The organism is Veillonella sp. CAG:933 (assembly GCF_000431435.1).
In the GTDB taxonomy this organism is placed as follows: Bacteria; Bacillota; Negativicutes; order Veillonellales; family Veillonellaceae; genus Veillonella_A.
In genome coordinates, this window is record NZ_HF986128.1 from 1 (window position 1) to 43184 (window position 43184).

General features: G+C 39.7%; 41 protein-coding genes and 1 tRNA gene. 4 read left to right on the forward strand and 38 right to left on the reverse strand.

Annotated features, from left to right (window positions below; genetic code table 11):
- Positions 1 to 154: 154 nt before the first annotated feature.
- The 4 genes from QZL64_RS01185 to QZL64_RS01200 form a co-directional block, all read right to left on the reverse strand.
- Positions 155 to 634, reverse strand: coding sequence for a metallophosphoesterase (locus QZL64_RS01185; protein WP_021840233.1), 480 nt, complete (start codon positions 632 to 634; stop codon positions 155 to 157).
- 73 nt (positions 635 to 707) lie between these two features.
- Positions 708 to 1331, reverse strand: coding sequence for an RdgB/HAM1 family non-canonical purine NTP pyrophosphatase (rdgB, locus tag QZL64_RS01190; RefSeq protein ID WP_005331974.1), 624 nt, complete (start codon positions 1329 to 1331; stop codon positions 708 to 710).
- A 23-nt stretch (positions 1332 to 1354) separates the two neighbouring features.
- Positions 1355 to 2509, reverse strand: a complete 1155-nt coding sequence (locus tag QZL64_RS01195) for a THUMP domain-containing class I SAM-dependent RNA methyltransferase (protein ID WP_021840234.1) — start codon at positions 2507 to 2509, stop codon at positions 1355 to 1357.
- Between the two features lie 260 nt (positions 2510 to 2769).
- A complete protein-coding gene (locus QZL64_RS01200) occupies positions 2770 to 2973 on the reverse strand; it encodes a hypothetical protein (RefSeq protein ID WP_005331971.1) in 204 nt (67 codons plus the stop codon).
- 200 nt (positions 2974 to 3173) lie between these two features.
- On the opposite strand from QZL64_RS01200, the gene QZL64_RS14530 reads away from it, so the two are divergent.
- Positions 3174 to 3257 carry a putative holin-like toxin gene (locus tag QZL64_RS14530; RefSeq protein WP_227275641.1) on the forward strand — a complete coding sequence of 28 codons (84 nt, stop codon included), beginning with the start codon at positions 3174 to 3176 and terminating at the stop codon, positions 3255 to 3257.
- Positions 3258 to 3735: 478 nt separating this feature from the next.
- Here QZL64_RS14530 and QZL64_RS01205 read toward each other — a convergent pair whose 3' ends face one another.
- The 10 genes from QZL64_RS01205 to murB all read right to left on the reverse strand — a co-directional run bounded on the left by QZL64_RS01205 (position 3736) and on the right by murB (position 13901).
- A complete protein-coding gene (locus QZL64_RS01205) occupies positions 3736 to 4257 on the reverse strand; it encodes a DUF1700 domain-containing protein (RefSeq protein ID WP_005338588.1) in 522 nt (173 codons plus the stop codon).
- Positions 4258 to 4540: 283 nt separating this feature from the next.
- On the reverse strand, positions 4541 to 6652 hold the full coding sequence (locus tag QZL64_RS01210; protein WP_021840235.1) for a glutamine synthetase III family protein: 2112 nt from the start codon (positions 6650 to 6652) through the stop codon (positions 4541 to 4543).
- A gap of 204 nt (positions 6653 to 6856) precedes the next feature.
- On the reverse strand, positions 6857 to 7723 hold the full coding sequence (fba, locus tag QZL64_RS01215) for a class II fructose-1,6-bisphosphate aldolase (RefSeq protein WP_021840236.1): 867 nt from the start codon (positions 7721 to 7723) through the stop codon (positions 6857 to 6859).
- 292 nt (positions 7724 to 8015) lie between these two features.
- Positions 8016 to 8087 (reverse strand) — tRNA-Glu (locus QZL64_RS01220).
- 428 nt (positions 8088 to 8515) lie between these two features.
- A complete protein-coding gene (locus tag QZL64_RS01225; RefSeq protein ID WP_022278468.1) occupies positions 8516 to 9889 on the reverse strand; it encodes a sodium-dependent transporter in 1374 nt (457 codons plus the stop codon).
- Positions 9890 to 9893: 4 nt separating this feature from the next.
- Positions 9894 to 10844: a diacylglycerol/lipid kinase family protein gene (locus QZL64_RS01230; protein ID WP_005331965.1), complete on the reverse strand. Its 951-nt coding sequence runs from the start codon at positions 10842 to 10844 to the stop codon at positions 9894 to 9896.
- 94 nt (positions 10845 to 10938) lie between these two features.
- Positions 10939 to 11202 (reverse strand): HPr family phosphocarrier protein, encoded by a 264-nt coding sequence (locus QZL64_RS01235; RefSeq protein ID WP_005338598.1) that lies wholly within the window; start codon positions 11200 to 11202, stop codon positions 10939 to 10941.
- A gap of 16 nt (positions 11203 to 11218) precedes the next feature.
- The gene (gene whiA / locus QZL64_RS01240; RefSeq protein ID WP_005331963.1) at positions 11219 to 12097 is read right to left on the reverse strand and encodes a DNA-binding protein WhiA; all 879 of its coding nucleotides are present in this window, start codon (positions 12095 to 12097) and stop codon (positions 11219 to 11221) included.
- Positions 12098 to 12106: 9 nt separating this feature from the next.
- The gene (rapZ, locus tag QZL64_RS01245; RefSeq protein WP_021840238.1) at positions 12107 to 12988 is read right to left on the reverse strand and encodes an RNase adapter RapZ; all 882 of its coding nucleotides are present in this window, start codon (positions 12986 to 12988) and stop codon (positions 12107 to 12109) included.
- 1 nt (position 12989) lies between these two features.
- Positions 12990 to 13901: a UDP-N-acetylmuramate dehydrogenase gene (gene murB / locus QZL64_RS01250; protein ID WP_021840239.1), complete on the reverse strand. Its 912-nt coding sequence runs from the start codon at positions 13899 to 13901 to the stop codon at positions 12990 to 12992.
- A gap of 212 nt (positions 13902 to 14113) precedes the next feature.
- On the opposite strand from murB, the gene QZL64_RS01255 reads away from it, so the two are divergent.
- Positions 14114 to 15400, forward strand: coding sequence for an HlyC/CorC family transporter (locus tag QZL64_RS01255; protein WP_005342854.1), 1287 nt, complete (start codon positions 14114 to 14116; stop codon positions 15398 to 15400).
- Positions 15401 to 15565: 165 nt separating this feature from the next.
- Here the strand turns inward: QZL64_RS01255 and QZL64_RS01260 are convergent, their stop codons facing one another.
- The 3 genes from QZL64_RS01260 to rpiB all read right to left on the reverse strand — a co-directional run bounded on the left by QZL64_RS01260 (position 15566) and on the right by rpiB (position 17762).
- A complete protein-coding gene (locus QZL64_RS01260) occupies positions 15566 to 15823 on the reverse strand; it encodes a hypothetical protein (RefSeq protein WP_021840240.1) in 258 nt (85 codons plus the stop codon).
- Positions 15824 to 16278: 455 nt separating this feature from the next.
- Complete coding sequence (locus QZL64_RS01265) at positions 16279 to 17061, reverse strand: N-acetylmuramoyl-L-alanine amidase (RefSeq protein WP_021840241.1); 783 nt, start codon at positions 17059 to 17061, stop codon at positions 16279 to 16281.
- A 260-nt stretch (positions 17062 to 17321) separates the two neighbouring features.
- A complete protein-coding gene (gene rpiB / locus QZL64_RS01270) occupies positions 17322 to 17762 on the reverse strand; it encodes a ribose 5-phosphate isomerase B (protein WP_005337976.1) in 441 nt (146 codons plus the stop codon).
- A 124-nt stretch (positions 17763 to 17886) separates the two neighbouring features.
- On the opposite strand from rpiB, the gene QZL64_RS01275 reads away from it, so the two are divergent.
- Positions 17887 to 18669, forward strand: coding sequence for a Cof-type HAD-IIB family hydrolase (locus QZL64_RS01275; RefSeq protein WP_021840242.1), 783 nt, complete (start codon positions 17887 to 17889; stop codon positions 18667 to 18669).
- A gap of 43 nt (positions 18670 to 18712) precedes the next feature.
- Here QZL64_RS01275 and QZL64_RS01280 read toward each other — a convergent pair whose 3' ends face one another.
- From QZL64_RS01280 to QZL64_RS01380, 21 genes are all read right to left on the reverse strand, one after another.
- Positions 18713 to 19495 (reverse strand): triose-phosphate isomerase, encoded by a 783-nt coding sequence (locus tag QZL64_RS01280; RefSeq protein WP_021840243.1) that lies wholly within the window; start codon positions 19493 to 19495, stop codon positions 18713 to 18715.
- A 145-nt stretch (positions 19496 to 19640) separates the two neighbouring features.
- Complete coding sequence (locus QZL64_RS01285) at positions 19641 to 20513, reverse strand: class II fructose-bisphosphate aldolase (protein ID WP_021840244.1); 873 nt, start codon at positions 20511 to 20513, stop codon at positions 19641 to 19643.
- 94 nt (positions 20514 to 20607) lie between these two features.
- Entirely contained in the window at positions 20608 to 22356 is a 1749-nt protein-coding gene (gene dhaL / locus QZL64_RS01290; protein ID WP_021840245.1) for a dihydroxyacetone kinase subunit DhaL, read from the reverse strand.
- 30 nt (positions 22357 to 22386) lie between these two features.
- Complete coding sequence (locus QZL64_RS01295) at positions 22387 to 22950, reverse strand: SIS domain-containing protein (protein ID WP_021840246.1); 564 nt, start codon at positions 22948 to 22950, stop codon at positions 22387 to 22389.
- Positions 22951 to 22962: 12 nt separating this feature from the next.
- The gene (locus tag QZL64_RS01300) at positions 22963 to 23853 is read right to left on the reverse strand and encodes a sugar phosphate isomerase/epimerase family protein (RefSeq protein WP_021840247.1); all 891 of its coding nucleotides are present in this window, start codon (positions 23851 to 23853) and stop codon (positions 22963 to 22965) included.
- 74 nt (positions 23854 to 23927) lie between these two features.
- Positions 23928 to 24935, reverse strand: coding sequence for an ABC transporter permease (locus QZL64_RS01305; RefSeq protein ID WP_021840248.1), 1008 nt, complete (start codon positions 24933 to 24935; stop codon positions 23928 to 23930).
- An 87-nt stretch (positions 24936 to 25022) separates the two neighbouring features.
- Positions 25023 to 26504, reverse strand: a complete 1482-nt coding sequence (locus QZL64_RS01310; protein ID WP_021840249.1) for a sugar ABC transporter ATP-binding protein — start codon at positions 26502 to 26504, stop codon at positions 25023 to 25025.
- A gap of 98 nt (positions 26505 to 26602) precedes the next feature.
- Positions 26603 to 27598, reverse strand: coding sequence for a substrate-binding domain-containing protein (locus tag QZL64_RS01315; protein ID WP_021840250.1), 996 nt, complete (start codon positions 27596 to 27598; stop codon positions 26603 to 26605).
- 115 nt (positions 27599 to 27713) lie between these two features.
- A complete protein-coding gene (locus QZL64_RS01320) occupies positions 27714 to 29126 on the reverse strand; it encodes an ATP-binding cassette domain-containing protein (protein WP_021840251.1) in 1413 nt (470 codons plus the stop codon).
- Complete coding sequence (locus QZL64_RS01325) at positions 29101 to 30138, reverse strand: sensor histidine kinase (RefSeq protein ID WP_021840252.1); 1038 nt, start codon at positions 30136 to 30138, stop codon at positions 29101 to 29103. The genes QZL64_RS01320 and QZL64_RS01325 overlap by 26 nt, the downstream gene beginning before the upstream one ends.
- A 12-nt stretch (positions 30139 to 30150) precedes the next feature.
- Positions 30151 to 31755 carry a response regulator gene (locus QZL64_RS01330; protein WP_021840253.1) on the reverse strand — a complete coding sequence of 535 codons (1605 nt, stop codon included), beginning with the start codon at positions 31753 to 31755 and terminating at the stop codon, positions 30151 to 30153.
- 273 nt (positions 31756 to 32028) lie between these two features.
- Entirely contained in the window at positions 32029 to 32472 is a 444-nt protein-coding gene (locus QZL64_RS01335; protein ID WP_021840254.1) for an RpiB/LacA/LacB family sugar-phosphate isomerase, read from the reverse strand.
- Between the two features lie 31 nt (positions 32473 to 32503).
- Positions 32504 to 33961, reverse strand: a complete 1458-nt coding sequence (gene xylB, locus QZL64_RS01340) for a xylulokinase (RefSeq protein WP_021840255.1) — start codon at positions 33959 to 33961, stop codon at positions 32504 to 32506.
- Positions 33962 to 34060: 99 nt separating this feature from the next.
- The gene (locus QZL64_RS01345) at positions 34061 to 36799 is read right to left on the reverse strand and encodes an SbcC/MukB-like Walker B domain-containing protein (RefSeq protein ID WP_021840256.1); all 2739 of its coding nucleotides are present in this window, start codon (positions 36797 to 36799) and stop codon (positions 34061 to 34063) included.
- Positions 36796 to 37932, reverse strand: a complete 1137-nt coding sequence (locus tag QZL64_RS01350) for an exonuclease SbcCD subunit D (protein WP_021840257.1) — start codon at positions 37930 to 37932, stop codon at positions 36796 to 36798. The genes QZL64_RS01345 and QZL64_RS01350 overlap by 4 nt, the downstream gene beginning before the upstream one ends.
- 113 nt (positions 37933 to 38045) lie before the next feature.
- Positions 38046 to 39677 (reverse strand): IS66 family transposase, encoded by a 1632-nt coding sequence (gene tnpC, locus QZL64_RS01355; RefSeq protein ID WP_021840258.1) that lies wholly within the window; start codon positions 39675 to 39677, stop codon positions 38046 to 38048.
- Between the two features lie 278 nt (positions 39678 to 39955).
- Positions 39956 to 40318, reverse strand: coding sequence for an IS66 family insertion sequence element accessory protein TnpB (gene tnpB, locus QZL64_RS01360; protein WP_021840259.1), 363 nt, complete (start codon positions 40316 to 40318; stop codon positions 39956 to 39958).
- On the reverse strand, positions 40308 to 40679 hold the full coding sequence (gene tnpA / locus QZL64_RS01365) for an IS66 family insertion sequence element accessory protein TnpA (protein WP_242978863.1): 372 nt from the start codon (positions 40677 to 40679) through the stop codon (positions 40308 to 40310). The genes tnpB and tnpA overlap by 11 nt, the downstream gene beginning before the upstream one ends.
- A 365-nt stretch (positions 40680 to 41044) precedes the next feature.
- Positions 41045 to 41626, reverse strand: a complete 582-nt coding sequence (locus tag QZL64_RS01370; protein ID WP_021840260.1) for a hypothetical protein — start codon at positions 41624 to 41626, stop codon at positions 41045 to 41047.
- Positions 41620 to 41955 carry a hypothetical protein gene (locus QZL64_RS01375; RefSeq protein ID WP_021840261.1) on the reverse strand — a complete coding sequence of 112 codons (336 nt, stop codon included), beginning with the start codon at positions 41953 to 41955 and terminating at the stop codon, positions 41620 to 41622. Before QZL64_RS01375 ends, QZL64_RS01370 begins: the two co-directional genes overlap by 7 nt.
- Position 41956: 1 nt before the next feature.
- Entirely contained in the window at positions 41957 to 42688 is a 732-nt protein-coding gene (locus tag QZL64_RS01380; RefSeq protein WP_021840262.1) for a hypothetical protein, read from the reverse strand.
- A gap of 377 nt (positions 42689 to 43065) precedes the next feature.
- Here QZL64_RS01380 and QZL64_RS14535 point away from each other — a divergent pair.
- The coding region (locus QZL64_RS14535) for a transposase zinc-binding domain-containing protein (protein WP_369665148.1) at positions 43066 to 43184 on the forward strand (119 nt) is incomplete at its 3' end.

The following is a 43184-nucleotide window of genomic DNA, read 5'->3' on the forward strand; positions in this document are numbered from 1 at the left end:
GTCGTTATCTCCGTGACACAAATAGTATTATACATAAGCCCCCTCTATATGTCAACAATTTTTTTAAACTTTTTTCAAAAAATTCTTCAAAGCGTCTTCCATACTTCGGAAAGCCCGTAAAATCGGGCTTTCCAGACTTATTGAGTTCATATCTTTACACAGTTTTAAGCTCTACTTCAGGCTTTTTTCCTTTTTCTAATTTCATCACCATGTAGGTAGCTTGTCGTCCCTGCTGCCTCGGATAAGTCAGGCTGCCCGGATTCAGCGTCACAAGATCAGCGTCTATTGTAAGTGCCGGCACATGTGTGTGCCCATACATCACAATATCCGCACCTCTGCGGCGCGCTTCTTCCTGCAAATGCGCCTCTCCCATGCTGACATAATATGCATGTCCATGCGTAATAAAGATATGATGTCCTTCCAGTTCAAATTCTTCCTCCCTCGGAAGTCTTGAAAAGAAATCATTGTTTCCACCCACAATATGCGTTGGACACTCAAAAATAGCTTCTATGTAATCTTCATCATCTTCCACATCACCAAGATGGATCAGCATATCTGCATCCGGATTACACTCACAAACATTTTCAATATTCTTTCTGGAACCATGTGTATCACTTACTATCACAATTTTCATATTTCTTTTGTCTTCCTGTCTTTTCTTTTACTGCATTCTTCTAGCTGCCTTTTCTTTCGTCTGGTTATATCTTCTATTTGCTTTCCAGCTTTTCTTCCAATACTTTGCGCATTTTGCGAAGTCCTTCTCCGCGATGGCTCAGTTCATTTTTCTTCTCCGGTTCAAGTTCTGCACTGCTGCAGCCAAACTGCGGCAGATAAAAGATCGGATCATATCCGAATCCATTTTCCCCTGTGATCTCATAACCAATACGACCTTCCATCGTTCCTCGTACAACTTCCGTACTTCCGTCTGGAAGCGCCGCCGCTATCGCACATACAAATCTTGCCGTACGCTTCTCATCCGGCACTCCCTCAAGCCGGTCTATCAGCGCCTGGTTCTTAATATCATAAGACGTATCCTCACCCATATAGCGTGCCGAATAGATTCCCGGTTCTTTATTCAGCGCATCGATTTCCAATCCGGAATCGTCTGCCAGAACAACTGCATTTTTATACTCCGGCATCTTCCGTGCAATATCCGCGATCGTCGTCGCCTTAATTAACGCATTTTCCTCAAATGTCTGTCCATCCTCTACTACATCCGCCTGGATTCCGGCTTCTTTCTGGGACAAGATCTTGCAGCCAAGATCTGCTAGAATCATACGGATCTCTATCATTTTATTTTTGTTACCTGTCGCAAATATAATTGTGTCCATCTTCAATTCTCCTCTGGTTTTTCCTACTTCTCCCTCAGCTTTTTTGGCGGTTTCGGTCCAAGGAACTGATAGAAATAAGTCTTCAACATTCCATTATAAATCTTACGATTCTTATCCGCCTTGCGTCCAAAATATCGTTCAGCTTCTTCATAAGAAGTTATCATATAGGCAGACCAGCTGTCCAAATGCTTAAAGCTCTCACCAAATGCTCTGTAAAGGGCCGGAAGATCCTTTTTATCCTCCAATCGCTCACCATACGGTGGATTGGTAATCACAAAACCATATTTTTTCGGGTGATGCAGATCTTTAACGTCTCTTTCCTGAAAATGTATCAGATGATCCACTCCCGCCTCTCTGGCATTGCGCCTTGCGATCTTAATTACAGAACTGTCCAGATCGTATCCCTGAATGTCCACCTCGACATCATCCTGAATCAAATCATTTGCCTCATCAATCGTGTCATACCAGACCTTTTTCGGTATAATATTCATCCAAGATTCAGCTGTAAAAGAACGATTCATTCCCGGAGCAATATTGACTGCCATCATAGCCGCTTCAATCGGAAATGTTCCACTTCCACAAAATGGATCTACCAGGATCCGGTCTTTATTCCAAGGTGTCAGCATAATAAGTGATGCCGCCAACGTTTCTGTAATCGGCGCTTTTCCAGACACTTCTCGATATCCGCGTTTATGTAAAGATACCCCTGAAGTATCAATTCCAATTGTCACAATGTCTTTCATTAAAAATACACGTACCGGGTAAGATGCTCCATCCTCCGGGAACCATTCGATGCCATAATACTCCTGAAGTCTGCGTACCATCGCTTTTTTCATAATAGACTGAATATCTGACGGGCTGAACAGCTTACTTTTTATCGAAGCAGCTTTCGCAACCCAAAATTTTCCGTTTCTCGGAATATATTCTTCCCAGTGAAGGCTCTTCGTTGCCTCAAACAGCTCTTCAAAGCTTGTTGCTTTAAAGCTCCCCACCTTAATGAGAATACGCTCTGCCGTACGCAGGAACACATTTGCACGGCATATAGCCTCCTCATCTCCGATAAATGTGACTCTTCCGTCTTCCACTTCCGAAATCTCATATCCAAGGTCTATAATTTCACGTTTTAGCACTGCTTCCAGTCCAAAATGGCACGGAGCAATCAATTCCATTCTTCTCATATATCTCTCCAAATCATCATTTGCATTAAAAAAGTTTTTCTTTCATATTACTTTTATTACCGGGCACTGTCAATCATTTCCGTAAGTCGGACTCAACAAAAAATATTGAAAAATAATATTTTCAAATATCTCAGGCAGTTTCTCAATCATTATCACTTCATATGCCCGGCAACGCAAACAGGGACATGCCTTGTGGCATGCCCCCGGTCGCCAGCAAAATTCACAGTATACCTGCAAACCACGCTGATCATCAGCTCTGATTAGTATCTGTCACTCTCATCATGACAGTTGCGGTCAGATGCGTTAGATGCATTCTTGTTTGAAGAATTCTTTGCATTCTTGTTTGAAGTCTTGTTAGATGCGTTTTTATCCCCCATACTTGAATTTGTTTTGTTCTTGTTTGTTGAGTTGTAACCATCCTCGCCGTAACTGTTTTTGTTTGATGAACTGTAATTCTTAGCCATATTAATTCCTCCTAATCTTTTTTGCTGCAAAATTAGTATGTCCCGGCATCCGAATTTTATGTGATGTAAAATAGTTTTATTTTTATATTTTTGCTATATTTTTGCTATTAAATATATTATAATATCCTCATATAATATATTTAACCGGGAAACTGGAGGACGTGCTGCACCTGTTCCGAGCCTGTCGGAGGTGGTGCTACATGAGTACATATGAAGAATTACAGCTTATTGTATCCATAGCGATGCTTATTGTTGCAATACTTAGTTTTACCCATAAAAAATAGCCGTCCTGACTTTGGCGAGTTGACGACTATTCTTTATAACTAATAAATTTATTCGCCGGAACGGGTGAGCTGCATTCACCTTCCAGCTTTCCTGTTAAGTATATTATATGTTAACATTTCTATTTTGTCAAACCAGCTACCTCAACAAAAGCATTACTTCCCAATGCATGAAGTTATTATCTTGCATCTTAATCTCACCTTAAGGTTTTTTTAAGATTTTTCATTTTTATCTTGCTTTTTAGAAATTCCTATATTATACTTGAATTCGTAGGAAGCACAACTTTCTACAACCCCTTATTAATTATTTATACTCCCCTCAAAAGACTGATAGCTCCCCTATCAGTCTTTTATTTTGCCCTATTTTCCCAAACAAAAACAGATATTCTGGCAGGCTTAATTTTAACCCCGTCGGAATGTCTGTTTCTTATTTCATATATTTTCTATATATAAATCATATTTATATGGCTGCCTGTCTCGCTTACCATCGCCGGCCGCTTCCGCCAATCAGTCTGATAATCAGCATAATGATCACAAGCGGAATCAAAATCGGTGCCAGAAGGCTTATAATTCCTCCAACAATCGATACTACAAGCACGATAATCCCAATAATTCCAAGTATCAGCAACAGCTTTTTCCACCAGGTATCAAAGCCAAATGTGTGCACATGTGTCTGATATCCCTGATTCTGATCATAATAATCCTCGCGTGTATAATCCCCGCCATCTCCATATACTGGATCACTGAATCCACTATTGGCGGTAGTATAGGAACTTCCAGCATTTCTGCCCGTGCCCCGCTTTGCTTCCTCCGCATCAATAATTGTCTGCGCAATTACCCACGGATCACCAAGATCCGCGGTCACCTCTTCTTCTGTTCTTCCAAGATTCACTTGAACACTGATATACCCATCATAATATGCAACATTTTCCTGCACAGTCTCACGATCCAGATCATTACCAAGAGCCTTTCTAAGCCCCTCCAGGAATTCATTTTTTGTCATATCTTCCATCTCCTTCCTTAATCTCTTATATCTAATATTAACACTTAATCGTTTCTATTATGTATCACGAGCGAGCCAGACACCTTCACACTTTATTATTTAAAGATCCACAATGCATCTCTACTCCATACAACATTACTCAAATGCCATAGAAAAAGACCTTGAGCCTAGAATAGCACAAAGATGTGTCCATTCCAAGTCCAAGGTCCTTATAAAATCCTTAATTCTTTCTAAAGTTTCCGCAGTCTACAATCTCCTGTACTCTGCTATCGGAACATTTATCTTATACTTCAAACATCAGATCTCCGTAAGAAGGCATTGGCCATGCTTCTTTATCTACGATCATCTCAAGTTTGTCAACTGGTGAACGAAGCGCAGCCATAGCCTGCACAACTGTGAAGTGATAGTATCTGGCCTGCTCTTCTCCTTCTTCCATCTCTACAGCTTTCTCTGTAACTTCTGTTAAAGCTTTCAGAGCGTTCTTGCTCTCTACAAGAAGAGCCGAAATCTCTGTCAGAAGCTCAGACTGTACAGAAACGTCTGCACCTGCTGCCTTTACAGCATTGATTGTATCTGCAAGTTCTTTTGTATATTTGATAACTGCAGGAATGATCTGTTTTGTAGCCATATCGATCATTGTGCGAGCTTCAATATTGATTGCCTTTGAGTAGTTCTCGTATTTGATCTCGGCACGGGACTCAAGCTCTGCCTTTGTAAATACTTTATATTTCTCAAAGAGGTTAATTGCTTTATCTGTTGTCAGTGCCGGAATAGCTTCTACCATAGACTTGATGTTCGGAAGTCCACGTCTCTCAGCCTCTGCAACCCACTCGTCAGAGTATCCATTTCCACCGAATACGATTCTCTGATGCTCTGTCGCATATTTCTTGATCAGATCATGTACTGCAAGATCAAAGTCATCTGCTTTCTCCAGTACATCACATGCCTCTGCAAATGCATCTGCTACGATTGTGTTAAGTACAACGTTCGGTCCGGCAATAGAATCACGAGATCCTACCATACGGAACTCAAATTTATTACCCGTAAATGCAAATGGTGATGTTCTGTTACGGTCTGTAGCATCTTTTGTAAAATCCGGAAGTGTATCTACACCTGTCTTAAGGATTCCCTCTGCAAGACTATGTGTAGCTTCTCCTGTGCTGATCAACTGATTCAGGACATCCTCAAGCTGCTCTCCAAGGAATACAGATACAATTGCCGGTGGAGCCTCATTTGCTCCAAGTCTGTGATCATTTCCCGGATCAGCTGCAGACTCACGAAGAAGATCTGCGTGCTCATCAACAGCTTTCAAAATACATGTAAGTACAAGTAAGAACTGGATATTCTCATGAGGTGTATCACCTGGATCCAGAAGATTCTTTCCATCATCCGTTGTCAGTGACCAGTTGTCATGTTTACCAGATCCATTAACTCCTGCAAATGGTTTCTCGTGAAGCAGACACTTCATACCATGCTGACATGCAACTCTCTTTAATGTCTGCATTACAAGGTGGTTGTGATCCAAAGCCACATTTGCCTCAGCATAGATCGGTGCAAGCTCATGCTGTGCCGGTGCAACCTCATTATGCTGTGTCTTTGATGAAACTCCAACTTTCCAGAGCTGTTCATTTACATCTTTCATAAATCCTGCAATTCTCTGGCGGATTGTTCCAAAATAATGATCATCCAGCTCCTGACCTTTTGGAGGCATTGCTCCGAAAAGTGTACGTCCTGTATAGATCAAATCTTTTCTCTGCATGAACTTTTTAGCATCTACTAAGAAATATTCCTGCTCAGGTCCAACAGAAGGTGTTACCTTCTTAGCTGTTGTATTTCCAAAGAGACGAAGTAATCTCAATGACTGTTCATTGATTACCTGCATAGAACGAAGAAGTGGTGTCTTCTGATCCAGTGCCTCTCCTGTATAAGAACAGAAAGCAGTTGGGATACAAAGTGTAGCACCTGCTGCATCATGTCTTACAAATGCCGGTGATGTACAATCCCATGCTGTATATCCACGTGCTTCAAATGTTGCACGAAGTCCTCCGGACGGGAATGAAGATGCATCCGGCTCTCCTTTGATCAGTTCTTTTCCAGAAAAGCTCATAAGAACCTTTCCACTCGGAAGCGGTGCGGAAATGAATGAATCATGCTTCTCAGCAGTTACACCTGTCAATGGCTGAAACCAGTGCGTATAATGTGTAGCTCCTTTCTCAATTGCCCACTCTTTCATCTCATGTGCGATGACATCAGCTGTGGCAAGGTCTAATTCTTTTCCTTCCTCGATCGTCTTCTTCAAATCCTTGTATACTTTTTTCGGAAGGCGCTCTTGCATAACAGTGTCATTAAATACATCTTCTCCGAAAATGTCTGCTACATTAAAACGCTCACTCATATCCTGCTTTCCTCTCTTTCACTTATTTTAAATTGTAATCATTCAATACCATATTCTTATACTCGCCGTTTGTCAAATACTAAACAATTACTATTTTTATATATACAGAAAAGGCACTCCAATTCAACATTGGAACGCCTTTGTTCTGTCTATGTCTGTTAGTATAACCCTATCGTCTGAAAAAGGCAAGTATAAATTAAATCTTTATTCAGCCTTACCAACTGAGCCAAATAATTCCATCTTTTCTTTGACAGTTTCAATAATTGCATCTGCACCTGGTTTGAGAAGTTTACGTGGATCGTATCCTTTTCCTGCCAGATCCTTTCCTGCCTCAATGTATTTACGTGTAGCTTCTGCAAATGAAAGCTGGCACTCTGTATTTACATTGATCTTAGCAACACCGAGACTGATTGCCTTTTTAATCATATCATCCGGAATACCTGTACCACCGTGAAGAACGAGCGGGAGTTTTCCAGTTAACTGCTGAATTGCATCAAGAGTCTCAAAGCTGAGTCCCTGCCAGTTTGCAGGATATTTTCCATGAATATTACCGATTCCTGCTGCCAGCATTGTAACACCGAGATCAGCGATCATCTTGCATTCCTTAGGATCTGCGCACTCGCCCATTCCGACTACGCCATCCTCTTCTCCACCGATAGAGCCAACCTCTGCTTCAAGAGAAATTCCTTTCTCATTGCAGACTTTCACAAGTTCACGCGTCTTCTCAATGTTCTCCTCGATCGGATAGTGTGATCCGTCGAACATAATAGAGGAGAATCCTGCCTCTATACACTTATAACATCCTTCGTATGTACCATGGTCAAGATGTAATGCTACCGGAACTGTGATATTCAGTTCTTCAATCATGGCCTGTACCATAGCGGAAACTGTCTTGAATCCTGTCATCCATTTTCCTGCGCCCTCAGATACACCAAGGATAATTGGAGATTTTACCTCTTCTGCTGCAAGAAGCGCACTTCTTGTCCACTCCAGATTGTTGATGTTAAACTGCCCTACTGCATAGTGGCCTTCTACTGCTTTTTCAAGCATTTCTTTTGCTGATACTAACATATTAAATTCCTCCATTTAAATTGTTACCTTTGCTTTCCTCATTATAGACCATAACATTCTAAATGACAAGTATCTGGAGACATGTGATTTTGTCAAAAAATTCAGCCAATCCAGAAGTATTTTTGTCATATTTTTAACAATTAAATTCTACGCCTTTTTATACTTCAAATAAGTTATTTCCGTTTTCTGGACTAATACTTTTGTAAAATATCTTTCCCAGGTGAATACTCCTCAGACTTCGTTTCATCACGGATACAACAAAAAAATCCACAGAACAATCTGTGGATCTTAGTGACTCCGAGGGGAATCGAACCCCTGATTCCAGCGTGAGAGGCTAGCGTCTTGACCGCTTGACCACGGAGCCATATCAGTTTTTATGTTTTTTCCGTACCCTCGCATTCGGTACTTGCTTAGTATAGCAAAGGTTTCCCAAGAATGCAAGCACTTTTTTCAATTTTTTTAAACTTTTTTATTTTTTCATCAAATTCCGACATTTTGCAGGGACGCATCTGACATTCCGATGCTCCTTTATACTGGAAATCATATTCGGCTTTCGGTGTATTGGCTTTCTTACGCTGGGCTCAAATATCTATTCTCTTTCACCCGCAATAAAAATTTCATATTTTAGTTTATAACATCGCAATTAAACAATACATTCTTGCTGCGAGGTGCGCGTCATGCAATTGCATGACATACTTCTACTGCGCACCTCTGCAAGTCTACACTCCGTTTCGGTCGGTGCAAAACCATTGTTTGTACGACATCGTAATCTAAAACTACGTTTTTTATGTCCTATCCTGCGATCAAGCCCCAATAACCTTGCACAAATATAAACAGCACGATCAGCGGCAGGATAAATGTCAGGTAAAACCGGATGGCTTTATGTGTCGGGAATTTCACTCCGGATCCGGTATTTGCTTCTTTTATGAAATTATCCCATCCCCAGCCATATCTTGTCATACAGAACAAAAGATATACCAGTGATCCAATCGGCAGAAGGTTATTACTTACAAGGAAATCCTCGATATCCATAATATTCTTTCCACCTATAGAGAATCCTGCCCAGTCTGTCATTCCAAGCACACAAGGCACTGCAAGAAGAATCAGCAGAACTCCATTAATAAGAACAGATTTCTTCAAAGAAATCCCCCACATATCTCTTGCGAATTGGATAATATTCTGGAACACTGCGATGATCGTGGAAAATGCTGCAAACGACATGAACAGGAAGAACAGAGCTCCCCAGATTCTTCCGCCTGCCATCTCACGGAATACATTTGGCAGTGTCACAAATACAAGTCCTGGTCCCTGACCCGGGTTTACATCAAATGCAAAACAGGATGGAAATATGATCAGACCTGCAACAAGCGCTACAACCGTATCCAGAACAGTGATGCTGATTGCCTCTCCAGTCAATCTTCTCTCTTTTCCAATATAACTTCCAAAGATTGCCAGGGCACCAATTCCGACACTTAAAGTAAAGAATGATTGCCCCATTGCCGCAAACACCGCTTCTTTAAATCCATTTTCGGCCATCTTACCAAAATCCGGAAGCAGATAGAACTTCAATCCGTCTATCGCACCGTCCAGTGTCGTTGCACGAACGACCAATATTAACATAATTACAAACAAACTGGACATCATGAATTTTGTCATTTTCTCGACACCATTTTGAAGTCCCATAGAACACACTATAAGCCCCAGCACGGAAATCAAAATCATCCAGAACAGCATTTCATTTCTGTTAGAAGTCAGTTCTCCAAAAATCGCCTCCACCTGCTTTGTGTCAGCTCCTACGAAATCTCCTTTTACCATCTTTACGAAATATGCAAGCATCCAGCCGCCGATTGTCGTATAGAACATCATCAGCAGATAATTACCTGCAATTCCGAAATAGCGGTAAATGTGCCATTTACTTCCTTTTGGTTCCAGTTCATTGAAAGACTTTGCAATACTCTTCTGGCTTCCACGGCCAACCGCGAACTCCATAACAATGATCGGAAGTCCTAAAATCAAAAGAAAGAACAGATACAGAAGCACAAATGCTCCTCCTCCGTACACTCCTGTGATATACGGGAATCTCCATACATTTCCCAGACCAATTGCACAGCCTGCGGACATTAATATAAATCCCAGTCTTGATGAAAATTTTTCTCTAGTCTCCACTTATTTAATCTCTTTCTATTTTATTTTTCTGCTCGCTCAGCTCCAGTACATGATTCTCCGGAACCATAATCTCCATTGCCTTCTGAACATTCTCGATTTCCACATAATCCTGTTCTCCGCCGAACTCTCCATCCAGTGTCCACGGAATCTCTTCCACAGAATCAAAGGTAATTTTTTTTGTCTTAAATGTGTACATATGCTTTGTATCCACCTGCTCGATCAGGAGTGCTGCAATAATCTCCTGCAAAGCAATCGGATTCTTCGGTGTCTTGATCAGTGTCACTTCAAACAGTCCGTCGTCAAATACTATATTTTTCCCGACCATATTAGAAAAGCCGCCAACGGAACGAGAATTCGTCACCATACCGAAGATAAATTCGTCCTCGATAACTTCCCCGTCATGCTCCACCTTAATTTTATAGGAAGGAATGTTAAAGATTCTCTTTGCGCCTTCCAATATATACGCCATATGACCAAGTACATTTTTCACTGCCTGATCTGTCTCGTAAGACACATCTGTAAAAATTCCAAATGCTGCAATATAAACAAATACGCTGTCATTGAACTTTCCAATGTCGCACGGAAATGGAACTCCCTTCACCGCATTGTCTGCTGCCGCAAGGGGTTTTCTCGGAATGTGCAGACTCTTGGCAAAATCATTCGTCGTTCCTGCCGGAATATATCCTACCGGAACAACATCTTTTCCCATCTCACGGCGCTTCATCATTCCAGTCGCAACCTCGTCAATCGTTCCATCTCCACCGCTACACGCAATCAGATCATATTTGCCAACTTCGTATTCCTTGATTTGATAATAAGCGTCCCTGTATGCCTGTGTCGGATGCACTGTCACTTCATATCCCGCTTTCACAAAGATATCAAGAACATCTGACAATCTTGGCTTTAGCATCTCTTTTCCTGCACGTGGATTATATACAAATAGAAGCTTTTTCATCTGACATTTCCTCCATGGTTTTACAATATATTCCAAAAAGAGGGCATGTGAGATGCCCTCTTTCGATTCCTCAATTATCTATGTATGTTATTGATTACTGTGCAAGCAGAAATGATTCCACTCCACTTACAGCCTGCTCCTCGTCGTCTCCCTCAGCAATGAGAGTAAGGTTGGTTCCTTTTCCCGGCTGGTGTGACTGTAATGCCATCATCCCCATAATACTTTTGGCATTAATCTTCATGTTGTCCATCTCAATGTACACCGTACTGTCATACTGACTTGCCTCCTGCACAAGATGTGCGATTGGTCTGGACTCCATGTCCAGGTCTGACTGAAGTGTAACAGGTTTCTTAATCATATAAATCCTCCTTAAACTAACCCCTTAACTTATCTGCTATCTCGCTAATCTTTCTCAGCCGGTGATTCACCCCTGATTTTCCAACCGGGTCTGCCATAAGACTCCCCAGCTCTTTCAGAGTTGCATCCGGATTCTCAAGCCGTGTAAGGGCAACGTCTCTTAATCCTTCCGGCAAATAATCCAAGCCAACTGTATCTCTGACATACACAATATCTTCCATCTGCCTTACGGCCGCCGATACGGTCTTGTTGATATTCGCTGTCTCACAATTAACTTTTCGATTCACTGAGTTACGCATCTCCTTCAGAATGCGGACATTCTCAAGTTCCATGAGGGCGATGTGCGCTTCCATAATGTTCAGGACATCCACAATCTGGGATCCTTCTTTCAAGTATACGACAAATGTCTTCTTACGCGTTACGATCTTAGCATCCAGGTCAAAGCTGTTGATCATATCTCTCACATACTCTGCCTGTGCAAGTTCCCCACACACAATCTCAAAATGATAAGACTTGCTCGGATCACTCATCGATCCTGCTGCAATGAATGCCCCCCTGATATAAGCACGCTTACAGCATACAGCCTGCACAAGTGCATTCTTTACCGCCAGCAGTTCCTCCCCTGCCCAACGCATAAAATAACTTGTGCTTCCATTCGTCATATTCTTTCGGACTACGATGTCAGCTTCTATATTAAATGTTTTTGACATTAATGTAAAGCACTTTCTCGCTACCAGATAATTTTCTGATCGGAATCTAATCGTACATATACCATTTTTATCTTCTTCAAATTCCCCGCACATATGTAAAATCGCAGTCAGTTCTGCCAGATTACAATGCCGTGCTTTTGCGACATGCTCTGCGAGTTCTTCTTTTATTTTCCCCGAAAACGACATGATACTCACCTATTTTGCCTTCGTGATCGCATCTTTTCCGATATCACGGTGCTCAATGCGAACTCCATAGCTGTCTGTTTTTTTCAGCGCCTCATACAATTCATTTGCCAGTGTAACGGAACGATGTTTTCCTCCCGTACATCCAATTCCGATTACAAGCTGTGTCTTTCCCTCGGAAATGTAATTCGGTATGAGAAATTCTACCATATCCGTAAGCTTTGTCAAGAACTGTTTTGCTGTGTCGTTATTCATCACATAGTCTCTGACCGGCTGATCATTTCCACTCATAGGACGTAACTCTTCTATATAATATGGATTTGGCAGAAAACGTACATCAAACACCAAATCCGCATCATTTGGAATTCCATACTTAAAGCCAAATGACAACACCGTAATGTAAAGGTTCTTATATTCCTTGTTCTGGACAAATATCTTGTTCAGCTCTGCTTTCAATTCTCTTGTAAGCATATGACTGGTATCTACAAGATAATCCGCTTTTTTCTTCAGGAATCCAAGAAGTTCTCGTTCTCTCTTCAGGCCATCTTCCACACGTCCGTCACTACCTGCCAGCGGATGAAAACGTCTCGTTTCTTTATATCTCTTTACAAGTACATCATCGCTGGATTCCAGATAAAGGATCTCATACTGGCAGCCGCCTTCATCCAGAACTTTCAGTACATTCGCAAGCTCCCGAAAGCTCTGTCCGCTCCGGATATCTACTCCAAGAGCTGCTTTATTCATCTCCGTACCCGGCACCGCCAGAAGTTCTGCAAATTTCGGAATCAATGGGACCGGCAGATTATCTACACAAAAATATCCCATATCTTCCAGCATCTTAAGTGCCGTACTTTTTCCGGCACCGGACATTCCAGTCACAATTACAAGTCTCATCTTATTCGTCCCCTAATCTCTTCACTTCCGGTTCCAGATCTACGCCGGAATTCTCCTTCACGCGGATCTGTACCTGTCTCATCAGTTCCATAATATCTGCTGCCGTCGCATGATCCCGGTTAATCACAAAACCACAGTGCTTTTCGGACACCTGTGCTCCTCCGACCTGAAATCCCCGAAGTCCGGCATCCTCAATCAGTTTTCCTGCAAAATATCCTTCCGGACGCTTAAACGTACTTCCGGCACTTGGATATTCCAACGGCTGTTTCGTCACACGCTTCTCCTTCAGCTCATCCATATAAGTTTTGATCTTCTCTCCGTCTCCGCGCTCAAGCTTCAACACCGCCCCAAGCACAATATAACCTTTCTTCGCAATCACACTAGTGCGGTATCCAAGCTCCAGTTCATTACGGCCCAGTTCTATAATCTTACCTTCACCTGTAAGCACTGTCACAGATTCCAGTACATCCTTCATCTCTCCGCCGTAGGCGCCTGCATTCATCACACAGGCGCCTCCGATTGTCCCCGGAATTCCGGAAGCAAATTCAAAACCAGAAAGCTCTGCCCCCAGCGCTTTAGCCGCGATTCCTGAAAGCAATGCTCCAGCCTGTGCCTTTACAAGATCACCTTCTACCTTCACTTCATTCATTTCCTTATAAATCTGAACGATCACACCGCGGTATCCTGCATCAGACACAAGAAGATTACTTCCATTTCCTATAATATAATACGGCATTCCTGCTTCTTTACAGATACGGATCACATCTCTTACTTCTTCCTCCGCCTTTGGTGTCACGAAGAAATCTGCCGGTCCGCCCACACGAAATGTAGTGTGACGGCTCATCGGCTCATCGATCAAAATGCTATCCTTTGCTATCACATTGTTCAATTTATCATAAAAGTTCTGATTCATAAAAATCTGCTCCTATACTGAAAGTTATTCTAAGCACCGCAAAGAATATTCTTATCATACAATAAAAAAGCCACAAGTTCAATGTTTACCGATACACTTTAGGCACCTTGTCTCATTTACGTTCCCCGATACTTCCTTTCTTCTTGCAAAATCCCCGTAAATGCTGTATATTACTCTTAATTACACTATTATCAAAAAGGAGTGATTTATCATTGGACTCGAATGATACTATACTATTTATTGTACTGATTGTACTGTTAGCACTATCTGCTTTCTTTTCTTCTGCGGAGACTGCACTTACAACAGTAAACCGAATTCGAATCCGCAACCTTGCCGATGAAGGCAACAAAAACGCACAAACTGTATTAAAAATTACGGATGATTCTTCTAAGATGCTAACCGCTATACTGATCGGTAACAACATCGTGAACCTTTCTGCCGCATCGCTGACCACAACCCTGGCTTACAGTCTCGGAGGCTCCATGGTCGCAATCGCCAGCGGAATTTTAACTGTAGCGATTCTGCTTTTCGGTGAGATTACACCGAAGACAATGGCTACCATCCACGCTGAGAAGGTATCTCTGGCATACGCACCAATCATCCATATATTTATGAAGATCATGACACCGTTCGTCTTCATTATCAATGGTCTGACCAACGTTGTTCTTTTCATTTTACGCGTAGATCCGAATGACCACAAACGCGCCATGACCGAGAATGAACTTCGTACTATCGTAAATGTCAGCCATGAAGACGGCGTTATCGAATCCGAAGAAAAAGAAATGATCTACAATGTGGTAGATCTCGGAGATGCAAAAGCTAAAGATGTTATGGTTCCACGCGTTCACGTAACATTTGCAGATGTAAACTGCACATATGAAGAATTGATTGACATTTTCCGTGAAGATAAATTCACAAGGCTGCCGATTTATGAAGATACGACCGACAATGTGATCGGTACGATTAACATGAAAGACTTGTTGCTTTACGATTACGGAAACACAAAAGAATTCCATATCCGGGATATTATGCGAGAAGCTTATTTTACTTATGAGTATAAGAATATTTCCGAGCTTCTTGTGGAGATGCGTCAGGCATCCTTTAACATCGCAATTGTTCTGGATGAATATGGTGAAACTTCCGGTTTGATCACACTGGAAGATATCCTGGAAGAAATTGTCGGTGAAATTCATGACGAATATGACGAGAATGAAGAAGATTTTGTTCACAAAATTTCTGACAAAGAATATCTGGTAGAAGGTTCTGTCAACCTGGACGACTTCAATGACCGTCTGGAACTGAATCTGGAATCCGAAGAATATGATTCCCTCGGTGGATTTATCATCGAGCATCTGGACCGGCTTCCGGAACTCGGTGATTCTGTCACAACATCCGATGGTATTCGACTGGTTGTAGAATCTCTGGATAAAAACCGTATTGAGAAAGTTCATGTGTATCTGCCGGAGAAAGTGGAATATGATGAGGATTCTGAAGAATAATAAGTAGACATATCTACAAATTCTGTTTCGAACAGTTTTTGTAGGTATATAATAATTAAAAAGAAAAGGCAAGTTCTTAAAATTTCATGTCAGAACATGCCTTTTCTTTATATCTTTTGATGTAATTCAAAATATCTTCTATTAAGCCTCTATAATTTTTAACTCTTATAACTGTTTCCCGTTATGTCTGTGTATCAGAAATAAAAATCCACCGATCACTCCGCCGATCACTCCGGCATAAATAGCAACACACATTACATTTGCTATACAGTCAATCAATGCAATTTTTCCGATTGCCGTGCAGAAGAACATTCCAACTATAAATGTTGTAACACTCCACAGCAATACATTTGCTGATAAAAATGTTCCGTCCTGTGCTTCCGCTCCAAATATTTTTCCTGTCATTTCCCATAAAAATTTCATATTCATTCCTCCCTGCATATGAAACAACTATATCTTAGATGCTCTCACATCTTCATGTGGTCCGCACCATCTCTTTCTTCTCTTCATGTACATTATAGGAACTGCATGTTAAATCAGTTTACAGAGAAATGCTAAATCTTTGTAAAATGTACTCGTTCAGAGCCAGGCAGAATTTTATAAAACAACTGTAAAATGATTACATTTTTAAAGTTGTTTTTAAAATTCTATCTGGCGGATACGCCACACGTCACAACTGCTTTTTAGTTGGGACGTTGGGCTCTGAACGAATATGGGAATAATTCTATCTGGCAGATACGCCACACGTCCCAATTGCTCTTTAGTTTGGACGTTGGCTCTGGGCGAGTATCTGAATAATTTTAGTTGGGAGGCTGGCTTTAAATGAGCACCTGAACAATTTTAGTCTGGGCGTTGGCTCAAAGCGAGTACCTGAATGATTATTGTATCAAAAGCGTCTCAAATCCGGCTCTTTTAAGTCTTCTCTGTGCCGCCACCGCTTCGTCCAGCATATCATATTCTCCGGAAATCACCCGGTAATATTGTTTCCATTGATCTATATATGCCGGAAATCCACGGTCTTCCAGTGTTTCCTGCTGCCTCGCTGCATTGTTCCGGTTCCGGAACAGTCCGACCTGAATACGGTACTTCGTCTGTTCCACCGGCGTTTCCGGTTCTTTCAGAACTCCGGCATTTTCCAATGTATCCAGGACTCCTGTTGCAATTGCCTGTGCAATATCCTGAAAATTAGAATCAAATAATTTATTATCCGTATCTGAATTGATAAATCCAGCCTCTACAAGTACAGCTGGCATCCGTGTCCGCTTCAACACTACAAGATTCGGTCTTGCTTTCACCCCCAAATCTACAAACCCCACCGTTTCCAATTGTTCATTGATTTCCTGCGCCATCTGGTATTTAAGTCCAGACAAATCATAGATCAGACTTTCCACTCCCATTACTTCATTATCTGTCGGATAAGAGTTTCGATGGATCGACAGGAAAAAATCCACTCCTGCCTGATTTGCCTCTACTGCCCGCTCATATGGGGACAAATACACATCTGTTGTCCTGGTGTAAAGTACCTCAATTCCATTTTCCTGAAGAATCTCTCCCACTGCAAGCGTCAGCCTTAATGTATCATCTTTTTCACGGCGCCCCCGATAAACTGCTCCAGGATCACTTCCCCCGTGACCACTATCTAACATCATAGAATATGGCATATTTATTCCTCAAAATCTTTTTATATTATAGTATGACTCAAAAATCAGATAGGTGATTTTTCTAAAATGCGGAAATGTACAGATTTCAAAAAAAATTTTCTGCACAGATAAACTTTCACTGGCAATTTCCTTCGAATACTTTTATAGCGCTAAAAAAGGTCCACCGGACCTTTTTGTCGCATGCTTGGCAACAAAAAAACTGCTGCTTCGTCAGATTATCCTTCACAAAGCAACAGTTTTGTTTACTGATTATTTTTTGCTTATTTATTCTCAATTGCTGTAATCATATCTACTCTGGTCTGGTGTCTTCCACCTTCGAATTCTGCGCTTAACCATTCATCGATGATCATCTTTGCAAGCTCAATTCCGATTACACGGGCACCGAATGCCAGAATATTGGTATTGTTATGCTGTCTGGAAAGTTTTGCAGAATATGGCTCTGAGCAAACAACTGCACGAACACCTTTTACTTTATTTGCTGCCAAAGAGATTCCAACTCCTGTACCACAGATCAGGATACCAAGATCTACATCTCCTGCTGCTACAGCTCGTCCAACTTTCTCGCCGTACTCTGGATAATTACAGCTCTCGTATGTATCTGTTCCAAAGTTCACAACTTCATATCCTTTTCCTTCCAGGTACTCTACTACCTGATTCTTCATGTCTACTGCAGCATGATCATTACCAATTCCGATTTTCATGACGTTATAGCCTCCTCTTTTCATTGTCGTCTTTTCTTTGACGCCTTTTTATATTATAATAGATAAGATTTCTATTATCAACACAGGTACGACAATTAATACATAAATACAGAAAGGGAACACTATGATACAGTATATTGCCAGCGACGTAGACGGAACTTTACTTCATGGTCACGCGACTGAACTGAATCCAGAATTATTTGACATTATCCGTCAGTTAAAAGAACATGGAATACATTTTATTGCAGCCAGCGGCCGCCAGTACAAAAATCTCCGTCGTCTATTTGCCCCTGTGAAGGATGATATCTCCTATGTTGCAGAAAATGGATCTATGTGTGTACATGATGGCAAGATCGTCTCATTAGGACATATTGATACTGGTCTTATCTATGAAATCGCAGACGCTGCAAAAGAATATGGTCATTGCCACACTTTAATTTCTACAGCCCGAACCGGATATACCGACTCAAAAGATTCTGACTACATCAATCATATCCGTAACGATGTCGGTTATGACATGGACGTTGTTCAAAATGTGCGTGATATCAAGGAGCCTTTTATCAAAATCGCAGTATGTGATTTTGATGGAACCGAAAAACGTCTTCGCGCCTATTTTCAAGAACGTTTCGATGATCGAATCAAGATTGTAACCTCCGGGAATATCTGGATTGATTTCATTGCACCGAATGCCAATAAAGGTTCTGCCCTTTCCAATATCGTATCTTCCCTTGGCATGGATCCAAAGAATGGTATCACATTCGGAGATCAGTATAATGATCTGGAAATGTTGCAGCTGTCCAACACAAGCTATGCTATGACGACCGCTGCCACCGGAGTAGCGGATTACGCTACACACACGACAGATTCTGTGGAAGAAACGTTAAAAGATTTGCTTAAAAACTTATAAATCAAGGGGGCTTATTTTTGCCCCCTTTACTTTTTAACATTCTTTACTTTGCTTCATATGTTGCCTTTGCATCACGAATCAACTTATCAAAATTGTCCGCCTGCCATGCTGCTCTTCCCGTAAACAACCCATCTATCGACGGTTGAACAATTAATTCATTTGCATTTCCCGGATTTACACTTCCTCCATATAATACAGGGATTTCATCAGCAACATCACCAAAAATTTCTCTCAAACATGCTTTAATTACCTTGTGCATCTTCTCTGCATAATCTGCCGATGCCGGAGTTCCGTTTACACCAATAGACCATACCGGCTCATATGCAACCCAGATATTCGGAACCTGAGATACCGGAACATCATGAAATCCTATTTTCAACTGAGTCCGAAGGACTTCTGCACTAATTCCAAAGTCTTTTTCTTCTGCTGTTTCACCAATACATAAAAGTGTTGTAAAGCCATGGTTTAAAGCTGCTTTTACTTTTTTATTTTCCTCAACATCAGTCTCGCCAAACACATGTCTTCTCTCAGAATGTCCGATCATTACAAGATCCAACCCTAACTCTTTTAGCATAAGCGGCGAAATTTCTCCTGTAAACTGTCCTTCATCTTCCCAGCACATATTCTGAGCGCCCAGCTTTACATAAGCGCGGTCAACATTTTTCGTAGCACTTTCAAGAGTGGTATAAGACGGGATAATAAATAATTCTATCTCTTCCCGGCTGATATCTTTCGTATTCTCCACTAATTTCTGAAGATATTCTACCGTGTCCTTAATATTCTTATACATTTTCAAATTACTTCCAAAATATAATTTTTTACTCATGTCTTACCTCCTTTTGTTCCTGATCTAAATAAATTTATTATATTCATTTTTACTAATTAGCTCAATTGGGATTTCTTGCAGAAAATCCCCGGTTTTCACCAGGGATTTTCTGCTATCTTAAGCATATCTATAAGTACGCCGATGGTTATATTTTTCCATCCGATTCAAAAATCTTCATTGCTCTTTTCACATCTGCCTTCATTGCTGTAATCCCTGCTTTTGCTATATCTTCAAAGTAAATTGCATCCTTATCTTTTTTATCCTCGAGATACTGCATCACACCTCTTCCACCAGCCAATGACAGATAAGTATAGTAATTAATCTTACGAATTCCGTTATGAATTGCTGTTCTGTACTCTTCCTCACTGAGTCCGGAACCTCCATGCATAACATATGGAATATCTTTTGCACTTTTTATCAACGCAATGCGGTTCAAATCCAGTACGGGTTTTTCCGTATAGATTCCATGCGCTGTTCCAAATCCAATTGCAAGTGCATCTACATTTGTCCTTTCGATAAATTCTTTTGCCATCTCAGGATCTGTATATGCTTCTTCACGAGTATAGGATTTCCCATTGCCTTCAGCAGCTCCTGCTTTGGAAGTCAATATATGTCCAAGTTCCGCCTCTACTGAAGCACCTCTTTCGTGTGCATATTCCACAACGCTTCTTGTTTCAGCTACATTGTCCTCAAACGGCTTCGCAGATGCATCATACATCACAGAAGTAAATCCCATATCAACTGCATATCTGCAACTTTCAATACTTGCGCCATGATCCAAATGTACTACGACTGGTACTTTCGCTATTTTTGCAAGCTGTAACATAATCGGTCCAATAACATCTATAGAAATCAGATGTCTATGGGAATCTGCATATTGTAAAATCACTGGACTATTGAGCTCTTCTGCTGTTTCCACAATTGCCATTCCAGACTCCAGAGAAGTACAGTTAAATGCTCCTACTGCATAATTACCTTGTTCTGCTTTTTCAAGTACTTCTTTTAACGTCGCTAACATTCTTTTCTCCCATTTTTCACTACGGCGTGGCTATTTCACCACGCCACATCATCATATAAGTCTTCAATTTTTCAGTAATCTATACTACACAGTTTTATGCAAGTTTTCCTTCCACGAATTCTCTCATTCCCTGGAAAATCAGATATACAGATGTTGCTCCTGCATCCTGATGTCCAATCGCTCTCTCAAGTAGCGATTTTGCACGTCCGAATTTTGCAACATATTTCTTTGTATCTTCAACACCCTGCTTTGCGCTCTCCTCTGCCGCCTTCAACATTTCAAGAAGACCTTTATCAGCATTTGCTGCAAGTGCATCTACTGCTGGTGAAAGAGCATCTACCATGGTCTTGTCTCCGACCTGTGCTCCTCCTCTTTCCTGAATTGCCTCCAGGCTCTTCTTCTCCATATCGGCAAGATCTTTGGATGTAATAACAGACTTTGGATCCATACCTTTTGCTCCTGCCAGATACAGACTTCCGAAGATAACTCCTGAAGCTCCACCCATAGACATAAGCATTGCCTGTCCTGCCGTCTCAAAGAGCTGGTAAGCATTCTCCTCACCTGCCATCTTAAGCAGTTTCTTCTTTGCCTTCTGCATTCCACCTGCCATACCGATTCCATGATCTCCATCACCGATAGCACTGTCAATCTCTGTCAGATATGGCTTATTTGCAATAATTTTATCTGCGATATAAAGCAGCATATTTCTTGTATCTTCTGCGTTAAGTTCTGTCAACTCTCCTTCTTTACTTCTTACGATTTCAGCTGGCTTAACATCGTTTTCATCAAACTCGATTTCCTCGTCCTCACCATCATCCTCGATTGCTTCTCCTGATACAGAACCTTTCGCATAATACGGAGAATAGCATGGTGCATCATAATACGGTTTCAGTTCATCGTCCAATTTCAAGAAAGTAATGGAAAATCCACCCATTTCCATACATGTACAATATGTCTTAATCTCTGTGTCATAGATTTTAAGCCCATCTTTATGCATACGTTTATGTAACTCATAGAACACCAGGTTCAACTCAAGAAGTGGTGTAGAACCAAGTCCATTGACAAGAACTGCAATCTCATCTCCTTCTTTTAATCCCATCTCTTCTTTCAATTCTTTATACATACGATCAACCATGTCACTGCAAGGCATCATCTTTGTACGCTCAATTCCCGGTTCACCGTGAAGTCCCATTCCAAATTCCATCTCGTCATCTGCTATTTCGAATGTCGGTTTATCATTTCCCGGAAGTGTTCCCGGAGATGTTGCAAGTCCAATTGTGTTTGTGTTATCTCTAGCTTTTTCTGTAATACGAACAACTTCTTCAAGGCTCAACCCTGCATCACACGCAGCTCCGGCAATCTTGATTGTATATACGTCTCCGGCAATACCACGGCGATCTGTAATTCTCTCTTTTGGTGCAGATGCAAAGTCATCCCACTCACGCACATGGGCTGTCTTCATACCCTCTGCCTGACACATTTCCTCTGCCATATCAAAGTTCAGGTTATCTCCTGCGTAGTTTCCATATACAAACAGAACACCTTTTCCCTGATCCACTGCCTTTGCAGCTTCCATGATCAATTCAGGGTTCGGAGATGCACAAACATTTCCACATGCAACTGCATCAGCAAGTCCTGCTCCGCAATATCCTGTAAACAACGGCTCATGTCCGCTTCCTCCACCAATCACAAGGGCAACTTTATCTTTTCTATGTCCTTTATAGGTAAATGCATTGTACTCACCGACTTTTTTGTAATATTTTCTATAAGCCATCAGATATCCCGCAAGACTTTCCTCTACAACATTTGACACATCCTTATTTAAGATCTTTTTTGTTCCCATTTGTGATACCTCCTTGTACATTCTTTATAATTATTCAACATTACGATGATTCTTCGACATTTTTTCAAATGTAAGTCCCGGTGTCTCATCCACAATTGTCATGATAATAATATCAAATAATATCAACAAACATTGCTCAAAGAGATTTCCCATTGGCTGGAAGGATGGAACTACATCATCTGTTCCTCTATATACTGCTGCCGGCACGAAAAATACTTTATCCGCAACATTTTTTGCAGTGTCACCACTTGGAGATCCTGTCACAACATAAATCATTGCCCCTGCTTCTTTCGCACGCTCGCAAATGTAATTAATATGCCCGATACGTCCATCTCCAAGAGTCGCAATCAGTAAATCTCCCTCTCCGATAGATGGTGTTGTATCATCCCAAATCCAATGAATTTCTTTTCCCATATGCATCAGTCTCATAGCAAATGCTCTGGTTGCCATACCTTCACGTCCAACACCAATTAGGAAAATGCGGTCATGTGCCTTTACTTCGTCAATAAATGCGCGCATATTATCCTGGTCGACTCTCTCAAATACTTGTCTGTATTCTCCGAGGATTTTTTCATAAGTTTCTTTATAATCCATGCTTCCCGCCTCCTAACATCCAAGTTCTTTGTGAAGATAATCCATTGTCTTCTTCATGCCTTCATAGACAGCATCGTCATCATCTTCAAATATTGTTACAACTTCCAAGTACTGTGTAATATCATCCAGCCCTGCTTCTGTTGTTGCTTTTTTAATCAACTCCGGTGTAATGATTCCTCCTTCATGAGTGAAATCCCAATGTCTGTCCCACTGGCCATCTGTCTGCTGTAAATGAATAGAGCCGATATATGGAGCACACTGTTTGAACCAGAGTTCAATATCTGCTTCTTCTTTTAAAAGTGGTTTATAAAGTGCATGTCCCCAGTCTACCAAAAGTTTGATTGGAATATCTGTACCTTCCAAATCCTTCATCATCTGAACTGACACTTCCGGACTATGTGGAAATTCCGTAATCAAAGGTGTTGCCTCAATATGAATCTCTTCCAAACCTTTCATTTTTCCATACTCGGCAAGCTTCCTTAAATACTCAAGCATATCCTGATAAAGTTCTTCACGTCTCTGCGGATCTCTCGCATCATGGTAATCCATACCACCGACAGGTGTTCCCATGATTTTTGCTCCCATATCAACAGTCATATCAATTGCTCTTTTAAAAAATGTAAAAGCGATATCCCTTTGTACTTTTGTCGGTGCCAGCAAATGGGCGTAAGAATAGGATGCAAGTCCACCAAATGTTGCATCGATTGTAATTCCTGCATCTGCAAATGCATCTTTATATTGATAGACCATAACATCTCTCTGTGCCTGCGGCCACCACGGATCAATCAGATCCCATGTGAACTGTACATGATCTACTCCAAAATCCTCTTTTATCATCTTTGCTAATTCAACTGGATCCAACCAGCGTTTTACTGCAAACGAAAGATTTAATCCTAATTTCATTTACGTTCCTCCTTTTAAGATTCAGGACTGGCAATATTGCAAAACATCCACCAGTCCTATAAATATCTGTCTGTTTAGTTCAATTTGATTCTCTTCTGTCTGTTTTCACGAACGATAGTGGAAATAGAGCTGAAGGAAATAGCAAGTACTACGACAATACCACTAACTGCTGACTGCCAATAAGAGTTAACGCCGAACAGTACAATAATATTTTGAATAATTGTAATAACAGCTGCTCCAATCAGAGCTCCTGCCGGATTACCAACGCCACCTGTAAGAGCAACACCACCAATAACAGATGCTGCTATAGAGTTCATTGGCCAATCTTCACCAATGGCTGTCTGTGCAGAGCCAAGACGACATACATATAGAAGTCCTGCCAGCGCAGAAATCAATCCAACAATAGAGTAAATCATAACACGAATACGATCTACTTTGATTCCGAGAATCTTAGCTGCTTCTTTACTGTTACCAATCGCATATATGTAACGACCCGTCTTTGTCTTCTTTACCATAAATAAAATCAGGATCAAAACAACAAGACAAATAATAAACGGAATTGGTATAGGTCCGATAGACTGTTTTCCAAGTACCTGTGTATCAGCTGGAATACCTGTAACAGCTTTTCCTTTTGTGATAACCAAGTTAATACCACCATATACACCCTGCATACCGATTGTAGCAACCATTGAATTCAAACGAAGCCTTGTAATAATAATACCATTGATAAATCCGAACAATAATCCAAGAATTAGTCCTATTACAAGGCACAGCCATGGATTCAATCCTACATTTACCATCAACATACCTGTTAAGATACCAGATAAGCAGGCAATCTTACCTACTGATAAATCTAGTTCTCCAACTAGCAAAAGCAATGATTGAGCAATACCAATCATGCCTACAAATGCTAAATCACGCAGTACTGACTGCAAGTTGTACACATTTAAGAAATATGGAGATACAATACTTGCAATGATAATCATAACGACTAATATTGCTGCCATCGCAGTCATATTACTTTTCTTCAATGCATTGATAAATGCATTTCCTGATTTTTGTTTTTCATTTTCTCTACTCATATTAAAACTCCTCTTTCATCCTTCTAAGAATTTACGTAAATATTTTCCTCCAGCTGAACCACTTTCTGATACAGCTGTAAAATATAATTAGGAATTCACTCCAATAATTGCTCCTAGAATAGATTGCTGTTCCGTGTATTCGTCAAACTCTCCTGCAATCTTACCTTCATACATTGCAACGACTCTATTTGAGCACTTCTTAATCTCTTCCATCTCAGATGAAATCATGATGATTCCGATTCCCTCTTCTTCTGCAAGCTTCTTCATAAGACGGTAAATTTCAGTTTTTGTTCCTACGTCAATTCCCTTTGTCGGTTCATCAAATACCAGGAGTTTCGGCTTACAAGCCATGGCACGCCCGATAATAACCTTCTGCTGGTTACCACCTGACAGAAACTGAATTTCTTTGTCTGACCCCGGTGTCTTTACATCATAAGTTTCAATAACACTCTTTGCCAGTTCATTTTCTTTCTTTCTAGAAATGCTGATTCCACTCTTCAGATTATCCAAAACTGATACAGAAATATTATCTCTAATAGAAAGTACTGGCAAAATCCCCTGCTTTTTCCGTTCCTCTGGAAGATAAATAAATCCATTCTTAACCGAATAGTTTGTATCTCCCAGTTTCCAGTCCGCTCCGTCCAGTTTAACCGAACCTTTATATACCGGAAGATATCCAAAGATTGCCTGCATAACTTCGCTTCGTCCAGCACCGACTAATCCGGAGAACCCAAGGATTTCACCTTTTTTCAGTTTGAAACTAACATTGGTAAATCTCTCACCTGTAAGATTATTTACTTCCAGCAACACCTCGTCAGATACCTTTGTAGAATAGAATCTCTCATTTTGATTCAGTTCCCGACCTGTCATCTGTTTGATAACCCAGTTAGTATCTACATCCTTAATCTCTGAATATGCAACCTTCTTACCATTTCTAAAAACAGTAATTACATCCGCCAGCTGGAAAATTTCTTCCAATTTATGTGAAATAAAAATAATCGCCTTATTTTCTTTCTTTATTTTCTCTACTATGTTAAACAATATCTTTGTATCTCTGCTCGTCAAACTTGTTGTCGGTTCGTCAAGCATCAATACATCATAATCCTCATGAACAGTTGCACGAGCAATCTGAAGAAGTTGCTGAGAAGATATAGATATATCTTTTACTAATTCGTTTGGTTTTACTGGAATCGAGAATTTTTCCAGAATCGGATTTGCCCGTTTCTCAAGTTCCTTTTGGTTTACAGTCCCTTTGATACCTGATTTTTCATACGGAATAAATAAGTTCTCTGCAACAGACATATAACCAAACAAATCTATCTCCTGTGGGACATACGCAACTTTGTCAAAGAGCGCTTTATTCTTCATCGCATTTTCTCCACTAATCATGACTTCTCCTTCTTCCGGTTCATATACTCCGGTAAGACATTTGATTAGTGTACTTTTTCCCGCTCCATTTTCTCCGATGATTGCATGAATTTCTCCTGGTTCAAAGGCTACATCTACTGAATCCAGGGCGATAACTCCCGGAAACATCTTTGTAATATTCTTCGCCTCTAATATTTTCATAGATATGCTCCTCATTCAAGAAGCGGGGACGAGCAACTTGAATAAATCCAGTCACAAGCCCCCGCTTAGTAGTCATCTTAAAACTTTAACTTTTTGATTTATTTAGCACTTACAGTCTCAATCCACTCGTCAATGTTGTCAGATGTAATACGTCCGATACCTGTATCAACATTTGCTGGAAGAGGCATTCCCTGAGCTGCCTGATATGCCATTAACACTGCATACATACCCTGCTCCTGAGGAAGTGTTGAAGATGTAGCTGTAATTGTTCCCGTCTTAACATAGTCAAGAATCTCAATCAAGTTATCCATTGCTACGAATGTTACTTTATCCTGCATACCCTTCTCTTCGATTGCTGCTGCAACACCAGATCCACATGCATCACAGTTTAAGTATCCTGTAAGATCAGGATTTGCTGCAAGTACAGCTGCTGCCTGAGACTGAGCTGTCTCAACATTATCGTTATCAATACCACCATCGATTACTTCAATATCTGGATACTGAGCAAGTGCATTTAAGTGAGCCTGATATCTTTCTGCGTGGTTAGGAGCTGTAGGAGCACCCTGCATAACTGCAACTTTTCCTTTTGTTCCCATCTTCTCAACAAGCATTTCCACCGCAATTGTTGCCTGCTCCGCAAAGTCATTACCTACAGATGTAAGTCCGCTACCTTCTGGGGTAGGAGCATCAAATAAAATAACTGGAATATCTCTGTCCTGAATCTCTTTGATGATGTCAGCGCTTCCATCATAATCAACCGGGTCAAGCAGGATAGCTGTCGGATTTGTTGCTGCAGCCTGCTCAAGTGTTGAGTTCTGTGCGGACACTTCTGCTGATTCCGGAGCACGATAATCAATCTTCACATCTACCCCAAGCTGTTCAGAAAGAAGATCTGCCTCTTTCTGTGCACCTTTATTTACTTCATCGAACCAAGCATGCACACATTTTGGAACAACAACGAACGTCATATCCTCTGCTTTCCCTTTGCTTTCACCATCTGATTTTGCTGATGAACCTCCGCCTGAACTACATCCCATTGCCATTGCAGCAACCATAGCTGCCGATAACAACACTGCTAAAATTTTCTTTTTCATTTCTTTTCCTCCTTTTTTCTAAGTTCTCTCTTGGAATAATTATATTATAAAAGAACAATCTTCTTTTTCCAATGTGAGGAAATTTAGAATAAGTACGAGAATTTTTAGGAGACTGTCAAATATATATGATTCGATCTGAAATATTTTCTATATATTCTTCTCTTGTATTAACAATTATTACTGTTGTTCCTTTGCTTGCGAATTTTTTAACAAATTTTTTCACTATATCCACACCATTTACATCACAAAGAGCAAATGGTTCAAATAAAATTAATACCATTGGATTAAAAATATACCATCGTTCCAGTGTCATCCGAATACATTCGTTGACACGCAATTCTCCTGCTTTTACCTCCTTGGCACTGCTCTCCTCTCCCATATCTTCCATCATCATCTTACGAATACCGCCAGAAGAACGGATATAATCCCAAAATGAAATCTTCTCAAGAGACGGAAGCATCAAATTCTCATCTACCGTCATATGCTCAAACACTTCTTCTCGACTTCCGAGGGCTCTCACGGATACAACTTTTTTTCTGGAAAGTTCATTGCACTCTATATTTTCATAACACTTTCCATTTAAAATATAATGTGTTCCCTCACTTTTTATTCTTCCTGACAAAATCATAAATAGCCTTTCTTTTTCCCGTCGGTCAAGAACAATTAACGTCACTACCTCTCCTTTTATAAAATTCAGATTCTCCCTGCCGCATTTTCGAAGCTTCATATTTCTAACTCGGTATACTATATCTTCCTCTCGAACAGATGCTTCCTGTCGATTTTCTATATTTTCCCGAACTGATACTGTACTCTCTCCAAGAAAATATAGTTCCAACTGTTCTTCACTCCAGATATATTCTCTGGCACATTTTTTTACAATATGTCCGTGGTTAAAAATGACATATTTGTCAGACAAAGCTGACAGAATAAAATTAGAATTGCTATTCACAATCACACTCATCCTACCTAGGATTAATCTGTGCAAAACCCGACCGAATTTTTGGATTTCCATCTGACTCATACCATCAAATTCATCTTCTATAATAATAATCTTAGCTCCTCTACGATATGCTTTGACCACATCCACAATTCGTTTTTCCATCTCAGACAGATGACGCATTCGGGTAGATACATCTAAATCAAGATCCAATTCTGCAAAACAATCCCCTGCTTCTTCCAAAACTTCTCTTCTAAAAAATACTCCCACCCATCTTGCATCTACTAGACACATATATTCTGCCACAGTCCATTCTTCAATCATATAATTTTCCGGTCGCATTCGATAGATCTTTTCTCCCAAAATTTCCCAGTCATTTACTTTTTGTCCACCTATATAAATGGATCCACTTCCCTTCCCTTCAGTCAACTCACCACACAAAAGTCCGGTCAACAAATCCTTTCCAGAATAAGTAAGCCCGAGAAACCCCATGCATTCTCCTTCCAGAATACAAAAAGATACGTTCTCGAGCTTTCTTGTCCGGGTATAAATATAATTCAGATGGTTAATTCTCAGCAGTTCTTTCTTCATTGTCTTTCTCCCGGTCATTTTTATAATCCACCGGAATCGTAATCTCTACATCAGTTCCCTGTCCCACTGTACTATATACATTCACACCATATTCATCTCCAAAAAGGAGTTGAATTCTTTTATGAATGTTTGGAAGTGCGATTCCTGTATTTCTTGTGTTATGATTCTTACCATCATCTAATTCCATATCATCTGATTGAATTCTGAAATTCAATTCTTTCAGCTTATCACTATCCATACCTTTTCCATTATCTGAAATTGTCAGAATTAGATTTTGATCCGTCACGATTATTTCTATTGTAACCTTTCCATCTTCTAATTTTTCTTCCAACCCATGAAAAATTGCATTTTCCACAACCGGTTGGATAATCAATCTCGGTATCAAAAAATCATAAGCCTGTTCATCTTCTTCATCTACAATTACCTCTAACGAGAATCGATTATTAAACCGATAACGCTGAATTAACATATAATTTTCAATATTCACCAATTCATCCCTAAGAGTCACAAGATTTCCTTTTCGACTGATACTATAACGAAAAAATGCAGACAATGCCTCTACCATCTTTGCAATCTCTATATTATCATCAATTAACGCCTGACCTCGAATTGTCTCCAATGTATTATACAGAAAATGTGGATTTATCTGACTCTGAAGTGCAGTCAATTCAGTTTGTTTATTAAGAATCTGTACATTATCTTTTCTTGTCTTATAAGCTGCATAGCGATCCATCAGCCGATATGTTTGTTTTACAAATGGAATCCCTGACGGCGCAATTCTAAGCTCCTCTTCCTCAAATTCTGTCTCACATAAATAATCTAATATTCTAGCGAATTCCTTTAATGGATGAACAATAGCTGTTACTGTATAAATCAGAATCATAATCTGTATAATCAATATAAAAAAAACTACTGCATCAAAATGCCATCCGACAAAAATCAATGTCAATGTAAGGATGCAAAGAACAGACTCTGCTAAAATTACTTTTTCAAGCTTTTTTACAAATCTCATTCCACTGATCTCCTATGAATGAAGCTTTCGATACAATGCTGGTTTTACACCAACCTGTTTTGTGAATATTTGACTAAAATATCTAGAATCCTTATACCCCACACGGTCACCAATTGCTGCAATTGTTTCATTTGTATTGCATAAGAATTCCTTCGCTTTCTCTATCCGGATATTTAACAGATAAGCACTGACATTAATACCCGTCTCCTTTTTAAATAGAACGCTAAAATATACTGGGTTCAATCCGACAATCTCTGCTAAATCTTCCAATACAATTTTCTCATCATAATGATCTTCCATATATTTTCTAGCCTGCCGGATTGGCTTTACAGATTCCGCCTCAGCAGCCTCCTTACTTTTCTCTACAAATTTTCCAAGACTATTTTTCAGACAATGTTTCAATCCACTGATTGTATAACAGTGCTGACAATTGGAAATTACACTTTTCCTTTCCCCGTTTTCTTCCTCTTGTTGAAATTCTACATAATCAAAGAAATAATTTACTATCTCTTCAGCCATATCATAACAACCCGAAAAATCCATTTCTTCTCGAATTTTATATTCACTGTACACTTGATTTATACATTGCTCCAACTTATTTACAGAATAACTTTCAATGCTTGTGCGAATCTGCTCTTTCCATTCTTCTGTCAAAACTCCTTCTTCTGTCCGACCGTCATGCTGTATCGTTTCTGCATAAATAATACGTCCGGTTCCCTGCTTAATGCGATTACCGACTGCTCTATGTGCTTCCTTTATAGAAAATCTGATTTCTGCAAATTCTTTCCGTTCTGTACCAATTCCGATAGTTACCTCATATTGTTCAAATCCCAAAAGATAATCTTTGATTTCCATCATAATATCATTCACACTATCTTTAATTGCTCTTGATTTACTAAAATCATAATTAAACAGACAATATATATGTAGGTTTTCCTTTTCACAAATTAGTACTTCTTCTGTCTCTGTTTTCAGTATTCTCTCTACAATCTCTTCAATTCTAGATGTAGTAAGTTTATCCTGCTTTTTATCTTTCTTATTATAATCCACATAATCTAGCTTAATATCAATTCCTCGATAGATTTCTCCCTGAAACTCTACCCTGTCGTCTACCACTTCTGGTTCTTCTGTTTCAATAATATTTTTTAGAAAATCTCTTTTTATTATGTGGCGGCTCTCGGATACTGTCTCCTTGAAAGCTCTTTGTTCCTGTTCCGATTGCCAACTGGCACTAAGCTCTTCAGAAATCTTCTTCAAAACATGATTCAATTCATCTTCACTTACCGGCTTTAACAGATAATCTTCTACTCCATACTTCAATGCTTGATGGGCATACTCAAACTCTTTATATCCACTGATTACAATAAATTTCATATCTTTCTGAAGCTCTTTTGTCATTATGATTAATTCTAATCCATTAATTTTAGGCATACGAATATCCGTAATCACTACATTGGGACAGCTCTCACTTTGGATTATTTCAAATGCAGTCCCCCCATTATCGACTACAGCCATACAGTCTAGATTAAGTTCATCCCAATGGATTAGCTTCTTAATCAATGTCCCTATTCTAAATTCATCATCAACAATTAGTACATGCCATTTTTTACTTTGCATTGTTTTGACGCCTCTCCTTCCTCGATAATGGTTGCCTCTTTATTATAGATGTTAAAAAATTATCTCGCAACCGAAAATTTTATCTAACACTAACACATCCAAATACAAGAGATATATTGTTTAATAAACAATATGCTAACTTTAACTTAAACGAAATATAGATTTACTTCTTTTAACCGAATATTATATCAAATTGCACAAAAATGAGGACGAAATCAGCATTTATTTGCTCCTCGTCCTCGCTTCTCTTTAATCCTACCGAATAAAGCAGATTTATTTACGCTCCATATCGTATTTTCTGAATGCATCTACCTTTGGTTGAGATCCACATCCTGGTACAAATTCATTCGTCAGAAAAATCTGCGTAAAAAGTTCTCGTTCCTTGCTTCCTGTCGTAAATGCTCCCATACACGCAATATTTGCATCATTGCTTAGGCGAGCTCTCTCTGCTGAATAAGCATCTGTCAAAAGCGCCGCATAGGCACCTTTGACTTTATTTGCCGCTATAGACACCCCAAGTCCTGTTCCACACAGAAGAATACCTCTGTCATATTCTTTTGAAGCAACAGCTTCTCCAACTTTAATTGCAACATTTGCATAAATTGGGTCAGTGCTTCCAAAGTCAGTCACTTTACCAAGTCCTTTGTTCTCAATGAATTTCATAAGTGCCTGTTTTTCATTTTCTGCGTTTGGATCGCATCCGATTGCAATTTTCATAATTGATTGCCTCCTTAATTGTAATTTATTTCTAGAACAGCCCTTTCACTGCCGGATACAATTTTCTGAACTGCTGATACCGTTCTTCATACTTCGCCACAAGTTCTGGTTCCGGTTCAACTGTATCCACAACTTTCACAAGCTTTTCGGCAATCGTCTCTACATCTGGATATTCTCCACATCCGACTGCTGCCAGCATTGCACCGCCAAGTGCCGGTCCTTCTTCACTTTCAATCACATCTACTTTTAAGTTCATGACATTTGCAATAATTTTTCTCCACAGCGGGCTTTTTGCACCGCCGCCGCAGATTTTCGTCCGGTCAATCTGAATGCCAAGACTTTTTGCCACTTCCAGCGAATCACGAAGTCCAAATGCCACACCTTCCAGTACTGCCTGCGTCATGTCTGCTCTTGTTGTATCCATGGACATACCGATAAACATGGCTCTCGCGTCTGGGTCATTATGTGGAGATCGTTCTCCCATCAGATATGGAAGATAAAAAACTCTGTTTTCTCCAAGATTTTTTATGTCCGCCTGCTCTGCCACGTAATCTTTCGTTCCGAGGATTTCTTCATTCCACCACTTATTGCAAGACGCCGCACTAAGCATGCACCCCATCAGATGATAGTGTCCGTCTGCGTGCGCAAATGAATGAAGGGCATTATGCTTATCTACTCCGAATTTTTCACTGGAAATAAAGATTGTTCCCGACGTTCCAAGAGAAATGTTGCATCTTCCATCTCCGACCGTTCCTGTACCGACTGCCGCTGCCGCATTGTCCCCGGCTCCTGCAATCACTTTTACACTTTCTGAAAATCCCAGTTCATTTGCCACATCTGGTTTCAAAATGCCTACGACTTCATAGCTTTCATATAATTTCGGAAGCTGTTCTTCTGTGATACCGCAGATTTCTAGCATTTCTTTTGACCAGCATCTGTTTTTAACGTCCATAAGAAGCATGCCTGAAGCGTCCGACACATCTGTACAGAACGAACCTGAAAGCTGGTAAGCCAGATAATCTTTTGGCAGCATAATCTTTGCGATTTTCTTATAATTTTCCGGCTCATTTTCCTTCATCCAAAGTATCTTTGGCGCTGTAAATCCCGCAAATGCAATGTTCGCCGTGTACTCGGATAATTTATCTCTGCCAATGACCTGATTCAGGTAATCGGTCTGCTTTCCGGTTCTTCCATCATTCCAAAGAATTGCCGGGCGAATCACCTGATCGTCTTTATCCAGTGCTACCAGCCCATGCATCTGTCCGCCAAAACTGATGCCAGCCACCTGACTCTTATCGCATTCACTTGTCAGCTCCTTCATTCCTTCCATGGACTTTATATACCAGTCTTCCGGATGCTGCTCTGACCAGCCCGGTTTCGGGAAATATAATGGATATTCCTTAGACACAATTTTCTGGATATTTCCGTTTTCGTCCATCAGTAAAAGTTTCACTGCAGAAGTTCCAAGATCAACGCCTATGTATAACATATTCAGTCCTCCTAATCAGTAAATATATTTCTAATTTCTATCTTACACCAGAGTTTCCATTATCACAATCTTTTCATTTCAAAAATGCTGTAATTAAAATTATACAATTACTGCCCTGCTTCCCCCTGCTTTTTCTTTTGTCACTATAATTTGTTTATCGATGCGTTCTTTTAATTCGCCAACGTGTGAGATGATTCCAACTAGCTTGTTTCCTTCTGAGAGCCCTGCAAGTGCTTTCATTGCCTGTTCCAGGGATTCATCATCCAGTGAACCAAATCCTTCATCCACAAACATCGTATCCAGCCTTATTCCTCCTGCTCTGGACTGAACTTCGTCTGACAGACCCAGTGCCAGGGATAGGGAGGCTTTAAAGGATTCACCTCCGGATAGTGTCTTGACACTTCGTCTTGTCCCATTATAATGATCAATTACATCCAGTTCCAGACCACTCTGACTCCGGTTATTCCCTGCTACAATACTCCTTTCCAGCTCATACTGCCCCTCCGACATAACCATAAATCTCACATTTGCGCGCTCCAGTATCCGGTCAAAATATGTCATCTGCACATAGGTCTCCAGCATGATTTTTTCCTTTCCGGAAATGTTCCCGTTAGCCGTATTAGATAACGCCTTTACCATAGTCCATTTTTGTTCCAGTTCAATAATGTCTTTTGACTTTTTCTGGATTTTCGCCAATGCTTTCTGATTCGCTGCAAGACGCACCTGTATGTCTTTTAAGCACTGTTCCTGTTCTGTCCGTATTTCTTCCAGACATCTTTTTTCGTCTTGTTCTTTCTCTATGCTAAACTCTCCCAGATTTTCAAGTTGTTTGCGGCACTGTTCCATCTGACCTTCCAGTTTTCGAGCCTCACCGCTGCATTTCTGTACATTTTTCTGCGCCTCGTCATATTGCTGCTTTAACCGTACCTTCTTCATCTGCAGATTGCGAAGCTCCTGTTCCGCCAATTTCCCATCTTCAAACTTAAGATTCTGGCTTTGTTCTTCAAGCTGCCTGCTCTCCGTCTGTATTTCAGCATTCAACGCTGTAATTTTTCCGCTCAAAGCCTCCCGCTCTGCCTGCTTCTCCACGATCTTCTTTTCTGTATTCTGAATTTGCTTTTGAAGATTTTTATAATATTTGACCTTTTTGGTATTATCCAGAATCTGCTCTGTAAGCTTGTTTTCCCGCTCTGCAAGTTCTACCTGCTTGTTATTGATCTGGCTTTGAATATCTTGCACTTTCCAATTTTCTGATTCCATTGGCTCTGCTAACATCTTCTCCTTTTCCATGATTTGTTTCTTTTGCAGATCCACTTTTCCCACCAATTCCGCTGCTTTTTTACTTGCATTTTCCATCTCTGTCCGTGCCAGTTCCAAATGCTCCTGCAACTGATCCAGCTCTTCCTGAGATGGCACATGTTCCATAGCTGCAGCCTTCCTCGGATGCTCTCTGGAACCGCACACCGGGCATGGCTCTCCAGGATTCAAATGTCTCGCCAGTACCCCTGCCTGTCCATCTAAAAATGTCTGATATGCCTGGTCGTATTCTTCCTTTCGTGCTTGTGCCATCTGCGTTTTATCTACATATTGTTTCTGAAGCTTTGTAAGATTTCCACATAATGTTTGATACTGCTTTATATTTTTCACAAATGCATCCAGTTCTTCTTTTTTCAGATCCAGTTTTTCTTTCTGAAACTGTAGTTCCGCCTGATTCTTCGGTTCATTTTCCAACATTTTTTCTTCAGTTTTGTCTTCCTGTAAATGTTCTTGAAGTTTTTCTATCTCTAATTTTTGATTCAAGAGCTTCTTTTCCTGTTTCTCAAGAAATGTTTTTCTTTCTATTAATTTCTTTTTCTTTTCTTCCAGCTTCTGATAAACCAACACTTCTTCCTGTATATGTGCAATCGCTGTTTCCAGCCCATCACGTTCTGTTTGTTTTTTCTCTTGAAATTTCAAAATTGCGGAAAGCTCTTTTTCTTGAATCTTGATTTTCTGATACTTTGTTTCTGCCTCTTCCAGCGTACGAAGTGTCTGAGATCTCGTCTGTGCTTTCTGCAAATGTTCCTGTACTTTCTCTAACTCTTTTTGCACATTTTTTATTTTTTCGCTCAAGTTTTCCACATCCAACTGATCTTTGTCCACTAGATTCTGAATTTCATCAATTGCTTCTGTCAGCGGAATCTGAGTAAAGTCTACACTCACACCTTCCAGATACTGATTCACACTTCTTCTTGCAAATTCCAGTTCATCCGAAAGTTTACCTGATTCACTTTTTAGTTTCTCCTGAAGGATCTGATAGTAACCAGTTTTAAAAATCTCGCGAAAAATCCCCTGCCGTTCTTTTGTGTCTGCCAATAATAGTTTCAAAAAATCTCCCTGTGCAATCATAGCAATCTGAAGAAATTGATTTCTATCCAGTCCCAGAATTTCGATAATTGCTTTGTTCACTTCTTTCTGCTTTGTTACAACTCGTCCATCTGGATAAATCAGTTCCGCTTCCGCCCGCTGCAGTGTAATTCCTCCACCTTTTTTTGCTGGACGTTCATACTCTGGATTCCTACGGATCCTATACTCCTGTCCACCGTTTTCAAAAAAAAGTTCCACCTCCGTAGGCACATGCGCTTCTGCATATTTTGAGCGAAGCATTGCCGGTTCTCGATTTTCCCCACTTGGCAGTCCATACAACGCATAAACAATCCCATCAAAAATAGTTGTCTTTCCCGCTCCTGTGTCCCCGGTAATCAGATAAAGACCTTTCATTCCAAGCTTTTCCATATCTAATTCAACTATACTTGCATAAGGTCCAAATGCAGATAGTTTCAATCGTTTTGGTCTCAATGTCCACCCTCCCAGATTTTTTCTATCAGGTCATGAATAAGTTTCTTTTGTTCTTCATTCATTTCCTGATTATTCTGCTTTTCGTATAATTCTTCAAAAATATCGAATGGAGTTTTCTCTTCTACCTCTGCAGCCTCCAGAAATGCAGCTTTTCCTCTTGTTCTCTGATTGTCATAATCCAGTTTCATTAAATTCGGATAAATAACCTGCAGTTTTCGCACTGCCTCCGGAATATCCTCTTCATCAGTCAATGTGATATGCATATAGCTGTCTTGATCAAGATTTTCATAGTATGCCTTTTCAGTCAGTTCCATATAAGTCCCTTTCATCTCACACCAATCACGAAGAGGGGCTAATTCTTTTGTGCTAATCTCTACATTTCCCTTTTCTTTCATCTCCACAATCGTCACAGCCTTTTTATGATGAATTTCTGAAAAAGAATATTTTAAAGGAGTTCCACAGTAACGTACCGTCTCTCTTCCAATCTTCTGTGGTCCATGTATATGTCCGAGCGCCACATAATCAAACTCATCAAAAACAGACGCATCTACATTATCTGTTCCACCAACAGAAATATCTTCCGATTCGCTTCTTTTTGCTCCTGTCACAAACTGATGCGTCACTAATACATTTCTCTCGTCAGTATTTAATTTCATCTGCTCCACAGCCACTCGTATGGCATCTGTATAATTTTCTATCTGCTCATCTTCAAAAAATCTCTTTACATTTGCAGGCTTCACAAAAGGCAGCAAGTAAATATTTATCGCTCCCCATTCATCTTCCAGAACAACTGCTTGTGTTTTCCCCGCATACACCGGTGCAACATATACACCGCTTTCTTTCATAAGACGTCCACCGAATGCCATTCTCTCCGCACTGTCATGATTTCCACTTATAATAAATGTCTGCACTTTTCTCTTCGACAACTCACACAGAAAATCATCAAAAAGCTGGATCGCCTCCACCGTAGGTATGGACTTATCATAGACATCTCCCGCGATCAGAAGTGCCTGCGGTTTTTCTTCATCTGCGATTTTCAATATTTTTCTTAAGATATCCTTCTGATCTTCCAGCATAGAAAATTCATTCACTCGTTTTCCAAGATGAAGATCCGATATATGCATGAACTTCATAGCACACCGCCTTATCTCTTATTCTTCTCATAGTTCACTGTTGTTTTGTAAACGGTAAATTCCGAGTACCTTGATATTATGTGGCCGCTTTTTGCGACCATTCTATTTATTCTCTATTTTCGTAGGTTTCCTGATATATTCCGGCAATGTTTCTGACCATGGCAGAAGTGATGCCAGAAAATCTCGGTTTGTATCATCTGCATGTTTTGGAAGCTCTGTGAGCAGGTATTCAAAAAATCATACGGTTTCAGATTATTCGCTTTCGCTGTTTCTGCTATGCTATAAATAATTGCTGAACTATTTGCACCATTGATGGTGTCGATCATTTCCCAATTCTTCTTGCCAATGCAGGATCCACGTATTGCCCGTTCACTGGCATTGTTATCCATCGGAACATCCCCATCTTCCAGAAATACCCGCAGATATCGTTCCTGATTCAAAGCATATGTGAATGTTTCGTGCATCTTATTACTCTTTGAGATTTTATTTTGATTTTGTTTCAGGTACACAAACAAAGCATCTACCAGTGGTTTTACCACTAGCTGACGCTGAACAAATCGTTCCTCCGATGATAGTTCTGACAATTTCTTTTCTTCCCGAGAGATTGCCTGTATCTGTTTCATAATCAGGAATAAGATGGATTCTTTCTGATGCTCTTTCGGTATCAATTCTAATGCATCGTTGAATTTTCGACGGCAGTGAACCCAACATCCGGCTACCCTCAGATCTTCCAGTTCTTTTTCCAGGCTGTGATAGACTTGATAACCATCTGTAACACAAATCCCAGAATAATTTTTCAGAAATGTCCGGGGATGACTTTGGTTTCGTGTCCTCTGATATTCATATAGGACTATCTGTCGTTCTTTATACAGATATCCGGAACGATATACCCACATCCAGCTCTTGCTTCCGGCTTTCCGTCCATCTTTATTCACTAGGACTGGAGTTTCATCTGCCTGTATCACATGATAATCGTACAAAAGCTCATGAAGATAATCATACATAACTCCTAGATATTCTTCCCCTAATCGAATCATCCAGTTCGCCATGTTCTGTCTTGAGATTGCAAGCCCATATCGTTCGAATTCTTTTTCCAGACGATAGAGCGGTACAGCATTCACATATTTTCCATTGATAATAGCAGCACCTAAAGACGGCGAAACAAGACTTCCATGAAGTAAGTTCTTTGGATGAGGTGCTTTTACCATGTGTTCATCTTTTTTACTGGCATAAACACCGATGTGATGTTCTTCGACTTCTACTTTTGCAGGAATGAACTTATAACATCTTGAAATTGCATCCGGAAGTTGTCTCCAGCCGTTTTCGCCGAATTCTTCTGTCAGCTCTTCCAGACTCAGATAATGATCGATTCTCAGTACTGGAAGTCCTGAGATATCAGCAGCTTTCTTTCCAGACTGCTTTTTCTTTTTCGATACATTTAATTCAAGATCGTCTGGTTCCGGAGTCTCCAGATCACAGACGGCTTCCGCTTCGTTAAAAAATACAATATTTCCATCTACTTCCATGAAACAGAACTGCTCAGGATCGGACATTTTTTCACTGCTTCTTCCAAAACGATTCTTATTTCCTAAGATAACCTGTTCCATCAATAACTGCATCTTATCATTTAATACCTGTGTCTGACCATTCAGTCCTTCTAACTGCTCCTGAAGTCCCAGGAACAATTCGATGATAAAGTCCTTGTCCAGTTTATTCAGTTGTTCTTTTGTGTACTTTACTGCCATAATCAGAACTCCAGTCTTTTTTTGCTAGACTTAATTATAACAGATTTCCTGTATTACCGCTAATCCGTCACTTTCAGGATTCAGCATTATGACGGTGGATAACACATCTGAAATGTCAGGATTTTCTGACACCTCAGATGGATTATCCACATAGACCTGGCTGGTAAAATCAGAACTGCTTTTCAGACAAGTCTTTTGTGGATACATCTTCTATGATTGTGGATATTTCTTTTATTGGTTCGATTTTTGCATTTTTTATTTTCAGCATTCTGCACAATCTACATAAGGTCAGGTGGCTCTTCTAATGCTCTGATTGGATGTTTTGCAACCACCTCCAGACCTTGCATCAGCATACGATACTGTTCTTCTGAAATCTCCAATGCTTCATCTGCAGACCTTGGCCAATGAAATGCTCCGTTATCCAACCGTTTATACAAAAGTAGAAATCCATCCCCTTCCCAGAGCAAAGCTTTAATCCGGTCGCTACGTCTGCCACAAAAAAGGAACAGAGTATTTTTATCATAAGAATCCAAACGAAAATGAAATCGGACAATATTTGCCAGACCATCAATTCCCCGGCGTAAATCTGTAAATCCCATCGCTAAATAAATCTTTTTAAATCCAGTTCCATCATTCAGCATGGCAAAATCCCTTGATGAAAAGCTGTAACAATTCAGCCAAATCATTTGAAAAAATTTCTGCTGAAAAGCCTTGTGGATTCGTCAGTTTAATCACTGGTCTTGCACCTGTACTATCTGAAGATGAAAGTTTTTCTGCTTCTGCTATTTGAGGCTTTGGATTCGATATTTCGATAAACTCAGGTGAGGTTTCCCGGAACTGTTCCAGATATACTTCCCGAACTCTTCGAAGCCGATAATAGTAGTTCGCTTTTGTAAGATTATTCTGGGCACACCATGTTTCAACATCCATTCCCTTTGGTCTGCTCTGACAGTCACGGACCTGTTCTGCCCATTCCCGGATTCTAGTCTGCTGTGCAATCAGACTCGTTTATGTAGACATAATCACCACTCCTTGCATAGTCGGTCAAAAAAGTTGAATACTTAACTTTTTTGACTCTGTAGTTTTTGTTGAGTGTAATTATGACATAAGCTGAACATATAAAAAAGGTACTCGGGTTTTACCGTTTACAACTGGAAGTTTTACTCGTGGCGATAGGTCACAATCTATATAAATATCAGAAAAAAAGGATGAGAAACAAAACTGCCGCATAGATTCAAAAAAAGAATTTCTATGGGGTAGGGGAAGTGCGCTTTCTTTGCGCATGATTTCAGTCATTTATACACAACAGGTACAAAAAGGGAGATGCGAAAAAACTCAATCGAGTTTTTTCACATCCCCTACGTTATTTATACGGCTTTTGCAAAACATTTTCTAAAATCCAGAGTAGTAGGATCTTCTTTTCTCATCAAATATACAGATAATTTTATAATAAAAAAGTAATAACCTATCTGATTTAAAGAAGAAATTCTTCTAATTCTTCCGTTTTCAATTCCACCACAAATGAGTTTTTTGTTATACGATGTCATCAAATTAAAACATACATATCTTTTACTCATAGAGGAATCTGGTATATACATAAAATCAAATACCATATTCTTTTTTAATTCCACTAAATTCCCAGTAAATGAATCGATTGGAAGAACCGGAACCATTAACAGCTTATCTTTTTGATCTATATGACATGACGTAGATATTACCATAGCATCAGCGGTAAATATCATTTGTCTACCATCCTCTTCAAAATATGTAAATGGCACTTGTGAAATAATATCACCTTGGGATAACTCTGGCAATAAAGTTGCTGTAAGATAATTAATTTGTTGCCCGTCTTTCTCGAATTGTGAAACAGCATTTTTTGCTCCATCTCTAAAATCAGGAGAGACTGATGGTAAAACGCTATCTACAAAGTCAATAAATTCTCTTAACATAAATCGAAGAAATCTATTCCCGTAGAGTTTGAAATAGATTTAATATATTGATCTACTCCTTCAAGTTCTTCTTTTGTAGCGTCTCTCATTTCTCCAAAAGATTCCTCTGACATTCTTTCAAGGCGTGTACTTCTTTTATCAATATATATGTTATTTTGACTATATCCAATTATACTACTATTTTCACTTTTTTTAGAAGCGTCTGCAAACAACTCATAATTAGGAACGGCATAGTTTCCAGATACAACTATACTACTATTTCCAGCTACTGAAAAGGCTATACCTAATACAGCAACTGTTGTACTAATATTTTTAATAACATTGCCCATACTAATACGCTCCTTTCTCTAAAAGTCCCTTCAATTTACTATCCATTACATCCGTCATTTTAGTAATAATAAAATCTAACTTACTACTATCTGTTTTATAATCATTGCAAGTGTTATACCCATATCTATCATTTATATCAATCACTACTCCAATAGATTCTGACACTTGATTGTCTATTGATAAACTTCCAGCGACATCAGCATCTATTCCATTTTTGAAAAGTCTTGCGTTCTGCAACATGATATTAACAAAAATATTATCATTTTCAACGAAAGTATATCTTATGTTTAAATCATAAATTGAGGAATCATCATTGTTTTTCAATAAATTATGTGCTAAAATTTGAGCTCCATCTTTCATGTACTCATCTAATAAAACTTCCGTAATAGCACCAATATATTCGTATTCGTTATTAGTCAAAATATTTAAAAAAGAAAAAACTGTTTTCATTTTCTGTTGAATATACTGCTCACAATTCTTCCAATTTTTTTCAAATCCATCATTATAATTAATTTGCAATGTAGAAGCAATGGGCGATATGTTCAATTGCGAATGTTCATTTGACGACTTTATAATAATCCTTGGTATTTCTAATGGAGCGTCATCTGGAATAGGCAAAACCGTCGCTTCATTAAAATGCTCCTTTAAAATATTCTCATTTAAGAAATAATTCTTTTTAAGATTATCTATTTTTTTATATTTTATCGAAATAGAAGTGTTTTTAATTAGCATATCCATCCTCCGTATGCATATCTTATTTTGCATATAACAGCCCCATCTTATTTTCATATTTATACTACCATACTTTTTTTAACAAGTCTATCATCTCATGGATTTTTTATATATTATTTTTTCCAAAGTATTCCATAATATGCAAGTTTTTTGCACCGTTTTGACACCATCAACTTCATATTTCGCATTTCTTTCCACCTTTTTCAAAATAAAAATAGGCTTCGCCTATTCAGCTCCCCTTCCCCTCAATCTTGAGGGGTCAGGGGGTTTCTTTTTCTTCCTTTTTCCTGCATAATAGACTTATGAATATCTTACAAAGAATCTTTACCGACTATTATGAAGAAATAAAATATACCCTTCATCCCAGAAAGACTGAGATGGAAAATATCGATAAGATGTTGGGCTGTGGCGATCCTTCCTTTGGCGGAGCTATGTATGTCTGCACCCATTGTGGCAATTTTAAATTTGTCCCTTTCCGTTGTCACAGCCGCTTTTG

Excerpts from the sequence above, each read along its gene's own strand:
- QZL64_RS01185 (WP_021840233.1), bottom strand. The coding sequence starts at position 634 with ATGAAAATTGTGATAGTAAGTGATACACATGGTTCCAGAAAGAATATT.
- rdgB (WP_005331974.1), bottom strand. The coding sequence starts at position 1,331 with ATGGACACAATTATATTTGCGACAGGTAACAAAAATAAAATGATAGAG.
- QZL64_RS01195 (WP_021840234.1), bottom strand. The coding sequence starts at position 2,509 with ATGAGAAGAATGGAATTGATTGCTCCGTGCCATTTTGGACTGGAAGCA.
- QZL64_RS01200 (WP_005331971.1), bottom strand. The coding sequence starts at position 2,973 with ATGGCTAAGAATTACAGTTCATCAAACAAAAACAGTTACGGCGAGGAT.
- QZL64_RS14530 (WP_227275641.1), top strand. The coding sequence starts at position 3,174 with ATGAGTACATATGAAGAATTACAGCTTATTGTATCCATAGCGATGCTT.
- QZL64_RS01205 (WP_005338588.1), bottom strand. The coding sequence starts at position 4,257 with ATGACAAAAAATGAATTCCTGGAGGGGCTTAGAAAGGCTCTTGGTAAT.
- QZL64_RS01210 (WP_021840235.1), bottom strand. The coding sequence starts at position 6,652 with ATGAGTGAGCGTTTTAATGTAGCAGACATTTTCGGAGAAGATGTATTT.
- fba (WP_021840236.1), bottom strand. The coding sequence starts at position 7,723 with ATGTTAGTATCAGCAAAAGAAATGCTTGAAAAAGCAGTAGAAGGCCAC.
- QZL64_RS01230 (WP_005331965.1), bottom strand. The coding sequence starts at position 10,844 with ATGAAAAAGCTTCTATTTGTATATAATCCACGTGCAGGAAAAGAGATG.
- QZL64_RS01235 (WP_005338598.1), bottom strand. The coding sequence starts at position 11,202 with ATGATTAAGAAACCTGTTACACTTCAGTCAGACCTGGACATGGAGTCC.
- whiA (WP_005331963.1), bottom strand. The coding sequence starts at position 12,097 with ATGTCGTTTTCGGGGAAAATAAAAGAAGAACTCGCAGAGCATGTCGCA.
- rapZ (WP_021840238.1), bottom strand. The coding sequence starts at position 12,988 with ATGAGACTTGTAATTGTGACTGGAATGTCCGGTGCCGGAAAAAGTACG.
- murB (WP_021840239.1), bottom strand. The coding sequence starts at position 13,901 with ATGAATCAGAACTTTTATGATAAATTGAACAATGTGATAGCAAAGGAT.
- QZL64_RS01260 (WP_021840240.1), bottom strand. The coding sequence starts at position 15,823 with ATGAAATTTTTATGGGAAATGACAGGAAAAATATTTGGAGCGGAAGCA.
- QZL64_RS01265 (WP_021840241.1), bottom strand. The coding sequence starts at position 17,061 with ATGCCATATTCTATGATGTTAGATAGTGGTCACGGGGGAAGTGATCCT.
- rpiB (WP_005337976.1), bottom strand. The coding sequence starts at position 17,762 with ATGAAAATCGGAATTGGTAATGATCATGCTGCAGTAGACATGAAGAAT.
- QZL64_RS01275 (WP_021840242.1), top strand. The coding sequence starts at position 17,887 with ATGATACAGTATATTGCCAGCGACGTAGACGGAACTTTACTTCATGGT.
- QZL64_RS01280 (WP_021840243.1), bottom strand. The coding sequence starts at position 19,495 with ATGAGTAAAAAATTATATTTTGGAAGTAATTTGAAAATGTATAAGAAT.
- QZL64_RS01285 (WP_021840244.1), bottom strand. The coding sequence starts at position 20,513 with ATGTTAGCGACGTTAAAAGAAGTACTTGAAAAAGCAGAACAAGGTAAT.
- dhaL (WP_021840245.1), bottom strand. The coding sequence starts at position 22,356 with ATGGGAACAAAAAAGATCTTAAATAAGGATGTGTCAAATGTTGTAGAG.
- QZL64_RS01295 (WP_021840246.1), bottom strand. The coding sequence starts at position 22,950 with ATGGATTATAAAGAAACTTATGAAAAAATCCTCGGAGAATACAGACAA.
- QZL64_RS01300 (WP_021840247.1), bottom strand. The coding sequence starts at position 23,853 with ATGAAATTAGGATTAAATCTTTCGTTTGCAGTAAAACGCTGGTTGGAT.
- QZL64_RS01305 (WP_021840248.1), bottom strand. The coding sequence starts at position 24,935 with ATGAGTAGAGAAAATGAAAAACAAAAATCAGGAAATGCATTTATCAAT.
- QZL64_RS01310 (WP_021840249.1), bottom strand. The coding sequence starts at position 26,504 with ATGAAAATATTAGAGGCGAAGAATATTACAAAGATGTTTCCGGGAGTT.
- QZL64_RS01315 (WP_021840250.1), bottom strand. The coding sequence starts at position 27,598 with ATGAAAAAGAAAATTTTAGCAGTGTTGTTATCGGCAGCTATGGTTGCT.
- QZL64_RS01320 (WP_021840251.1), bottom strand. The coding sequence starts at position 29,126 with ATGAAGAAAGAACTGCTGAGAATTAACCATCTGAATTATATTTATACC.
- QZL64_RS01325 (WP_021840252.1), bottom strand. The coding sequence starts at position 30,138 with ATGAGATTTGTAAAAAAGCTTGAAAAAGTAATTTTAGCAGAGTCTGTT.
- QZL64_RS01330 (WP_021840253.1), bottom strand. The coding sequence starts at position 31,755 with ATGCAAAGTAAAAAATGGCATGTACTAATTGTTGATGATGAATTTAGA.
- QZL64_RS01335 (WP_021840254.1), bottom strand. The coding sequence starts at position 32,472 with ATGAAAATTGCAATCGGATGCGATCCAAACGCAGAAAATGAAAAACAG.
- xylB (WP_021840255.1), bottom strand. The coding sequence starts at position 33,961 with ATGTTATACATAGGCGTTGATCTTGGAACTTCTGCAGTGAAACTTTTA.
- QZL64_RS01350 (WP_021840257.1), bottom strand. The coding sequence starts at position 37,932 with ATGAAGTTCATGCATATATCGGATCTTCATCTTGGAAAACGAGTGAAT.
- tnpC (WP_021840258.1), bottom strand. The coding sequence starts at position 39,677 with ATGGCAGTAAAGTACACAAAAGAACAACTGAATAAACTGGACAAGGAC.
- tnpB (WP_021840259.1), bottom strand. The coding sequence starts at position 40,318 with ATGCTGAATGATGGAACTGGATTTAAAAAGATTTATTTAGCGATGGGA.
- QZL64_RS01370 (WP_021840260.1), bottom strand. The coding sequence starts at position 41,626 with ATGTTAAGAGAATTTATTGACTTTGTAGATAGCGTTTTACCATCAGTC.
- QZL64_RS01375 (WP_021840261.1), bottom strand. The coding sequence starts at position 41,955 with ATGGGCAATGTTATTAAAAATATTAGTACAACAGTTGCTGTATTAGGT.
- QZL64_RS01380 (WP_021840262.1), bottom strand. The coding sequence starts at position 42,688 with ATGCTAATTAAAAACACTTCTATTTCGATAAAATATAAAAAAATAGAT.